At 60.9% G+C, this 41,593-nt stretch carries 38 protein-coding genes, 4 tRNA genes and 1 pseudogene; 17 read left to right on the top strand and 26 right to left on the bottom strand.

What is annotated here, in order from left to right; translation table 11 throughout:
- The first annotated feature begins 94 nt into the window (after positions 1-94).
- The gene (locus tag Q1V60_RS01480) at positions 95-1,060 is read left to right on the top strand and encodes a bile acid:sodium symporter family protein (RefSeq protein WP_300626894.1); all 966 of its coding nucleotides are present in this window, start codon (positions 95-97) and stop codon (positions 1,058-1,060) included.
- A 105-nt stretch (positions 1,061-1,165) separates the two neighbouring features.
- Positions 1,166-1,480: a quaternary ammonium compound efflux SMR transporter SugE gene (sugE, locus tag Q1V60_RS01475; RefSeq protein ID WP_124406751.1), complete on the top strand. Its 315-nt coding sequence runs from the start codon at positions 1,166-1,168 to the stop codon at positions 1,478-1,480.
- 106 nt (positions 1,481-1,586) lie between these two features.
- On the opposite strand, the gene Q1V60_RS01470 is transcribed toward sugE, so the two are convergent.
- The 3 genes from Q1V60_RS01470 to Q1V60_RS01460 all read right to left on the bottom strand — a co-directional run bounded on the left by Q1V60_RS01470 (position 1,587) and on the right by Q1V60_RS01460 (position 5,944).
- Complete coding sequence (locus tag Q1V60_RS01470) at positions 1,587-3,461, bottom strand: MFS transporter (protein WP_300626893.1); 1,875 nt, start codon at positions 3,459-3,461, stop codon at positions 1,587-1,589.
- 57 nt (positions 3,462-3,518) lie between these two features.
- Positions 3,519-4,667: a TDT family transporter gene (locus Q1V60_RS01465; protein WP_300626892.1), complete on the bottom strand. Its 1,149-nt coding sequence runs from the start codon at positions 4,665-4,667 to the stop codon at positions 3,519-3,521.
- A gap of 77 nt (positions 4,668-4,744) precedes the next feature.
- Positions 4,745-5,944, bottom strand: coding sequence for an MFS transporter (locus Q1V60_RS01460; protein ID WP_300626891.1), 1,200 nt, complete (start codon positions 5,942-5,944; stop codon positions 4,745-4,747).
- 91 nt (positions 5,945-6,035) lie between these two features.
- Here Q1V60_RS01460 and Q1V60_RS01455 point away from each other — a divergent pair, with 91 nt between their 5' ends.
- On the top strand, positions 6,036-6,593 hold the full coding sequence (locus tag Q1V60_RS01455) for a TetR/AcrR family transcriptional regulator (RefSeq protein WP_300626890.1): 558 nt from the start codon (positions 6,036-6,038) through the stop codon (positions 6,591-6,593).
- A gap of 169 nt (positions 6,594-6,762) precedes the next feature.
- Here the strand turns inward: Q1V60_RS01455 and Q1V60_RS01450 are convergent, their stop codons facing one another.
- The 4 genes and pseudogenes from Q1V60_RS01450 to Q1V60_RS01435 form a co-directional block, all read right to left on the bottom strand.
- Positions 6,763-7,542: an ABC transporter permease gene (locus Q1V60_RS01450; RefSeq protein ID WP_300626889.1), complete on the bottom strand. Its 780-nt coding sequence runs from the start codon at positions 7,540-7,542 to the stop codon at positions 6,763-6,765.
- A complete protein-coding gene (locus Q1V60_RS01445) occupies positions 7,539-8,471 on the bottom strand; it encodes an ABC transporter ATP-binding protein (RefSeq protein ID WP_300626888.1) in 933 nt (310 codons plus the stop codon). The genes Q1V60_RS01450 and Q1V60_RS01445 overlap by 4 nt, the downstream gene beginning before the upstream one ends.
- Before the next feature lie 135 nt (positions 8,472-8,606).
- Positions 8,607-9,224 (bottom strand): glutathione S-transferase, encoded by a 618-nt coding sequence (locus tag Q1V60_RS01440; RefSeq protein ID WP_300626887.1) that lies wholly within the window; start codon positions 9,222-9,224, stop codon positions 8,607-8,609.
- 115 nt (positions 9,225-9,339) lie between these two features.
- Positions 9,340-9,478: pseudogene (locus tag Q1V60_RS01435) on the bottom strand (cysteine protease); the annotation flags it as partial.
- Between the two features lie 113 nt (positions 9,479-9,591).
- On the opposite strand from Q1V60_RS01435, the gene Q1V60_RS01430 reads away from it, so the two are divergent.
- Entirely contained in the window at positions 9,592-12,039 is a 2,448-nt protein-coding gene (locus Q1V60_RS01430) for an acyl-CoA dehydrogenase (RefSeq protein WP_300626886.1), read from the top strand.
- A 75-nt stretch (positions 12,040-12,114) separates the two neighbouring features.
- Positions 12,115-12,522, top strand: coding sequence for a PA2817 family protein (locus Q1V60_RS01425; protein ID WP_300626885.1), 408 nt, complete (start codon positions 12,115-12,117; stop codon positions 12,520-12,522).
- A gap of 61 nt (positions 12,523-12,583) precedes the next feature.
- Here the strand turns inward: Q1V60_RS01425 and Q1V60_RS01420 are convergent, their stop codons facing one another.
- Entirely contained in the window at positions 12,584-13,516 is a 933-nt protein-coding gene (locus tag Q1V60_RS01420; protein WP_300626884.1) for a LysR family transcriptional regulator, read from the bottom strand.
- Positions 13,517-13,605: 89 nt separating this feature from the next.
- On the opposite strand from Q1V60_RS01420, the gene Q1V60_RS01415 reads away from it, so the two are divergent.
- Positions 13,606-14,232: an alanyl-tRNA editing protein gene (locus Q1V60_RS01415; protein WP_300626883.1), complete on the top strand. Its 627-nt coding sequence runs from the start codon at positions 13,606-13,608 to the stop codon at positions 14,230-14,232.
- A gap of 205 nt (positions 14,233-14,437) precedes the next feature.
- Here the strand turns inward: Q1V60_RS01415 and Q1V60_RS01410 are convergent, their stop codons facing one another.
- Together Q1V60_RS01410 and Q1V60_RS01405 are read right to left on the bottom strand one after the other, a co-directional pair.
- Positions 14,438-16,012: an alkaline phosphatase D family protein gene (locus tag Q1V60_RS01410; RefSeq protein ID WP_300626882.1), complete on the bottom strand. Its 1,575-nt coding sequence runs from the start codon at positions 16,010-16,012 to the stop codon at positions 14,438-14,440.
- Positions 16,009-16,563, bottom strand: a complete 555-nt coding sequence (locus Q1V60_RS01405; RefSeq protein WP_300626881.1) for a GNAT family protein — start codon at positions 16,561-16,563, stop codon at positions 16,009-16,011. The genes Q1V60_RS01410 and Q1V60_RS01405 overlap by 4 nt, the downstream gene beginning before the upstream one ends.
- Positions 16,564-16,753: 190 nt before the next feature.
- Between Q1V60_RS01405 and Q1V60_RS01400 the strand changes: the two genes are divergently transcribed.
- The 6 genes from Q1V60_RS01400 to Q1V60_RS01375 all read left to right on the top strand — a co-directional run bounded on the left by Q1V60_RS01400 (position 16,754) and on the right by Q1V60_RS01375 (position 23,981).
- On the top strand, positions 16,754-17,161 hold the full coding sequence (locus Q1V60_RS01400) for a biopolymer transporter ExbD (RefSeq protein ID WP_061435935.1): 408 nt from the start codon (positions 16,754-16,756) through the stop codon (positions 17,159-17,161).
- Positions 17,162-17,163: 2 nt separating this feature from the next.
- Entirely contained in the window at positions 17,164-17,892 is a 729-nt protein-coding gene (locus tag Q1V60_RS01395) for an energy transducer TonB (RefSeq protein WP_300626880.1), read from the top strand.
- A gap of 24 nt (positions 17,893-17,916) precedes the next feature.
- Positions 17,917-20,202 carry a TonB-dependent receptor gene (locus tag Q1V60_RS01390; RefSeq protein ID WP_300626879.1) on the top strand — a complete coding sequence of 762 codons (2,286 nt, stop codon included), beginning with the start codon at positions 17,917-17,919 and terminating at the stop codon, positions 20,200-20,202.
- Between the two features lie 24 nt (positions 20,203-20,226).
- On the top strand, positions 20,227-20,874 hold the full coding sequence (locus Q1V60_RS01385) for a MotA/TolQ/ExbB proton channel family protein (RefSeq protein ID WP_300626878.1): 648 nt from the start codon (positions 20,227-20,229) through the stop codon (positions 20,872-20,874).
- A gap of 55 nt (positions 20,875-20,929) precedes the next feature.
- Entirely contained in the window at positions 20,930-22,147 is a 1,218-nt protein-coding gene (locus Q1V60_RS01380; protein ID WP_300626877.1) for a phospholipase D-like domain-containing protein, read from the top strand.
- A 94-nt stretch (positions 22,148-22,241) separates the two neighbouring features.
- The gene (locus Q1V60_RS01375; protein ID WP_300626876.1) at positions 22,242-23,981 is read left to right on the top strand and encodes a dipeptidase; all 1,740 of its coding nucleotides are present in this window, start codon (positions 22,242-22,244) and stop codon (positions 23,979-23,981) included.
- Positions 23,982-24,157: 176 nt separating this feature from the next.
- Here the strand turns inward: Q1V60_RS01375 and Q1V60_RS01370 are convergent.
- The 4 genes from Q1V60_RS01370 to Q1V60_RS01355 form a co-directional block, all read right to left on the bottom strand.
- A tRNA-Gly gene (locus Q1V60_RS01370) sits at positions 24,158-24,233 on the bottom strand.
- A gap of 3 nt (positions 24,234-24,236) precedes the next feature.
- Positions 24,237-24,312, bottom strand: a tRNA-Glu gene (locus Q1V60_RS01365).
- A gap of 105 nt (positions 24,313-24,417) precedes the next feature.
- Positions 24,418-24,493: transfer RNA gene (locus Q1V60_RS01360), tRNA-Gly, on the bottom strand.
- Between the two features lie 3 nt (positions 24,494-24,496).
- Positions 24,497-24,572, bottom strand: a tRNA-Glu gene (locus Q1V60_RS01355).
- A gap of 358 nt (positions 24,573-24,930) precedes the next feature.
- Here Q1V60_RS01355 and Q1V60_RS01350 point away from each other — a divergent pair.
- Entirely contained in the window at positions 24,931-25,701 is a 771-nt protein-coding gene (locus Q1V60_RS01350; RefSeq protein WP_300626875.1) for a hypothetical protein, read from the top strand.
- A 117-nt stretch (positions 25,702-25,818) separates the two neighbouring features.
- Positions 25,819-26,631: an alpha/beta fold hydrolase gene (locus Q1V60_RS01345; protein WP_300626874.1), complete on the top strand. Its 813-nt coding sequence runs from the start codon at positions 25,819-25,821 to the stop codon at positions 26,629-26,631.
- Between the two features lie 36 nt (positions 26,632-26,667).
- Here Q1V60_RS01345 and Q1V60_RS01340 read toward each other — a convergent pair whose 3' ends face one another.
- The 3 genes from Q1V60_RS01340 to Q1V60_RS01330 form a co-directional block, all read right to left on the bottom strand.
- Complete coding sequence (locus Q1V60_RS01340) at positions 26,668-28,635, bottom strand: methyl-accepting chemotaxis protein (RefSeq protein ID WP_300626873.1); 1,968 nt, start codon at positions 28,633-28,635, stop codon at positions 26,668-26,670.
- A gap of 114 nt (positions 28,636-28,749) precedes the next feature.
- The gene (locus Q1V60_RS01335; RefSeq protein WP_300626872.1) at positions 28,750-30,162 is read right to left on the bottom strand and encodes a PLP-dependent aminotransferase family protein; all 1,413 of its coding nucleotides are present in this window, start codon (positions 30,160-30,162) and stop codon (positions 28,750-28,752) included.
- A 202-nt stretch (positions 30,163-30,364) separates the two neighbouring features.
- Complete coding sequence (locus Q1V60_RS01330) at positions 30,365-31,126, bottom strand: SDR family oxidoreductase (RefSeq protein WP_300626871.1); 762 nt, start codon at positions 31,124-31,126, stop codon at positions 30,365-30,367.
- Between the two features lie 229 nt (positions 31,127-31,355).
- Here Q1V60_RS01330 and Q1V60_RS01325 point away from each other — a divergent pair, with 229 nt between their 5' ends.
- Positions 31,356-32,363 (top strand): NADP-dependent oxidoreductase, encoded by a 1,008-nt coding sequence (locus Q1V60_RS01325; RefSeq protein WP_300626870.1) that lies wholly within the window; start codon positions 31,356-31,358, stop codon positions 32,361-32,363.
- Between the two features lie 197 nt (positions 32,364-32,560).
- Here the strand turns inward: Q1V60_RS01325 and pyrF are convergent, their stop codons facing one another.
- Complete coding sequence (gene pyrF, locus Q1V60_RS01320; RefSeq protein WP_300626869.1) at positions 32,561-33,259, bottom strand: orotidine-5'-phosphate decarboxylase; 699 nt, start codon at positions 33,257-33,259, stop codon at positions 32,561-32,563.
- Between the two features lie 259 nt (positions 33,260-33,518).
- Here pyrF and Q1V60_RS01315 point away from each other — a divergent pair, with 259 nt between their 5' ends.
- Together Q1V60_RS01315 and Q1V60_RS01310 are read left to right on the top strand one after the other, a co-directional pair.
- Positions 33,519-34,283, top strand: a complete 765-nt coding sequence (locus tag Q1V60_RS01315) for a response regulator (protein ID WP_300626868.1) — start codon at positions 33,519-33,521, stop codon at positions 34,281-34,283.
- A complete protein-coding gene (locus Q1V60_RS01310) occupies positions 34,283-35,317 on the top strand; it encodes an ATP-binding protein (RefSeq protein WP_300626867.1) in 1,035 nt (344 codons plus the stop codon). The genes Q1V60_RS01315 and Q1V60_RS01310 overlap by 1 nt, the downstream gene beginning before the upstream one ends.
- Here the strand turns inward: Q1V60_RS01310 and Q1V60_RS01305 are convergent.
- The 8 genes from Q1V60_RS01305 to Q1V60_RS01270 all read right to left on the bottom strand — a co-directional run bounded on the left by Q1V60_RS01305 (position 35,314) and on the right by Q1V60_RS01270 (position 41,469).
- Entirely contained in the window at positions 35,314-36,375 is a 1,062-nt protein-coding gene (locus Q1V60_RS01305; RefSeq protein ID WP_300626866.1) for an AI-2E family transporter, read from the bottom strand. The genes Q1V60_RS01310 and Q1V60_RS01305 overlap by 4 nt on opposite strands.
- 72 nt (positions 36,376-36,447) lie before the next feature.
- Positions 36,448-37,266, bottom strand: a complete 819-nt coding sequence (locus Q1V60_RS01300; protein WP_300626865.1) for a DUF4892 domain-containing protein — start codon at positions 37,264-37,266, stop codon at positions 36,448-36,450.
- Positions 37,267-37,368: 102 nt separating this feature from the next.
- Positions 37,369-38,223 carry an alpha/beta hydrolase gene (locus Q1V60_RS01295; protein ID WP_300626864.1) on the bottom strand — a complete coding sequence of 285 codons (855 nt, stop codon included), beginning with the start codon at positions 38,221-38,223 and terminating at the stop codon, positions 37,369-37,371.
- Positions 38,220-39,023, bottom strand: coding sequence for an alpha/beta hydrolase (locus tag Q1V60_RS01290; RefSeq protein ID WP_300626863.1), 804 nt, complete (start codon positions 39,021-39,023; stop codon positions 38,220-38,222). Before Q1V60_RS01290 ends, Q1V60_RS01295 begins: the two co-directional genes overlap by 4 nt.
- A 97-nt stretch (positions 39,024-39,120) precedes the next feature.
- On the bottom strand, positions 39,121-39,564 hold the full coding sequence (locus tag Q1V60_RS01285; protein ID WP_300626862.1) for a hotdog fold thioesterase: 444 nt from the start codon (positions 39,562-39,564) through the stop codon (positions 39,121-39,123).
- 75 nt (positions 39,565-39,639) lie between these two features.
- Positions 39,640-40,089 carry a phosphohistidine phosphatase SixA gene (sixA, locus tag Q1V60_RS01280; protein ID WP_300626861.1) on the bottom strand — a complete coding sequence of 150 codons (450 nt, stop codon included), beginning with the start codon at positions 40,087-40,089 and terminating at the stop codon, positions 39,640-39,642.
- Complete coding sequence (locus Q1V60_RS01275; RefSeq protein ID WP_300626860.1) at positions 40,086-40,433, bottom strand: DUF4389 domain-containing protein; 348 nt, start codon at positions 40,431-40,433, stop codon at positions 40,086-40,088. The genes sixA and Q1V60_RS01275 overlap by 4 nt, the downstream gene beginning before the upstream one ends.
- Before the next feature lie 10 nt (positions 40,434-40,443).
- On the bottom strand, positions 40,444-41,469 hold the full coding sequence (locus Q1V60_RS01270) for an NAD(P)H-dependent glycerol-3-phosphate dehydrogenase (RefSeq protein WP_300626859.1): 1,026 nt from the start codon (positions 41,467-41,469) through the stop codon (positions 40,444-40,446).
- Positions 41,470-41,593: the final 124 nt, after the last annotated feature.

Raw genomic sequence — 41,593 nt, 5'->3', positions numbered from 1 at the left:
TCACCTGTGTTTCATACCACGCCTCCGCTAGCAACCCCGCTCCCACATTTTGATCGCATTCATCTTCGACATCTAACAATAAGGGTCATTTCCCATGCGCGCACTCGCCGCCTTGAGCCGCTTTGTCGGCAATACCTTCGCCTACTGGGTGCTGATTTTCGCTGTGGTCGCGTTCCTTGAACCCAGCTGGTTCATCGGACTGAAAAGCACCATCGTGCCGTTGCTGGGGCTGGTGATGTTCGGCATGGGCCTGACCTTGAAACTTGAAGACTTCGCCGAGGTTGCCCGCCATCCCTGGCGCGTTGCCCTGGGCGTGGTCGCGCATTTTGTGATCATGCCCGACGTGGCGTGGTTGTTGTGCCAGGTATTTCACCTGCCGCCGGAAATTGCCGTCGGCGTGATTCTGGTCGGCTGCTGCCCCAGCGGCACCTCATCCAATGTGATGACCTGGCTGGCCCGTGGTGACCTCGCACTGTCGGTGGCCATCGCCGCCGTCACCACCCTCCTCGCCCCACTGCTCACGCCGGCGTTGATCTGGCTGCTGGCCTCGGCCTGGCTGCCGGTGTCGTTCATGGAGTTGTTCTGGTCGATCCTGCAAGTGGTGCTGCTGCCCATCGTGCTCGGTGTGGTGGCGCAGCGACTGCTGGGTAATCGGGTACGTCACGCGGTCGAAGTACTGCCGCTGGTCTCGGTGATCAGCATCGTGATCATCGTCGCAGCGGTGGTTGCCGCCAGCCAGGCGAAGATTGCCGAGTCGGGCCTGTTGATCATGGCCGTGGTGATGCTGCATAACAGCTTCGGCTACTTGCTCGGCTACTTCACCGGGCGGCTGTTCAAGTTGCCATTGGCACAACGCAAGTCGTTGGCGCTGGAGGTGGGCATGCAGAACTCCGGGCTCGGCGCCGCGTTGGCCAGCGCGCACTTCTCGCCATTGGCGGCGGTGCCCAGTGCACTGTTCAGCGTTTGGCACAATATTTCCGGCGCCTTGCTGTCGACTTACTTTCGACGCATGAGCGAGAAGGAACACCGCCGCGCGTTGGAGAATACCCCGCAGACTTGATCGGCCGGTTCATGTTGGGCACTCTGAGCGCTTCGCGGGGACGACCCCGCGACGCCAACGCGCGTTGAATCCGGGGACGACCCCGCCTGAAGAAGCGAGGCCACCATGTCCTGGATCATTCTGTTTTTTGCCGGGTTGTTTGAAGTCGGCTGGGCCGTCGGCCTGAAGTACACCGACGGCTTCAGCAAGCCCCTGCCCACCGCACTGACTATCGCGGCCATGGCCATCAGCCTTGGCCTGCTGGGGCTGGCGGTGAAAGAACTGCCGCTGGGCACCGCCTACGCCGTGTGGACCGGAGTGGGCGCCGTGGGTACGGTGATCGCCGGGATTATCCTGTTTGGGGAGTCCATGGCGCTGTTCCGGTTGGCCAGCGTGGCGCTGATCATTTGTGGGCTTATTGGTCTTAAGATTTCCACTTAGGCCCCTCTAGCAATCGCAGGCAAGCCGGCTCCCACACTTGAATGTATTCGCAGTTCAAAATGTGGACACTGGCTTGCCTGCGATGAGGCCATGGCAACCTTAAAACCTACTTGCCGCTCCCCCGCAACACACCCACTTTCTCCTGTAATTGCGCAGGCGTCGCCGCATCTATCGAGACCGGTTCCCCTGCGACCAACACCACCCGCGACCAGATCCGATGGAAGAACCCCTTGTTCGGATCGCGGCTGAAAAAGCTCCCCCATAACCCCTGCAACGCCATCGGAATCACCGGTACCGGCGTCTCTTCCAGAATCCGCGTCACCCCACCGCGAAACTCATTCATCTCACCATCGCCGGTCAACTTGCCTTCCGGGAAGATGCATACCAACTCGCCGTCCTTCAAGTACTCGGCAATCCGCGCGAAGGCCTTTTCGTAGATCTGAATATCTTCGTTACGCCCGGCAATTGGAATGGTCCCGGCGGTGCGGAAGATAAAGTTGAGCACCGGCAAGCGGTAGATCTTGTAGTACATGACAAAACGAATCGGCCGACGCACTGCGCCACCAATTAACAGCGCATCGACAAACGATACATGGTTGCAAACGAGCAAGGCCGCGCCTTCATCGGGAATCCGCTCGAGGTTGCGGTGCTCGACGCGGTACATGGAATGGCTGAGCAGCCAGATCATGAAGCGCATGGTGAACTCGGGCACGATCTTGAAGATGTAGGTATTGACCGCGATGTTGAGCAGCGACACCACCAGGAACAACTCGGGGATCGACAGCTTGGCCACGCTCAGCAGCAGGATCGACACAATGGCCGACACCACCATAAATAGCGCATTGAGAATATTGTTGGCCGCAATCACCCGCGCGCGCTCGTTTTCGGCGGTGCGCGACTGGATCAGTGCGTACAGCGGCACGATGTAAAAGCCGCCGAACACGCCCAGGCCGAGGATATCGAATAACACCCACCAGGCTTGCCCGTAGCCAAGTACCGCCAGCCAGTCATTGGGCTGAACGTTCTGGGGGAAGCCGCCGGAATGCCACCACAGCAGCAGGCCGAACACTGTCAGGCCGAACGAACCGAACGGCACCAGGCCGATTTCCACCTTACGTCCCGAGAGCTTTTCACACAGCATCGAGCCCAGGGCGATACCCACCGAGAACACAGTAAGGATCAGGGTGACGACGGTTTCGTCGCCATATAACCATTCCTTGGCGTAGGCCGGAATCTGCGTCAGGTAGATCGCGCCGACGAACCAGAACCACGAATTGCCGACAATCGAGCGCGACACCGCCGGGGTCTGCCCCAGGCCCATGCGCAACGTGGCCCAGGACTGGGTGAAAATATTCCAGTCCAGACGCAAGTTTGGCGTGGAAGCCGCCGCCCGCGGAATGCTGCGGCTGGCGAGATAGCCCAGCACCGCCACGCCGACAATCGCCCCAGCAACCACCGGCGCGTAATGGGGAGAGGACATCATCATGCCCGCGCCGATAGTACCGGCCAGGATCGCCAGGAACGTGCCCATTTCCACCAGGCCGTTACCGCCGACCAGCTCATCGTCGTGCAGCGCCTGGGGCATGATCGAGTACTTCACCGGGCCGAACAGCGCCGAGTGGGTGCCCATGGCAAACAGTGCCAACAGCATCAGTTCCAGGTGATCGAACAGAAAGCCGGTGGCCCCCACTGCCATAATCACGATTTCGCCGATCTTGATCGCGCGGATCAAAGCGTCCTTGTTGAATTTCTCGCCAAACTGCCCGGCCAGCGCCGAGAACAGAAAGAACGGCAGGATAAACAGCAAGGCGCACAGGTTGACCCAAATGGAACGCTCGCCCTCAATAGCGAGCTTGTAGAGAATCGCCAGAATCAATGATTGTTTGAAGATATTGTCGTTGAAGGCGCCCAGGAGCTGGGTAATGAAAAACGGCAGAAAACGCCGTGTGCGCAGCAATGTGAATTGTGAGGGGTGGCTCATCGTCCGTGTTCCTGCGTGGCCTGTTATTGATCAGGCCACGACTGTACCTAATCCTGATTAGTTATTCGCTAGCCCTGCAATGCACGGAGAAACAAAAAGCTCGCCTTTATAGGCGCCCTGCACAGTGCGCTTGGCCACGATCAGCCACATCAGCGCCAGGGCCGCCACCAGCACACTGCCGAATACGCTGAAGAATCCCAGCTGCAGCAGGCTCGCAAGCTTCAGCGTGGCCAGCGCGTAAACACCCAGCGGAAAGGTAAAGCCCCACCAGCCCAGATTGAACGGGATACCGGCGCGCAGATAACGCAGGGTGATCAACACCGCAATCAACATCCACCACAAGCCGAAACCCCACAGGGTGATACCTGCCACCAGGCCGAGCCCGTTGGCCATTTCGCCCACACCCGTCAGGCCATTGGCTGCGAAGATCGCGGGCGCATCGCCGCCAAGCAGCAACATGCCCAGGGCACCGGTGCCGATGGGGCCCAGCGCCAGCCAGCTCGATGCCGCCATATTGACGTGGGGCAGTTTGTGCAGGGCCATGCGCAGCATCAGGATGGTCAGGATGCTGAAGGCTACCGGCAGGGAGAACGCCCAGAGTACGTAGCTGGTCACCAGCATCACCAGTTGCGAATGGGCATCCGCCAGGTGCGGCGCCAGCAGGCCACCGCTGGCGGCAGCCACTTCGGCGGCCACCACCGGAAGCAGCCACACCGCGGTCATCTGGTCGATGCTGTGCTCCTGGCGGGTGAACATCATGAATGGAATCAATACGCCGCAGGCCAATGCCATGGCCACGTCCACCCACCACAGGGCTTCGGCCAAGGGAATCACAGCGCCGCCCCACCGTGGCAGCCCGAACAGCAGCAAACCATTCAGCAGGGTGGCCAGGCCCATGGGGATCGTGCCGAAAAACATCGAGACCGTGGAGTGCCCGAAAATCCGCCGCGCCTCGTGGAAAAACATCACCCAACGTGCGGCATACAAAGCGCTGAACAAGATGAACAGGCCGATGGTAAACACCCACAGCCCCTCGGCGACGGCGTGCAAGCCGGGCAGATTGACCGGCAGTTGTGCCAGGGCCAGCGCCAGCACGCCGGTCCCCATGGTCGAGGCAAACCAGTTCGGAGTGAACTGGCGAATCACTTCCCGGGGCCGGGTCAGGTGGCTGAAGGGTTTATAGCTGATGGTTGTCGAGCAGGTCATGATGGCAATCCTCTTCCTCGCATGAGGTTGAGGCCATCATAGAAGCGTATCGAATATCTATATAACGGGTAATATCTCTAACTGTTATCTGTTTTATAGATACTTGCCGTTGGCCCACGCTGCCACAGCAGCCCGCCCAGGGCGCCGAGAGCGAGGAAAATAAGCAGCGCGCCGTATGCATCAGTGGTTGCGATCAGGCCCAATTCCCGGCTCAGGCTACCCGCCAGCAGCGCCGGCAAGCAGAACGCCAGGTAACTCAACACGTAGAACGCCGACATCAACCCCGCTCGCTCGTGGGGCAATGCCAGCCCCACAATACTGCGGACACTGCCCATGAACCCGCCGCCGAAACCCAAGCCTGCAACCACACTGGCAACAAAGAACAGCCACAGGCTTGCACTTTGCACAGCCACCAGCAGCAACGCCACGCCGGCCGCCAGCAGTACCGCCGAGAGCCGCATGACCTTGTGCGCCGGGTGCTCGCGCAGGCTGTAGATCATCACCGCGCCACTGAGGGTAATCACGGCCACCAGGCCACCGCCGATCAGGTGCGAAGTCGAACCCGTCGCGGCGTGTACCAGGGACGGTGCCAGGGATGAAAAAAATCCTCCCAGGGCCCATACCGCCACATTCAGCGGCATTGCCAACGCCAGGGCCCGCCGTGCCTGCTTCGGCACATGCAGCGTCGGCGCCAGGGACTTCAACGCACCCGGTATGCGGCTGACGGTTTCCGGTAAGCGCCAGACATACACCGCCTGAAGTACCATCAACCCGAGCAGGGCGAAGTAAATCAATTGGGTCGGCCATGGCGCGTATTCCACCAGCAAACCGCTGCCCAAGCCGCCACTGGCCATACCCAACATCGGCGCGAGGCTATTGAGCAGCGGGCCGCGCAGGCGGTCGGTGTCGAGCAACATTGCACTCAATACCGCCGTCGCCGTCCCCGTGGCGAAGCCTTGCAGCGCCCTCGCGGCAATCAGCCAGGCGGTGCTGCCAGCGTTGATAAACAACAGCATCGCTACGATATTCAGGATCAACGCGACGAAAATCACCGGCTTGCGCCCGACGTAATCCGAAAGCGATCCCACCGTCAGCAGCGCCGCCAGAAGGCTCACGGCATAAACGCCGAAGATCAGCGTCAGCATCGCGGCCGAGAAAAGCAGGGTGTCCTGGTACACCTGATACAACGGCGTCGGCGCGCTGGACGCGGCGAGGAAGGTCAACACTGTGATTACCAGGAATGTCAGGCTGGAACGTTGAGACAGGTTGCTGCGCATAGGCACGCTCCACTAAAGCTAATATTTTGCTTTTGTGGAGTGTGCTACCGGCTGCCGCTTAAAGCAAATTCTTTGTGTTAAGGTTTTACCCATGGCAATTAAAGAAGGCCTTCGCCCGGGGGGCCGTAGCGCCCGGGTACAAGAGTCCGTGCATTCGGCCGTGCGTGAATTGCTGGCAACCCATGAGCGCGCAAGCATCACCGTGCCGATGATTGCAACGCGCGCGGGCGTTACGCCGTCGACCATTTACCGACGCTGGGGTGACCTCTCCGTGCTGCTGGCCGATGTGGCCTTGGCGCGCATGCGGCCGGACACCGAGCCGGCCACTACCGGCAGCCTGCGCGGCGACCTGCAAGCCTGGGCTGAACAATACCTGGATGAAATGAGTTCGGAGCCAGGGCGCAACATGATGCGCGACGTGCAGTGCAGCGTGACGCCGGGGTATTGCGTGAGCATTCTGAGCGGGCAGTTGCAGATGATTGTGGACCGTTATCCGGATCAGGCGGCACCCAGCGTGGATCGCTTGATCAACCTGCTCGCAGCACCTACGGTGTTTCGTATTCTGTTCTCCACAGCCCCGCTCGCGGTCGAAGAGCTGCACGCCTTGATCGAACTGGCGTTGAACAACCAGGGCCCCTGCGCCGATTAAATGTGGCGGATGGCGTGCCTACAAAGCAAACACCTCGGTACATCAGGCAAGACAAGCCGATGCCATCGCAGCATAGGTATCGCGAGCACGCCGGCGCCCACATTTGCCCCATGCGCATCCAATAAAAAACGGCCTCAGATGAGGCCGTTTTATTTTCGCCAATCTACCCTCAGGTACGCATCCCACGCCCGCTTACCAGCAAGCGCGCGCAACCGATATACAAGGCGACGGTGGCGACGACCATAAAGGTGATCGCCACGCTGATCTTGATATCCGACACGCCCAGGATGCCGTAGCGGAAGGCATTGACCATGTGCAGCACCGGGTTGGCCAGGGACACGGTCTGCCAGAACGGCGGCAGCAACGTGATGGAGTAGAACACCCCGCCCAGGTAGGTCAGCGGCGTGAGCACAAACGTGGGAATGATCGAAATATCATCGAAGTTGCGCGCAAATACCGCGTTGATAAACCCCAGCAGCGAGAAGATCGTCGCCGTGAGCACCACCACCAGAATGGTGACCCCCAGGTGATGCACTTGCAGGTGGGTGAAGAACAACGACAGCAGGGTCACGATCACGCCCACCATCAAGCCACGCAATACGCCGCCCAAGGTGTAGCCGATCAGGATGGTGTGCGGCGACACCGGTGAAACCATCAATTCTTCGATGGAGCGCTGAAACTTGCTGCCAAAGAAACTCGACACCACGTTGCCGTAGGAGTTGGTGATCACCGACATCATGATCAGGCCCGGCACGATGTACTCCATATAGGTGAAACCACCCATGTCACCGATCTGCCGGCCGATCAGGTTACCGAAGATCACGAAGTACAAGACCATGGTGATCGCCGGTGGCAGCAGGGTCTGCGGCCAGATCCGGGTAAAGCGTTTCACTTCGCGGTACACGATGGTCTGCAGCGCGACGAGGTTGGGTTGCAGTTCGGAATTCATACCGCCACCTTCGCCAGATTTTTCTCCACCAGGGACACGAACAACTCCTCAAGGCGATTGGTTTTGTTACGCAGGCTCAACACTTCGACGTTCTGGGTCGCCAGTTGGCTGAACAACGCGGTGATGCCCATGGCTTTGTCCACCTGGACCTCCAACGTGCGGCTATCCACCAGTCGGCTCGGGTAGCCCAGCAGTTGCGGCGGTGCCGACAGGGTGTTTTTCAGGTCGAGCAGGAAGGTTTCCACATGCAACTGGCCCAGCAGGTTGCGCATGCTGGTGTTCTCGACAATGGTGCCGTGGTCGATGATGCCGATGTTGCGGCACAACTGCTCAGCCTCTTCCAGATAGTGCGTGGTGAGAATGATGGTGATGCCCTTCTCGTTCAGCTCGGTGAGAAAGGTCCACATCGAACGACGCAACTCGATATCCACGCCTGCGGTGGGTTCGTCGAGAATCAGCAGACGCGGTTCATGCACCAGTGCGCGGGCGATCATCAGGCGCCGCTTCATGCCGCCGGACAACGAGCGCGAAGGCACATCGCGCTTGTCCCACAGGCCCAGTTGGGTCAGGTACTGTTCGGCGCGTTCCTTGGCGATTTTCATCGGGATGCCGTAATAGCCGGCCTGGGTCACGACGATATCAAAGGTCTTTTCGAACTGGTTGAAGTTGAATTCCTGGGGTACCACGCCGATGGAACGCTTGAGCGCCGCCGGGGATTTATCCAGGTCATGGCCGAAGATATTCACCGTGCCGCTGCTCTTGTTGACCAGAGTCGAGAGAATACCGATGGTGGTGGATTTGCCGGCACCGTTGGGGCCGAGCAAGGCGAAGAAGTCACCTTCGGCAACGTCCAGATCGATACCACTCAGGGCCTGGAAACCGTTGCCGTAGGTTTTGGTTAGCTGCCGGATGGACAGAGCGGAACTCATATCTGATTACGCACCAAAGAAAAGAATAGAAACAATAGATGAGGGCACACCCCCGGTAGTTCAACCTGCGATGTGGTGCGGGCATGGTGCGTGCCCGCGCCACACAAGTACAGTCACCCGTATTAATAGTGCTTATCAGGTCAACGCGGTCATCACCGCCTTGCGGTAGGCCGGACGTTGCTTCAGGCGCTGGTACCAAGCCTCGAGGTGGGGCATTGGCGGGCGTTCGATGGGCATCTCGAACCAGGCGTAGATAAAGCAGCCCAGGGGAATATCGCCCATGCCGAACGCTTCTCCGCTGAGGTAGGGTTGCTCCGCAAGGGCCTGATCGACGGTGTTGAGCGCATTGATGCAGGCCTGGCGACCAGCATTGATGCTGTCCCAGTCGCGCTTCTCGGGGGGCGTGCGCACGATGCCCCAGAACACCGCTTTGAACGGATCAGCAAGGGTTGAAGTGGTCCAGTCCATCCACTTCTCGGCGTTGGCCCGGGCTTGCAGGTCACTTGGGTAAAGGTCCGACGCATGCTTGGCGCACAAGTAACGTACGATGGTATTGGATTCCCACAGCACGAAGTCGCCGTCTTCGATCATCGGCACCCGGCCATTAGGGTTCAATGCCCGATATTGCGGCGTGTCGACCACACCAAAAGCCCCGCCCGCATCAATCGCCTCATAGTCCAGGCCGAGTTCCTCGGCGCACCACAGTGCTTTCCTGACGTTTGATGAATTTTTACGACCCCAGATTTTCAGCATGACCGCGCCTTATCGTTGTTGAACATGGCTTGATGAACGCCGCAGCATACGCCGGTTCACACGCGGCTTGAATCACCCTGCATGACGCACGACAGGCCTGCATCGATTCAGCGAAGCGCACCGCCTCTCGCACGGCGCGGTAAAGACTGACCGCCCGGTCACATAAATCCGCACGGGTTCCGCGATGTTTCTCGGCGAACTCCCCCATTACGGGGTGGTCACTATCGATGATAGCGGCTGGGACTCAGGTACATATCGCACTGATGGTTATCCCCAGTACAACTTGTAACACCCTGATCACCCCGCTTGGCCGGACGCCGACTAAGCTCCCTGGTGGTTTCGCCCCTGGTTTCACGGAGGATTGAATATGCTGTTGTTGTGGATACTGGTTCTGGTGGTCGGCATTGCCTACCTGGCACACCGCCGCGCCGCGCCCCTGCCCGCCCTGGGTGTGGTCGCCGTTTACCTATTGGCGATGGGCGCCTGGAGCCATGCACCGGGTTGGCTGTTGCTGATTTTCTGGGTGCTGATCGCCGTCGTGGCCGTGCCCCTGCTACTGCCCGACCTGCGCCGCCAATACTTCACCAAGCCGCTGTTCAGCTGGTTCCAGAAAGTCCTGCCACCGATGTCCGAAACCGAGCGCGATGCCATTGACGCGGGCACCGTATGGTGGGACGGCGAACTGTTCAGCGGGCGCCCCGACTGGGATAAATTGCTGGCCTACCCCAAGGTGCAATTGACCGAAGAAGAGCAGGCATTCATCGACGGCCCCACCGAAGAGCTCTGCGCGATGGTCAGCGATTGGGAAATCGGCCAGGCCATGGACCTGCCACCCGCCGCCTGGGAGCACATCAAGACCCACGGTTTCTTCGCCCTGATCATTCCCAAGGAATACGGCGGCAAGGGTTTCTCTGCCTACGCCCACTCCCAGGTCGCGATGAAACTGGCGACCCGCAGCGGCGACCTGGCCTCCACCGTTATGGTGCCCAACTCCCTCGGCCCTGCCGAGCTGCTGCTGCACTACGGCACCGACGAGCAACGCAACCACTACCTGCCGCGCCTGGCGCGTGGCGATGATATTCCGTGTTTCGCCCTGACCGGCCCGCTGGCCGGCTCCGATGCCGGCGCCATGCCCGACACCGGTGTTATCTGCAAAGGCGAGTGGGAAGGCAAGGAAACCCTCGGCCTGCGCTTGAACTGGGAAAAACGCTACATCACCCTCGGCCCCGTCGCGACCTTGCTCGGCCTGGCGTTCAAGGCCCATGACCCGGACCACCTGCTGGGCGAAGAGGAAGACCTGGGCATCAGTCTTGCGCTGATCCCGACCGACACCCCCGGCGTCGAAATCGGCCGCCGCCACCTGCCCCTGGGCGCTGCGTTCATGAATGGCCCCAACTCGGGCAAGGACGTCTTCATTCCGCTCGAATACCTCATCGGCGGCCAGGAGATGCTCGGCAAGGGCTGGATGATGCTGATGAACTGCCTGTCCGTGGGTCGTTCGATTTCCCTGCCTGCGGTGGGCACCGGTGCCGCCAAGTTCACCAGCCTTGTAACCGGCCAGTATGCGCAGGTACGTGAACAGTTCAACGTGCCGCTGTCGGCTTTCGAAGGTATCCAGGAAGCCCTGGCGCGCATCGGCGGCAACGCCTGGCTGATGGACAGCGCGCGCATGCTCACCGCCAATGCAGTGGACTTGGGCGAGAAGCCTTCGGTGCTGTCGGCGATCCTCAAGTATCACCTCACCGAACGCGGCCGCGAGTGCATCAGCCACGCCATGGACGTGCATGGCGGCAAGGGCATCATCATGGGCCCGAACAACTACCTGGGCCGCAGCTGGCAGGGGGCGCCGATCTTCATCACTGTGGAAGGCGCGAATATCCTCTCGCGCAACCTGATGATCTTCGGCCAGGGGGCGATTCGCTGCCATCCGTTCGTGCTCAAGGAAATGGCCCTGGCCGGTCGTGAAGACCGTGATCAGGCATTGAAAGAGTTCGATGGCCTGCTGATGCAACACATCGGCTTCGCCGTGAGCAACGCCGCCAGTACGTTGGTATTGAACCTGGGCTTTGGTCACTTCGAAAAGGCCCCGGGCAACCGTCTGAGCCAGGGTTATTTCCGTGCATTGAACCGTCAGGCCGCCGCGTTCGCCCTGCTCGCCGACTTGAGCATGATGCTGCTGGGCGGCGAGTTGAAACGCCGCGAGCGGTTGTCGGCGCGCCTGGGTGATGTGCTGAGCCATATGTACCTGGCATCGGCGGCGCTCAAGCGTTACCACGACCTCGATTCGCCGGATCACCTGGAACCGCTGTTCGCCTGGGCCATGGAAGAAAGCCTTGGCGAGTCCGAGCGCGCGCTGGATGAATTGCTGAGCAACTTCCCGAATAAAATACTGGGTTGCCTGCTGCGAGTGATCGTATTCCCGTTCGGGCGTCGCCATACCGGGCCATCCGATGCTTTGGATGCCGAGGTTGCCGCGGTGCTCGGCCGCGCCAAGGGCGACCCGACCCTGGAAGAGTTGCTTGCTGGGTGCTATCGCCCACAATCGGCGCAAGACCCGGTGGGCGCATTGCAACATGCCTATGATCTGCTCGGCGCAAGCCATCCCTTGCAGAAAAAACTGCACAGCGCGCTCAAGAGCGGGCAGGTCAAACCGACTGCCGGTGAATCGGCCATTGACACCGCGCTGCAGGCCGGCGTGCTGCAACCCGCCGAAGCGCAAACCCTGCGTGACGCCGAAGCGGCTCGCCGCAAGGTGATCGACGTGGATGATTTCAGCAAGGAAGAGCTGATACAGGCTGAGGGTAAGGTCCGCTGATACCAGCGGTCATATAAAAACGGGCGCGAGAGGCATATACTCTCGCGCCCGTTTTTGCTTTAGAGGACTTATCTCGTGTCCAACGTCGTTGCCGATCATCTCGTCTTGCTCGACCACCTGCGTAGCATCCTGGTTGCCGTCGGCGAAGCCGAACAGGTACCCGAGGAAAGCCATACGCTGTTTCTGGAACGTTTCGACGAACTGCGCGCCCTGCTGCCGATCGATCCGATCGAGAGCCAATACCTGGGCCAGGACCTGATGAGCCAGGTCATCCTGCGCTACCCGCAGATTGCCCATCTGGTACCGCGCGATCTGCTGTGGTTCTTTGGCGGCGATTGCCTGCACTTCATGCCCGACGAAGAACTGGACCTGTACCAGGCTCTGGAAGAGCGTCGCTATGAAGCCGAGCTGAACGAAGAACCGTTCGACTGGAACCAGGAAAAGCAGCTGCTGGCCATGCCGGACGACCAGAGCAAACACTGATCATCACAACACCGCAAGCTGGTGTGGGAGCAAGCCCGCTCCCACATTTTCTACCGCGTCCCTACCGGCGCCGCAGTGTGGGCTCACTGGCCATGCACTCCACCAGGTAATCAATAAACACACGCAACTTCGGCGGCAAGTACCGCGTAGGCGAATGCAACAACCACGCTTCGCCGTGGTACGACGCAATAAAATCCCACGCCGGCAACACCTGTACCAACCGCCCCTCCTCCAAGGCGTGCCGCGCCGTGAAGTACGGCAAGCTGCCAATCCCCACATGCTGCAACACCGCATCCAGCCGCACGCCCGTGTGGTTCGCCGCATAGCGCCCGCCTACACCGACCGTCACCGCCTTGCCACCCTGACGAAACTTCCAGCGCGAGTCCCCTGGGGTTTCGCCCAGGTAGATGCAACTGTGTTCCAGCAAATCATGGGGATGGCCCGGCGTGCCATGCTCGGCCAGGTACTGCGGTGTCGCACACAGCAAATGTTCGATCGGCAATAACTGCCGCCCGACCAAACCGGGTGGCGGGCTGTCGGTGATGCGGATGCTCAGGTCGATATTGTCGTCGATCAGGTCCACATGCCGATCCTCAAGGATCAGTTGCACATCCACCTTGGGATAGCGCCGCAAGAACGCCGGCATATGCGGATGCACCACAAACCGGCCGACCGCCTTGGGCACGCTGACCCGCACCAGGCCCTCGGCTTCATGGGTGAATTGCCCGCTGACTTCCATCACTGAACGCGCTGCGTTGACCATCTCCCGGCACCGCTTGAACACCTCTTCGCCGCCGTCGCTAAGGCGCAGCTTGCGCGTGGTGCGTTGCAGCAGACGGGTCGCCAGTGCCTGTTCCAGACGCGAAATACTGCGGCTCACCGCCGAAGGCGAAACGCTCAATTGCCGCGCCGCTTCGGAGAAGCTGCCGGTTTCTACCACCTTGACGAAAATTGCCATTTCACCCAACAGCGGCAAAGGAAGATTGATGCTCATAACGCACAGGTCCATTGATATTTGACTGGATTATCACCTATCAGCGCACTGTTTATACTGCCCGCACAACCTGAATGCGGATGTAGACGATGACCGAGCGCCTGTTTTTTACCCACGACCACCTGGTTGCCGAACTGGAAGTGCTCAGTTGCACCCCGCACGCAGAGCAATTCGCCGTCATTGTGCAGTCGACGATTTTCCATCCCCAGGGCGGGGGTCAGCCATTCGACACCGGATGGCTCGGCGACAGCCAGGTATTGCGAGTCATGCAGGAAGCCGAGCACGTGGTGCACTACGTCAATCAAGCCGTGCAGCCCGGCCCGATCACTGCGCGGGTCGATGCACAACGCCGTGCGCTGCACTCGCGCCTTCATTCTGCGGGGCATTTGATCGGCAATGCCGGTGAGCGCCTGGGTTGGTTGCCGATCAAGGCCCACCATTGGCCGGGTGAAGGCAAGATCACCTTTATCCGTGGCGAAACTGCACAAACCCTGGACGCCGAGGCGCTCCAGCAGCAGGTCAACCGGTGGATCGCCGCTGGCTATTCACGGCATATGACGCTGGATGAAGGCACACGCGAAGTCGGCTTCGGCGAACTGCCGGCCTACGCCTGCGGCGGCACTCATGTGCAGGCGCTGGGGGACGTGGGCCAAGTGAAGATCCTGGCCCTGTCGGAGAAAAAAGGCGCGTTGTCGGTGCGCTACGAAATCAACTGACACGCCGAGCATCAAAATGTGGGGGCTGGCCCCAATGCCATTCAGGTAAGCGCTGGAGCGGACAACTGTCGCCCTGTGGCGAGGGAGCTTGCTCCCGCTGGGCCGCGAAGCGCGCCAGAAAATGGGACTGCTACGCAGTCCAACGGGAGCAAGCTCCCTCGCCACAGTACAGTGCTCCTCTTTAACCTCTCACATTTGATTCGGGCTATACCGACACCGCCCCCGCCCTGCCCGGCTCCACCACAAATGACTGCAACGTCGACACCGTGGCCGCCGGATCCCGTGGATCGCTGATCACGCGAAAATGCGTGAGCATCTTCTGGGTATTCAATTCCACCGACACATACCCACGCTGACGGCTGTCAAAAAACTTCACATGGGGATTGAGCGGCAGGATTTTCCTGAAGGCCTCATAAGGCGGGCCATCGGAGGTCACCGAAGAGCCGACGAATTCGGTTGCCACAATCGGCGAACCTGGGTCATCGGCATCGGCGTGCAGGTCCGTGGCCCAGAACGAGTGAATATCCCCGCCCCAGAACACCGGGTTAGGCACGCGATTGCGCTGGAGAGAAGCCAGCATTCGCTTGCGGTTGGCCATATAGCCATCCCAGCCATCGGTCCAGCGGCCGACCTTATGGAGGGTCAGGTCACGCTGCAGCAGCGGCGCTACCAGCAAGTCCTGGGCGATCACGTTCCACTGCGCTTTCGACTGGGCGAATCCCTGGTCCAGCCAAGCCTCCTGCTGCCACCCAAGCAAGGTGCGACCTGGGTCGCGCAAGTCGCTGCAGGCGTTGGCGGCAATATGCCCTTGATGACTGCCGTTGACCTGGATGCACGGTTGTTCGGAGCGATACTGTCGACCGTCGAGCACATGAAAACGTACCAGCTGGCCATAGTCGAGACGTCGATAGATGCGCATAGCCGCCCCTTGCGGCCTGCTGCTCGCACGCAACGGCATATGCTCGTAGAACGCCTGGTAAGCCGCCGCCCGTTGCTGGAGAAACTGCGCCACGGGAATCGTCGGGTCTTGGGACCAGCGGTTGGCATAGTCGTTCTGCACTTCGTGATCGTCCCAGGTCGCCACGCTGGGGGCGGCGGCATGCAAGGCCTGCAGATCCGGGTCGGTCTTGTACAGCGCGTAGCGGTTACGGTAGTCGCTCAAGCTCACCGCATTACCGCTGCCGTGGGAGCGAAAGATTTTGCCGGAGTCTGCCGCGTAGGAGCTGTCGTAGATATAGTCGCCGAGGAAAAACACCAGGTCGGGGCGCTCGGCGGCAAGGTGGCGGTAAGCGCTGAAATACCCGCGCTCCCAATGCGAGCAGGATACGAACCCGAGCCGGGCCGACGCCCGCTCATGCCATGCAGGCGCGGTGCGCGCCTGACCGACCGGGCTTTGCGCGCCAAGGCCCTCGAATTGGTACCAATACGGCCTGCCCGCAGCCAGCCCCGCCACCTCAACATGTACCGAATGAGCCAAGCGCCCGGTCGCCAGCACCTCGCCCTGCTTCACGATGCGCGTCATCCCCGCATCGCTGGCCACCCGCCAACGCACCGGCACCGCACGCTGCAATCCACCGCGCCCATCCTCGGCGCTGAACAAGGGCGCCAGGCGCGTCCATATCACAAAGCCGTCCGGCAGCGGGTCACCCGACGCAACGCCCAGGGTGAACGGATAATCGACTCCGGCACTGCGCACAAATGGGCTCAGAATCGAAAACGCGGTCGCAACTGCCAGCCCGGTAACGACTCGACGGCGATCCAGGTCCACGGCGCCGCTCACGCCAGGCGCTCCCAGTCGTCACGCACGATGGCGAATCCCAGCAAGTCCTCATACACGCCGTTTTTAAGGAACGCTTCGCGCATGCACCCTTCATAGCGCAGGCCGATTTTCTGCATGACCCGCGCCGACTCCTTATTACGACCGAAGCACTGGCTTCCCACGCGGTGCAACCCCAACTCAGCGAACCCGAAGTCCATCACTGCCGTCGCCGCCTCGGCGGCATACCCTTGGTTGCGACAGTGCGCCGCCACCCAGCCGCCCAGATGCCCATGATTGTGGCGAGCGTTCAGACGCAGGCTGACAATGCCGATCAGTTCGCCGCTTGCACGCGCCTGCATGCCCAGGCTCAACAGGTCGCCGACACGGTATTTCTCTTGCATCCCGTCAATAAAAGCCTGCGCTGTTTCCAGCGTGTAGGGCGATGGAACATTCGCTGTGTTATCGGCAATGTTCGGCCCGTTGGCGAGCTTGAACAGTGTCTCGGCCTGCTCCGCTTCGAGCGCTTGCAAGAGCAGACGCGGGGTTAACAAATGCGGTAACGAACGACTCATGGGTAGGCGGCTCCCGATATAAATTTTTCGAGCATGTACCGTCGTCATGTCAGTTTCATTACTTCAAAAAACACCCAGCCATACTGCTGTAAGACTCTTCCTAGAGCCTTCAAAACGTAAATTAAAGTTAACCATTCGGTCATTTTTGCTTGCTAGCGTGTTGCCCCTAATTCAATAACGGGGTAACGGAATGAGAACCTGGGATGAACCCAAGAAGCGCAAGGCGCACATCGAACTGATCCCGATGATCGACGTGATGATGTTCCTCCTGGTGTTTTTCGTACTGGTGAGCCTGAACGTGATCCCGGCCCTGGGTATGAAGACTCAATTGCCCAGCGCCAGCAGTTCGCAACAGCTCAAACCGCAGAACAAATTCATCCTGACCCTGGGCCTGGAAGGCCAACTGCAACTCGATGGCAAGGACCTCACGGTGGACGCCCTGGTGCCGGCGCTGAAGGCGGCGCAAAAGCCCGATACCAAGTCGACGATCATCGTCAACAGCGACAAAGGCGTTGAGGTTTCACGCCTGGTGGAAGTGATGGACACCCTGCGCCTGGGTGGCTTCACCTCCGTGTCCATCGCCACGCGTAAGTCCTGATCATGTACGTTCTGTTTCGCGCGCGTCAGCTGCTGGGCAGTGTCCCGGCCGTGATCGCCCTGGTGCTGATTGCATTGGGTATCCAGTCCCAGACCTTGAAGGTCGAGCCGGTGTATGACGAGTCGGCGGTCGAGTTGGCGTTGATCGAGCCGGAGCCGGAAGTGGTCCCGGAACCGGTGGTGGAACAAGCGCCGCCACCGCCAGTGATCGAGGAGGATGAAGCCGAGCCCGCGCCACCGCCACCACCGCCCAAACCGGCGCCAAAACCCGAACCCAAGCCCAAGCCAAAACCTGTGGCCAAGCCCGCGCCCGTGGTCGCCAAGCCCGCCCCCACGCCGCCACCGGTTGCCGCCAAACCGACGCCCGCCCCCGTCGCGCAGGCTGCTCCGGCAACCGCGCCGCCCGCGCCGCCAAAGGTCGACAGCCAGGCACTGGAAGGCGGTTACCTCAAGGGCTTGCGCAATGAGTTGGACACCTACAAGCAATACCCCACCGGGCGCCAGGCATCCCTCGAACGCCCGAGTGGCGAAGTGGTGGTGTGGCTGCTGGTGGACCGCCAGGGCCGCGTGCTGGACTCCGGCCTGCAAACCCAAGCCTCGAGCATGCTGCTCAACCGGGCGGCCACCAACAGTTTGCGTCGCATCAAGCAAGTCAAGCCGTTCCCCGAGCAAGCGTTCGGCGGCCGCAATGAACAGCGCTTCACCGCCACCTTCAACTACAGCGTGCAATAAGCACCCTTCACCAGGACGACAGTGATGAAGTTCACCCGCATTCATCTGGCACTCGTTGCCGCGACCAGCATGACCCAGGGATTGGTCATGGCCGACACGAGCGAAAGTGACGTCGGCACCATTGGCGTCCAGGGCAAGGCCAGCGCCGGGGGCGGCTACATGGTGCCCGAAGAAAGCATCAAGGGCCGCTCCACCGTGACCAAGGAGGCGCTGGACAAGCAGGCGGCGACGGGCAATGCCATCGACAAGCTCAAGTACACGCCGGGCTTGAACATCTCCAGCGAAGACAACACCGGCCTTTCGGGCTTTCGCTTCACCCTGCGCGGCATGAACTCCGACCAGGTGGGCATGTCGGTGGACGGCATGCCGATCAACGATTCGGGCAACTATGCGCTGTACTCCAACCTGCTGGGCGATCCGGAAAACATCGACCAGATCTTCGTCACCCAAGGCGCGTCGGAAGCCGACGGCCCGCACATCGGTTCCAGCGGCGGCAACATCGGTATCGTGACCATTCGCCCCACCAAGGAGACGGGCGCCTTCGTCAAACAGGTCGTCGGCAGCAACGCCACGCGCAAGACCTTCGCTCGCCTCAATACCGGCGAAGTCAACGGCCTGAGCAACTGGCTCTCGGTGTCCCATACCGAAGGCGATATGTGGCGCGGCTCAGGCGCCGTGCGGGCGGACAAGGTGGAATGGAACAGCTTCTTCGACGCCGGCAACGGCAACACCGCCAACCTGATCCTCAAGTATCACGAGCAGGACAACAACAGTTACAGCCAATTGACCAAGGCACAGTTCCAGCAGAACGGGCGCAAATACGACCCCTACCCGGCGACGCCGAGCGTGGGCAGCAACGGCAAGTACAACAGCTACTATGCCCTGGCGCAGAATCCGTTCCAGACCTTCACCGCCGTGCTCAACACCCAGTTCAAACTGGCCGACAACCTGGCCCTGTCGGTGATCCCGTATTACTACTGGGGCAATGGCAGCGGCGTCGGCTCATCGAGCTATGCGCTCAACCGCGGCTCCAACCTGGGCGGCGTATTCGACCTTGGCAACCTGCCGACCGCCGCCCAATACAACGCCGACGGCACCCCGAACAGCGGCGTGTACTACCGCCCCTCGCGCACGCAAACCTGGCGTCCGGGCATCACCACCAAACTGACCTGGGACCTGGGCGACCACAGCCTGCAATTCGGCTACTGGTACGAGCGCGCACGCCAGAGCCAGACCCAGCCGTTCATTGCGCTCAAGAGCAATGGCAAGCCGGTCGACACTTGGCCGGACTCCAACAGCGCCATCGTCGACGCCAACGGTAATCAGGTTCAGGGGCGCGACCGCTTCACTGTGACCCCGGCGCAAAAAGTCTGGGCTCAGGACACCTGGTACATCAACTCGGACTGGACCTTCATCGCGGGCCTGGCCTACATGAACGTCGAACGTGATGGCACCAACCACGGCAGCCTGAGTGAGCAGCCGGAAAAGCGTAACCAGACCTACAACAAACTGCTGCCCAACGCCGGCCTCAAATACCAGTTGGACGAGCGCGACCAGTTGTTCTACAGCCTGTCACGCAACATGCGCGTACCGCAGAACTACGCGCTCTATGACAAAGGCGCCGGCTCCATCGACCTTGAGCCGGAAACCAGCTGGAACCACGAATTGGGCTGGCGCTACAACGACGAGGACATGACCCTGGCCGCTACGCTGTTCTACATGGACTTCAAGAATCGCCAGGTATCTTCCAAGGACATCAACGGCGACGCTGCCGATATCAATGTTGGCGCCGTCAGCAACAAAGGTCTGGAACTGGAGTGGAGCGGCCTGCTGCCCCACCATTTCAATTACTACACCTCCTACACCTACACCAAGGCCGAACAGCAAGACGACATGACCGTCTACAACGCCGGCCAAGCCATCCTGTTGCCCACCAGCGGCAAGCAGTTCGCCAACGTGCCGAAGAACATGCTGGCAGCCAATATCGGTTACGACGATGGGCGTTTCTACGGCACCTTCGGCGGCAAATACACCAGCAAGCTCTACGGCGACCTGACCAACGACGAAGCCATATCCGGGCGCACCGTGTTCAACCTCGGCGCCGGTATCTACCTCCCGGTCGACAAAAAGGTGGTCAAGGACGCGACGCTGCGCCTGAACGTCGACAACCTGTTCGACAAAAAATACCTGGACGGCGTGTACACCACCAAGACCAACGCGGCCAGCTACAGCGGTTTTCGCGATGGCGACCCGGCGTACATCGTCGGCCTGGACCGCACCGTCACGGTGTCGCTGGAAGCGAATTTCTAAGACTGACCCAAGAGGAACGCAAGCATGGATATGAACCTGCTCCACGACGTCACTTTCTATGTGATGTATGCCGCGATGGCGATCGCTATCTTCATCGCCATCGAGCGCGGCATCTACTTCGCTTATGTACGCCGCCAGGCCCGCGCCCTGATCGACGCCCTGGGCAGCAACGTGCACAGCGAGCGCGACCTGCCGGAACACCTGACCCGTCGCGACAGCCTGCCGCTGAACATGATCGTGCCGGTACTGGCCCAGAAGGCGTCCCACGGGACGCGCAAGGACCTGGACGACGAAATCGACACCCAGTACCTCAAGACCCGCGCCCCGCTGGCCCGCAGCCTGTGGATCATCGAGACCATCACTACCGCCGCCCCGCTGCTCGGCCTGCTGGGGACCATTCTGGGCATCATCGACACCTTCAAGGCACTGGCCACGGCGGGCGTGTCGGACCCAGGGCAGATTTCCGGTGGTATCGGCACGGCCTTGTTCGCCACCGGCCTGGGTATCGCCATCGCGCTGTTCTGCGTGGTGTTTCATAACTTCTTCCAGGACAGCCTGGAACGCATCAACGACCAATTGAAAATCTTGCTGATCCGCGCTTCCAGCGGTGCTCGAGCACACGATGAAGTGCCACACCGCGTGCCCACTCCGCTGCACAGCCGCACGGCCTGACCTGCAGGGCGGGCGCGTGATGGCCCGCCTGTTCCTTTTGCGCGATGAGACGCTTATGTCCCTTTCGAAGAAGTTGCGTATCGCCGGCCTGACCGGCCTGCTCCTCAGTCCGCTGGCCCAGGCGGACTTTTCAATTCCAGGCTTTGAACTGGTGCACACCGTGCCGGTGGACACGACATTGGGCACTGCCGACCTGCGCCAGCCGGGCCCGGTGTGGATCGAGCTGTTCGACGGTGCAAAAAGCCGCATTGATATCGGCCAGTTCTACGCGGCCGACCATCCCGGCTCGGTGATGGGCAAGGTGATCGAACACCTGGAGGCTGCGGGCAAACGCGGCGTGAAGATTCGTTTTCTGCTCGAAGAAAAAGGTATCAAGCTGTCGGATGCGGCCACCTTGGACCGCCTGCGCGCAATTCCCAACCTGACCTTCCGGGTGCTGCCCTTCGGGCAAGTGAGCGGCGGAATCATCCACGCCAAGTACATGGTAGTGGATGGCAGGCAGGCGTTTATCGGCAGCCAGAATTTCGATTGGCGAGCCCTGGAACATATCCACGAAACCGGGCTGCTCATCAGCGATACAAGCGTTGCCGGGCAGGTCCAGGCGATCTTCGACCAGGACTGGCAAGCCCAACAGGCCCTCACCGAAAACCAACCGGTGCCACTGCCGGCCGCCGGCCCGGAACCTGCGCGTACCGGCAACTACCTGGTGGCCAGTCCGCAACGCTACAACCCGCCCGGCGTGGGTGATTCACAGCTGGAGCTGCCGCGCCTGCTGGGCGAAGCGAAGAAAGAGGTGCGCGTGCAATTGCTAGACTATGCGCCGCTGTCCTACGGCCCTGATCGGACCCGCCCCTACTATGCGCTGATCGACAACGCCGTGCGCGCCGCCGCTGCGCGCGGGGTGTCGATCAAGCTGATGGTGTCCGACTGGAACACCGACCCGCTGGAACTGCCGTACCTCAAGAGCCTTGCGGTGCTGCCCAACGTAGCGATCAAGATCGTCACCCTGCCCGAAGCCAAACAAGGGTTCATCCCCTACGCGCGGGTGATTCACAGCAAGACGATGGAGATCGACGGGCAAGTGGCGTGGGTCGGCACCAGCAACTGGTTGGGCGGTTACCTGGATAATTCGCGCAATCTGGAAGTGGTGATGCGCAGTGAAGCGATGGCCCAGCGCGTAGGGCAATTGCACGAGCAACTGTGGGACGGACCCTACGCTAGAGCCTTGAACGTGACTGAGGAGTACCCCGCGCCTCATCCTGGCCAGCATTGACCTTGGGCATCTGAGTAATGGTAGTGTGTGGAAATATTTCTGACTTATTCATCAGAAACGTCCACTCACTACCTGCAAAGGAATGCCATTCACCATGCATTTTCCACTGAAAAAATGGGTGGCCACCACCCTGTTCGCTGCCAGCGTTGCGGCGGTTACCACACCTGCGCTCGCCAACCTCACGAGCGAACAAAATACGGCGATTCTGAAAAGTTTCAGCGACACATCGGTCAGCGATTTCCGCGGTTTTCTCGGGAGCCTGGCCAAAGGCGATCTGGGCAAGACCCATGACGTCGCCCCTGCCATCAGCGCTTTTCTCGATAACAAAACCCTGAACGCCGAACAGCAGAACGAAATCAATCGCCTGCTGGGCATTTACACGCGAGTGAAGTACAGCAAGGCTGCCCTGGAAACCTTGCGAGAACTGGTGGAGATTCCAACGTTCAACGTAGACGGCCTGCCACAGTACAAAAACCCTGAATTCCTCAAGATCGCCGACAAGATCCAGGCCCTGGCCAAATCCTTCAACCTGAACTTTCGTAACGTCGATAACCGCGTGTATGAAATTTCCCTGGAAGGCAGCGGTGATGAAGTCGTCGGCGTGCATGCCCACGCCGATGTGGTACCGGTGACGCCGGAAAATTGGGTACTGCAAGACGGCACCCAGCTGGACCCGTTCAAGGTCACACTCATCGGCGACCGCATGTATGGCCGTGGCACCGAGGATGACAAGAACGCCATCGTCGTGGCGATGTACGCAATGAAGGTGATCAAGGAAGAAAAACTGCCCCTGGCGCGCACGTTCAAGCTGCTGGTGGACACCACCGAAGAAACCTCCGGCGACGCCATTCCCTACTATTTCGAACGCAATCCCGTGCCGAACTACAACCTGGCGCTGGACGGCGGCTACCCGGTGGTGATTGCCGAGAAAGGCTCGGGCACCGTCATGGCCACCTTCCCGGTGCGCAAGGGTGAAGGCGCGGGCGCGGAAGTCATCGCAATGACCGGCGGCAAAGCCACCAACCAGATTCCATCGGTATCGGTCGCCACGCTGGTCAGCGATAAACCTGCCGAGTTGGCGGCCGGCCTGCAGCAGGCCGGTGATGACTATGCCAAACGCAATGGCGGCAATTTCCAGGTGACCACCAAAGTTGACGGCAACAACGTCAAGCTCACCGTCACCGGCGTGTCTGCCCACTCGTCCGAACCGGAATCCGGGGTTAACCCGGTGGCACGTATGCTGGAGTTGATCCACAGCGTTGACGGCAAGATTGCCCTCAAGCACAACCACATCACGGATGCAGCGCGTTACGCGTCGGACAACTGGGGCCTGGATTACCTGGGCGGCAAATTAGGCGTGGGCTTCGCCGATGACTTCATGGGGCCGCTGACCACCTCGCCGACCTTCGTCGGTATGGATGACAAAACCTTCAAGCTGGCCGTGAACCTGCGCGCGCCGAAGGGTAAAACCCCGGAAGAACTCAAGGCACAGATCGAGCAGAAACTGAACGCCTGGGACAAGCACGCCAAGGTCAACGTGGACTTCACCTATTCGCTGGATAAGCCGATGTACCGCAACCCCGAGGGGGAGTGGGTAAAAGCCCTGCTGGCGGTGGCCACTGAAAATCTGGGCATGCAGCACACGTTCGGCACCTCCGCCGGCGCCACCTCCGTGCACGACCTGCCCAACGGCGTGCAATTCGGCCTGGCCCGCCCGGAAGAGAAGTACACCGGGCACACCGACGGTGAGTTCAAGACCGTCGAGCAGTTCCTGCTGGACTTGCAGATTGTCACTGAAATGATGGGACGTGTCGGCCAACTGCCCAAGCTCTGATCCACGCTGGGGCCAACCGTCGCTCAACCAGGAAAAAATCCGTCAAGCCACATTATGTTTGGCCCAAGGGGGCGCAGCCCCTCCAGGGCCATTGATTCAACGGAAACGGAACTCGGTGAGCGCTGTTTTTCGCAGGCAAAAAAAAGCCACTCGATTGAGTGGCTTTTTCTTTGAATTGGAGCGGGAAACGAGACTCGAACTCGCGACCCCGACCTTGGCAAGGTCGTGCTCTACCAACTGAGCTATTCCCGCAAATGGCGTCCCCTAGGGGACTCGAACCCCTGTTACCGCCGTGAAAGGGCGGTGTCCTAGGCCACTAGACGAAGGGGACACGCTACTGAAACACATGGTGTGTATTCCAGTGCCCAGAGGCCTCATCCGAAGATTGGGTCCTGGTTTCACTCAATGCCGCCCGAAAGCCACACTGCTTGTAAATTGGAGCGGGAAACGAGACTCGAACTCGCGACCCCGACCTTGGCAAGGTCGTGCTCTACCAACTGAGCTATTCCCGCATATGGCGTCCCCTAGGGGACTCGAACCCCTGTTACCGCCGTGAAAGGGCGGTGTCCTAGGCCACTAGACGAAGGGGACACACGTACAACATTCACTCCCTACCGCGTTTCGCTGTGTGCTTTACGCTGTAAGTGGCGCGCATTCTATGGATGGATTCAAAGGTCGTCAACCCCCAAGGATAAATTTATTTAAATCAATGACTTCGCCCCGGTTTGCCGACCTGCGCGGGCATTCTGCCCGTCCAAGCCCTGGCGCCTATATTCTGGCGCTCGACAAAACGCTATAGTTGCCCAAGGCAAGTGATGGCAATGTGCAGCTACACTGAGAACACTTACCTATATAGAAGAAACTACCTGGGCAACTGGTCGAACAGTTCTATCCTCCGGCTAGCTCAGTCACTACACTCCACAGCAAACCCTATAAAGAGGTCACACCGGTGACACCACTCATGATCACCCTGCTGGTAATAGCCGGGATCGTAATACTGATCGCCATTGGCTACATGAACCATGTGGTGGAAAACAATAAGCTGGAAAGGCAACGTACCGAGATCGAACTCAATGATCGGCTGCGCCGCTGTGGTGAAATCACCGAGACCTTTCCTGGCCAATTGATGACACCGGCGCTCAAGCTGTTGCTGACCCGCCTGGAACTCAACGTCAACCAACGCTTGCTGAACCTCAAAAAATCCAGTGCCGCGATCAAGGCGCGGATCGCCGAGCTGAATGCAATGATCGCTCAGGGCGAATCGATTCCGGTGGCCAACCCGCCTGCACCGATCCAGACCGAAGCCAAGGCCAAGGATGTGCGCTTCCTGCTCGAAGCGCTGCATGGCCAAGTCACCCGCGCCGCCCAGGACGGTTTTCTGCCGGCCAACGAGGCCAAGCACTGGATCAGGGAAATCCGTCATATCCTGGTGCTGCTGCACATCGAGTTCTTCAATAACCTGGGCCAGCATGCCCTGCAACAAGGTCAACCGGGCCAGGCGCGCCTGGCATTCGAGCGTGGCGCACAGTACCTGCGCAAACAACCGGAACCGGTGCTGTACAGCGCACAGCTGCAATTGCTGGAGTCGCAATTGGCCCGCGCCAACTCTACGGTGTTGACCAACAGCCAGCCGGCCGAAAACGAAGTCAACGAGTTGACCGAAGGCCTGAAAGTCGTCGACGCCGACGCCGAGTGGAAAAAGAAAGCCATCTACGATTGATGGCCTTCTCGCTATGTGGCGACGCCCTGTCGCCACGTGCCATCAAAATGCATCTATCCCCCCGCCCCCGACTAGCGTAAAAAAGTGCCCCTCACTCCGTGAAGTTAGAGGCCTGCTATGCCTATCGCCGTGATTGATGGACAACCGCTGCACTATGTCGACCAGGGCACCGGCCCGGTCGTTTTGTTAGGTTCAAGCTACCTGTGGGACAGCGACATGTGGGCACCGCAGGTCGAAGCGCTGTCGCAGCAATACCGTGTGATCGTTCCTGAACTGTGGGGCCATGGCGAGTCGGGCAGACTGCCCGAGCACACCCTCTCCCTTGACGACCTAGCGCGCCAGACCCTGGCGTTGCTGGACCACTTGGACATTGCGCAGATCAACCTGGTGGGCCTGTCGGTCGGCGGTATGTGGGGCGCCCGCCTCGCTTTGCTGGCACCTGAACGCATCAACAGCCTGGTGCTGATGGACACCTACCTCGGCGCCGAGCCGCAAGCCACGCGTCAGTACTACTTCTCGCTGTTCAAGATGATTGAAGACGCCGGCGCCATCCCGGAGCCGTTACTGGACGTGATCGCGCCGATTTTCTTCAGACCGGGCATCGACCGTGAGTCAGCGTTGTACAAAGACTTTCGCCAGTCGCTGCAGGATTTTTCCCGGAAACGCCTGCTGAACAGCGTCGTGCCCCTGGGCCGCTTGATTTTCAGCCGCGAAGACATCCTCGATCAACTTCCTCGCCTGGACTGCGATACCACTCTGGTCATGTGCGGCGATCAGGACAAACCCCGGCCACCCGAAGAGTCCAGGGAAATGGCCGAGCTGATCGGCTGTGCCCTGACGTTGATTCCAGACGCCGGGCATATCTCCAGCCGGGAAAATCCCGACTTCGTCAATGAAGCGCTGCTGACGTTCCTCGTCAACAACGCCTGATCCCGTTCGCCACTGGTCGCGCCGTCCCGGCTGCGATCAGAGGCGGAAGTGCCCCACCATGCCCCTCAGTTCCGCACCCAACCGCGCCAGTTGGATGCTCGACGCGGCATTGCCTTGCATGCTCAACGCCGATTGATCGGCACTCGCTCGGATGCTGGTGACGCTGCGGTTGATCTCTTCGGCCACCGAGCTTTGCTCTTCAGCCGCTGCGGCAATCTGCTGGTTCATCTGCTGGATCAACGACACCGCCGCGGCAATGCTGCCCAGGGCACTTTCGGTTTCCAGTGCATCACTGACCGCCAGTTTCACCAGTTCGCCACTTTGCTGAATCTGCTGCACCGACGACTGCGCCGCGCTGCGCAAGGTGCTGACCAGGCGTTCTATTTCTTCGGTCGACTGCTGGGTGCGCTTGGCCAGGGCCCGCACTTCATCGGCGACCACCGCAAAGCCGCGCCCTTGCTCCCCTGCGCGGGCCGCTTCAATCGCGGCGTTGAGGGCGAGCAAGTTGGTTTGCTCGGCGACGCTCTTGATCACACTCAAGACCGTGCCGATGTTCTGGATCTCTGCACTGAGGCTTTCGATGCTTGCGCTGGCACTGTTGCTGGACGTGGCCAGCAGTTCGATGCGCTGCAAACTCTGGCGTACTACCTGTTGGCCGCTGTCGACCTTGTCATCCGCCGTCTGAGCGGCGTGCGCGGCCTGTTCGGCGTTACGCGCCACGTCGTGCACCGTGGCGGTCATCTGGTTCATCGCCGTGGCCACCTGTTCGGTTTCTTCTTTCTGGCTGCTGACCTCGACGTTGGTCTGCTCGGTAACGCTGGACAACGAATGCGCTGAGCTTGCGAGTTGCTCGATACCGGCCTGCAACCCGCTGACCATATGGCTCAGGCCGTTGCCCATCTGCTGCATCGCTTGCATCAACTGGCCGATTTCATCGCGGCGGCTGACCTCCATGCGCCCACTCAGGTCGCCGGAGGCAATCTGCTGTGCCGCTGCGATCACACTGCGCAGCGGTGCCACGATCAAGCGGGTAATGACCCAGGCTGCGATCAGCCCCACCAGCAACGCCAGGGCAGATGAGCCGATGATGAGCAGCGCGCTTTTGCCCAGTTGCGCCTGCATCGACTGGTCTTCGGCGTCATAGGCCTGATTGACCCGGCTGACCACCTGATCGGCGCGATCATTCAATTGTTTGTAAACCACTTTTTCCTGAGCCAACAGAGCGGTGTACTCGCCGAGCTTTTCGCTGAACGACGCGATATGCCCGGAAACTTCATTAAGCACGGTCTGGTAACCGGGGTCCTTGACCAAAGGTTTCAGTTGCTCGACCTGAGCCAGCGCCTGGTCAGCCTGTTCAATCTTGCCCTGCTCCGCCTCGTCCGCGTCAGCCTTGCGGCTCTGATCCAGGCGTAGCCGCGCTTCGTTCATCGCCTGCAGCATCAACCGCGACACCTGGCTCACCTGCCCCGCCTGTTCGATAAACTCGGCGCCTTCCTTGCCCTGGCTTTCCTTCAGGCCATAGGCGCCGTCGTCCGCCAGTCCGGCCTGCAACACATCAAGGGTATTGGCCACGCTGGACACCGACCAACTGGCCATTTCCAGGGCCAGTTCCTTGGTCTGGGTCAGTTCGACAAACTCGTCGAACGCCTTGCGGTAGGCGGCCAGGGCTTGCTCCACATCGGCCATTACCGGCACGTTGGCAGCGGACTGGGTTTTGAGACTGGCCGCGAGCGCGGCCAGCGCATCGACACTTTCATGCAACGCGTCAACCGACTTGGGGTCGGCGTGCAACGCGTAATTCTGTTCGATCAGGCGCACCTTGAGCAGGCCACTGTTGAGCGAAGACACACGCTTGAGGCCTTCGAAACGCTGGCCAACGGTTTGCAGGGACCACACGCCAATGGCCGCTACCAATGCCGTCAGCAGCAGCACCAGGGTAAAACCCAAGCCCAGTTTTTTCGCCATACCGAGGTTGGCGAAATGTCGTTGCGCGCCTGAAATCATTGCACTTGAGTCCTCTTGCACTGGCAGATGCCATAAACCCGCTTTACCAGCAGGAAGATTGGGCACCAGCGGGCACTGAACACAAGTCATTGGCGTCGCGATAATGGCAAAAAGCTACACACCCGTCGTTTTCAGAATGGTCGAGGTCGATCTAGCGGGCCCCAGGGCACGAAACAGCGCCAATGCGCGCTGGTCCGCCGCATAGGCTACGTTGATGCGCAGCCACTCGCTGCATTCACCCGTCGGGTTGAACAACGTTCCCGGCGACAACAACACGCCGAGCCTGCGGGCACACGCCTGCACGCATGAAGGGTTTTGCGCGCCAGGTCGTGCCCACACGAACATACCGCCGGCGGGTACCGCAAACACTTGCCACTCTTCATCTTCCAGCACCTGCAAAGTGGCGACCATTTGCGTATTCAGGCGCTTGCGCAGGCGCTGCACCCACTTGCGGTAAGTGCCATTGGCCAGCAAGGTCGCCACCATCGCTTCGGCAAAACGCGAGGTGCCGATGCCCGTCAGGGTCTTGAGGTGCGCCAGTTGCGCGACGATCGCCGCGCCGGCGCTCAGGTAGCCCACGCGCAAGGCACTGCTCAGCGTCTTGGAAAAACTCGAAACATAGATGACGCGGTCTTCATGGGGCAACGCCGACAACCGCGTGCAACTGGCATGTTGCAGGTCACCGTAGACATCTTCCTCGATGATCAGGAAATCCCGGCTGCACGCCAGCGCCAGCAGACGCTCGGCCACCGCGCGGCCAAGGCTGGTGCCGGTCGGATTGTGATAGAGACTGTTGATGAACAGGCATTTGGGGCGATGACATTGCAAGTGCGCTTCCAGCACCTCGATATCCGGGCCGCTGCGTGTGCGGGGCACTTGCAGCAACGTGACCCCGTGAAACGCCAATTGCCGGTAGAGGTTGCCGTACCCTGGTGTCTCGACCACCACCGTATCGCCCGGCTTGAGCAGCGTGCGTATAAGAAGGTCCAGGGCGTGGCTGGCGCCATGGGTAGTGAGAATGCACTCGAGACTGCTGGGTACGTGAATCTGGGTCAGGCGCTTGAGCAGCTGTTCACGCAGGGCCTGCAGCCCCAGAGGCGTGCTGTAGTTGAACAGGCCCGCAGTGTCGGTGCGGCTGACTTCGCGGATCGCGTAGCTGATGTCATCGCTCTCGCGCCAGGCGTCGGGCAGCCAGCCGCAGCCCAGCTTAAGCTCGCCCAAAGGGCTGTCGGTAAACCCGCCCCATCCTTCTTCGGCGCCTTCGTACCAATGCTTTTCCTGAACTTGCGCAGGCTGCGCCACCACGAACCCCGAGGCGTTTTTTGAGGCCAGCAGACCTTGGGCCACCATCCGCTCGAATGCCTCGATCACGCTGGACTGGCTCAGCAGGTTATCGAGGGCCAATTGGCGGACGGACGGTAAGCGTGTGCCGGGGCTCACCCCATTCTTGCGAATCCATCCCGCGACTGCGCTGATGATTTGCTGCACCACCGGTACCGGGGCTTGTCGATCAATCCCTAAATCCATGAGCCACTCACTTCAACTGTTTGGTATTCAACCCAAACAGTTAAGCACAGAAGCCCAATAAAACCCGTCCTCAACTTTTATTAAAGTATTGATTTTATTGAGTTTTTTACCTACTGATACACATTCAGTCGCGGCGTTTTGCCATCTATGGAAAGACCCCACACCACCCCAGTCCTTTTCGAACAGGTTGCAGTGTGAAGTCTTAAATTGCCGTTGCGCCACCGTCCACCGCCAAGGCCTGGCCGGTGGTGAAGGCTGCGCCATCACTGCACAGATACAACACTGCGCTGGCGATTTCCTCGACTTTGCCAATGCGCCCGACCGGGTGCATCGCCGCCGCAAATTCAGCCTTGCGTGGGTCAGCTTCATAGGCGCGTCGGAACATGTCGGTATCGATCACGGCCGGGCAGACGGCGTTGACGCGGATTTTCTTTTTCGCATACTCGATCGCTGCCGACTTCGTCAGACCGATCACCGCGTGCTTGGACGCCGCATAGATGCTCATTTTCGGCGCCGCCCCCAAACCCGCTACCGAAGCCGTGTTGACGATGGCGCCACCCCCCTGGGCCAGCAACAGCGGCAGTTGATGCTTCATGCACAACCACACGCCTTTGACGTTGACACCCATGATGGCATCGAACTCATCCAAACTACCGTCGGCCAGCTTGCCCTTCTCGATCTCGATCCCGGCATTGTTGAAGGCATAGTCCAGACGGCCGTAGGCGGCGATGGTCTGCGCCATCAATTGCTGCACTTCCGTCTCCAGGGTGACGTTGCAGCGCACAAACATCGCCTCGCCGCCACCGTGTTGAATCAACGCCACAGTGTGCTCGCCACCCGCCACATCCAGGTCGGCCACCACCACGTTCAAGCCCTCGGCGGCAAACGCCAACGCGGTAGCGCGGCCAATACCAGCGGCGGCGCCGGTCACCAGGGCGACCTGGCCGGAAAACGTCATGCTCATGGGAAATGTCCTGTGGGATTAATAGCCGTCGGGGCGAGTCTAGCCAACGACAGGAGGGACGCGTCAGCACTATCAGAAGGCCGGTTGGCGCTGCATGAGTCTTAGTGATAAAGCGATGGGGCTGATTATCAACCGTGCCTATCGTCATGCATTCGCGTGGCTCCAATAACCTTGCTTGCGGGACGTTCCTTGTCTATCACTCATACTTCATTTCTAAAGAGTTGCCGCCATGACTGCCCAGACCAACCGCCAGTTCCTGCTTGCCAAACGCCCGGTCGGAGCCGCCACGCGGGACACCTTCACCTTTCAAGAAGTGCCGGTAGGCACCCCGCAGGACGGGCAAGTGCTGGTGCGCAACGAGTACCTGTCCCTCGACCCCGCCATGCGCGGTTGGATGAATGAGGGCAAGTCCTACATTGCGCCCGTCGGCCTTGGCGAAGTGATGCGGGCATTGGGCGTGGGCAAGGTGATTGCCTCCAACCACCCGAACTTTGCGGTTGGCGATTACGTCAACGGCGCTTTGGGCGTGCAGGATTACTTCCTGGGCGAGCCACGCGGTTTCTACAAGGTCGACCCGAAGCTTGCGCCCCTGCCCCGCTACCTGTCCGCGCTGGGCATGACCGGCATGACCGCTTACTTTGCGCTGCTGGACACGGGCGCGCCCAAGCCTGGCGAAACCGTAGTCATCTCAGGCGCGGCCGGTGCGGTAGGCAGCATTGCCGGGCAGATCGCCAAACTCAAAGGCTGTCGTGTGGTGGGCATCGCCGGCGGAGCTGACAAGTGCAAGTTCCTGGTGGACGAACTGGGCTTCGATGCCGCCATCGATTACAAAAACGAAGACGTACCCGCCGCCCTCAAGCGCGAGTGCCCCAAAGGCGTGGATGTGTACTTCGATAACGTGGGCGGCGATATTCTCGACGCGGTGCTCAGTCGCCTTGCGCTCAAGGCGCGGGTGGTGATTTGCGGAGCCATCAGCCAGTACAACAACAAAGAAGCCGTGAAAGGCCCGGCCAATTACTTGTCATTGCTGGTCAACCGCGCACGGATGGAAGGCTTTGTGGTGATGGATCACGCGGCGAACTTTGCCGCTGCCGGGCAGGAGATGGCCGGCTGGATGGCGCAGGGCAAGCTCAAGAGCAAGGAGGATATTGTTGAAGGGCTGGAAACCTTCCCGGAGACCTTGATGAAGCTGTTCAACGGCGAGAACTTCGGGAAATTGGTGTTGAAGGTCAGCTGACGCACGCTAGATAAAACTAATGCCTGCCAGTTAAGCGCTACAGCGGACACCCGGTGACCTGTGGCGAGGGAGCTTGCTCCCGCTGGGCCGCGAAGCGGCCCCTGGAAAATGGACCTGCTATCAGTCCAGCGGAAGCAAGCTCCCTCGCCACAGCACTGCGCTCCTTCTAATCGGGAGCACGTCGAATCGCCCAGGTATCAGGCGATTTCGGCAACGACCGCTGCCAACGCTTTCGCCGGATCGGCCGCCTGGCTGATCGGACGGCCGATCACCAGGTAGTCAGAACCGGCATCGAGCGCCTGACGCGGCGTCAGAATACGGCGCTGGTCATCCTGGGCGCTGCCCGCCGGGCGGATCCCTGGGGTCACCAGTTGCAGCGTCGGGTGCGCGGTCTTGAGGGCCTGGGCTTCCAGTGCCGAGCAGACCAGACCATCGAGGCCGGCTTTCTGCGCCAGGGCGGCCAGGCGCAACACTTGCTCCTGCGGCTCGATGTCCAGGCCGATGCCGGCCAGGTCTTCGCGCTCCATGCTGGTCAGCACGGTCACGCCGATCAGCAGCGGTTTCGGCCCGCTGCGCTGTTCCAGCACTTCACGGCAAGCGCTCATCATGCGCAGGCCACCGGAGCAATGCACATTGACCATCCACACACCCATTTCAGCCGCTGCCTTCACGGCCATCGCGGTGGTGTTGGGGATATCGTGGAATTTCAGATCGAGAAACACTTCGAAGCCTCTGTCACGCAGGGTGCCGACGATTTCCGCCGCGCAACTGGTGAACAGTTCCTTGCCGACCTTGACCCGGCAAAGCTTAGGGTCCAACTGGTCAGCCAGCTTCAGTGCGGCGTCACGGGTGGGGTAATCCAGGGCGACGATGATAGGAGTCTGGCAGACGGGCATTGGAATGGGCTCTCAGGCAAGTCGAAATCGGCGCGGATTGTAGCGCAAGCGGCGCCGTTGCGGGATCCGATGATCGGTAAATACTGATTCAGCGTTGATCGGCGCGGGTTTGCGGCAATTATTTCAAAGCCGATACATTCACGACATGCGCCCAACACGCCGTAGCGCTAGCCTCGCCCGCATGACCGACCGTCCGGCACTTCCAGCCATGGGGCTGGGCGCCTATGCTGGCCGTAACAATCAGGCAGATGATCGCACTATGCAGACTCCTTGCGTCCCGCTAAACGACGAACACCCAGGCGCGGTGATCGCCGACGACAAGCGCTGGAACACCCGTGCGCTGATCGTCGATGATGATGTGCCGATTCGTGAACTGCTGATCGATTACCTGGCGCGCTTCAATATTCTCGCCACGGGCGTGACCGACGGCGCGGCGATGCGCCTGGCCATGCAAGCCGAAACCTTCGATGTGGTGGTGCTCGACCTGATGCTGCCGGGCGAGGACGGCCTCACCTTGTGCCGTCGGCTGCGCGCTGAGTCGGACATTCCGATCCTGATGCTCACCGCCCGCTGCGAACCCACCGACCGTATCATCGGCCTGGAACTGGGCGCCGACGATTACATGTCCAAACCGTTTGAACCGCGCGAACTGGTGGCCCGTATCCAGACCATCCTGCGCCGGGTGCGCGATGACCGCACCGAGCAGCGCGCCAACATCCGCTTCGACAACTGGCGCCTCAACAGCGTGTTGCGCCAACTGGTGGCCGACAACGGCCTGGTGGTGCCGCTGTCCAACGCCGAGTTTCGCCTGCTGTGGGTGTTTATCGAACGCCCGCGCCGCGTGTTGAGCCGCGAGCAATTGCTGGACGCAGCTCGTGGCCGCTCCATCGAAGCCTTTGATCGCAGCATTGATCTGCTGGTCTCGCGCCTGCGCCAGAAACTGGGAGATGACCCCAAGGCCCCACAATTGATCAAGACCGTACGCGGCGAAGGTTATCTGTTCGACGCGCGGGATATCGGTTGATGCGCGCCACCTTCAATACGTTGTTCGGGCGGCTGTTCGGCGTGTTGCTGGTGGCCATCGTGCTGGCGCATCTGCTGGCGTTCTTCTGGTTCCATCATTACGGTCCACCGCCGCCACCGCCGCAGGAAACCTTCGTCGAGCAGCCGGATGGCTCGATGAAACCGCTGGTCAAGCATCATCGGCCCTGGTTCGGCGGCCCGGCGGTGCCGCTGACGTTTCAATTCATCTCGCTGATCATCGCCGCCTGGTACGGCGCCAAGCTGTTGAGCCGGCCGATCCAGCGCCTGAGCGCGGCGGCCGAGCGTTTGAGCGTCGACCTCGACAGCCCGCCCCTCGATGAGTCCGGGCCTCGCGAGGCGCGCCAGGCCGCCTCAACCTTCAACCTGATGCAAAGGCGCATCCGCGAACAAGTCAGCCAGCGCGCGCGCATGCTCGGGGCGGTCTCCCATGACCTGCGCACCCCGCTCTCGCGGCTCAAGCTGCGCCTGGAACAGATCGAAGACACCCGGCTGCAAGGCCAGATGCGCCAGGACCTGGACGACATGATCGGCATGCTCGACGCCACCTTGAGCTACCTGCACGAACAGCGCACCAGCGAGACCCGCCACTGGCTCGACGTGCAGGCCCTGGTGGAATCGCTCAGCGAAAACGCCCAGGACCAAGGCAGCGATGTGCAGTTTTGCGGCTCCTGTGCGCCCTTGCAGGTGCAGCCGATGGCGTTGCGTTCGTGCCTCAACAACCTGATCGACAATGCCCTGCGCTACGCCGGCTCAGCCCGAGTGGAACTGGCGGACAGCCAGGGGGCCCTGGTGATCCGCGTGATCGATCATGGGCCAGGCATCGCGGCCGATCAGCGCGAAGCGGTGTTCGAACCGTTCTTTCGCCTGGAGGGCTCGCGCAACCGCAATTCCGGCGGCGTCGGCCTGGGCATGACGATCGCCAGGGATGCGGTCGAACGCCTCGGCGGCCACCTGAGCCTGGAAGACACGCCGGGCGGCGGGTTGACTGCGGTGATGTGGCTGCCGAGGGCTTAAAGCGGCTTGTCTTCCCGGCGCACCTGGGTCTGGGTCGCACTCCAGTCCGTCAACAAGCTGTAGGCCACCGCGAGTAAGGTCGGGCCGATGAACAGGCCGATAAAGCCGAACGCGATCAAGCCGCCGAACACCCCCAGCAGCACGATCACCAGCGGCAGGTTGCCGCCACGGCTGATCAGGTACGGCTTGAGCACGTTGTCCACGCCGCTAATGATGAACGTGCCCCACACCCCCAAAAATACCGCATAGGTGTAGTCACCCTTCCACGCCAGCCAGGCCGTGGCGGGAATCCACACCAGCGGCGGGCCCATGGGGATCAGGCTGAGCAGGAAGGTGACGATGCCCAGCACCAGGGCACCCGGCACGCCTGCGATCAGGAAGCCGATCAGCGCCAGCAGCGCTTGGGCGGCGGCGGTGCCGATCACACCGTTGACCACCCGTTGCACCGTACCCGCCACCAGTTCGATGTAATAGCCGGCGCGCTCGCCGATCAGGCGTTCCAGCAGGCGGTGCACAAACATCGCCAGGCGCGGGCCATCGCGGTAGAAAAAGAACACGAAGACCAGGCTCAAGGTCAGCTCGAGAATGCCGCCGCCGATTTGCGCACTGCGCGCCAGCAACCAATTGCCGACCTGGCCGAGGTAAGGCTTGATGCTGACCATCAGCGCCGCGCCTTGTTGATCGATGCTGTCCCACATCGCCACCAGACGTTCACCCACAAACGGGATCGAGCCCAGCCAGGCGGGCGCCTCCGGCAGGCCGTCGACCTGGATATCCTTGATCAACACGACGGCATCGCGCACATGGTCCGCCAGGTTGAACCCCAACCACACCAGCGGCAGCGCGACCAGCAACATCCAGCCCAACGTCAGGATACCGGCCGCCAGCGACTCGCGACCGCCCAGCCCACGTGTCAGCAGGACCATCAGCGGCCAGCTGGCGAACGCCAGCACCGCGCCCCAGAACAGCGCCGACCAGAACGGCGCCATGACCCAGAAGCTGGCACCAAACAGCACCAGCAGCAGGATTTGCACCAGCAGGCGATCGTTATTGAGCATCGGGTATCTCGAAAAAGAGTCTGTAGGAGGACAGCTTAGGCGAACGGCGCGGGTCCGTTCGCCCTGTGGCGCTTAGCGTATCAGATGCACATGCAGGCCTTCAGCGTTACCTGTGCCGGTTTCCAGGCGTGCGGCGCGCACACCACTGTCGATCAGGCCCTGGCGCCAGGCTTCGGCGCCGGGCCCGGTCAGGCTGACGCGCAAGGTGGTGTCCAGGTTCAGCCCGCGGGAAATCAAGGTTAACCAGGTCGCGTCGGGCTCGGCACCCAGCGCAGGAAAGTCCAGCTCGCCGGTGCTTTTCAACTCACGTAACAGCGTTGCCGACGTGGGCAGAAGATCACCCAGTGGCGTGCTGGCGTCCAGTTGCTCAACATGCAGGTAAGCGCGGCGATTGCCCCGGGTGATGCCGTACAGCGCCACCAGCGAGTTGTCCTGCGGGGCAGCCAGGCGCAGAAGCAAATATTCCTGCTGGCCGTCGGCCCCCACCAGCTTGGCGTTGCCGAACACTTCATTGGCCCACAGGCTGCTTTCGCCGCAGTCACGGGCCTGGCACCAGAACAACAGCTGCGCGCCCTTGGCCTGCAAGGCTTCGCGGGTGGCGGTAAAAGCGGCGCTGGAGCTGTGTTCGGCAGGCAGTTCGTAGGTGATCGCGGTGGTTTGACCGCGTGCGGTGGCCTGGCCTTCAGAGCGTAATTGGCCGCTGATCTTGCGGATCGCGCCCATCGGGTAGATGCGCTCCCGTTCTTCGGCCTGGCGGTAGTCGACGATCTGCGCGTCCACTTGGCGGGCAATGGCCGGTAAGTCCTGGCTTCCGGGCACATCGGCGGCGAATACGAGCGGGCTGAAACAGCACAGCCCAAGGGCACGGATACATCCTTTACCCAGGCTCATCGGATCAATGCGCCGTGGCCATTGAGGTTCGCAGCGGTTTCAAGATGGTGCATGGTTGACTCCCTTTCAATCCGCCCAGCCTCGGCAGTTGACCGCGCCAAGTCAAGGCGCGGAGAAGAACCGATTGAAACAGTCTGCAACAAGGACCGCCCCGGGCTCGTCATTCAGGTGCAGATGATGGCCACCCGGTAGGGTCGTCACGGCAAAGGGTAGCTGAGAAAGCAACTCGGGATGTTTCGCCAACATGCCGTCAGCCGCAACCACCAATTGCGTAGGGCAACCCACTCGGCGTACGAAAGCCATGGCCTGTTCGTCGGTCAGGCGCATCGGTGAGGCCAGGGTCAGACGACTGTCGCTGCGCCAGGTATAGCCACCCGGCACCGGCATCAAACCGCGCTGGGCCAGCAGTTCGGCGGCTTCGCGGCTGACCGCGACGAGGCCATGCATCCGCGCCTCTACCGCCCGGTCCAGGCTGGCATAGACCGGCTTGCGCTTGCCCCGCAGGCTCAGTTGCGCCTGCAATGCCATGCCCAGCCGCTCGGCGGCGTCCTCGCCGCTGGCGGTCGGCGGGATCACCCCGTCGATCAACCCCAGGTGCGTCACGCGTTCCGGTAATGCCCCGGCCAGCGCCAGGGAAACGATGGCGCCCAGGGAATGGCCAAGTAATGCAAAACGTTGCCAGCCCAGTTGTTCGGCCACTTGCAATACATCGTGGACGTAGTCCCACAAGGCATAGCCGGCCCCCGCCGGACGATGTGCCGAGTGCCCGTGCCCGGCCATATCCAGCGCGACGATGCGCAAACCCTGCAGCTTGGGCGCCAGGCGCGCAAAGCTGTTGGCGTTGTCCAGCCAACCATGCAGGGCGATTACCGGCAAACCGTCTTCAGGCCCGAACAGATGCGCGGCCAGCTCGATATGCGGCAGGCTCAGGCGCACTTCTTCTACCGGCACGCTCATGCGCGGCTGCGCTCACGGGCCTGCCAGCGGGAAAACAGGTTCTTGATCAAGGTGGCGGTGTCCTGGGGTCGCTCAAGGGGGAACATGTGGCCGCCGGGCATGGTGAGCAGTTCGCCCATCGGCAGGCGACCTACGCCGCTGGCATGATGGCGCATCACCACCCGGCTCTGCCGGCCGCGCACCACCGCCAGCGGCACTTTCAACTGGCGCACCTGGCCGGGGCTGGTATGGGGCACACCCCGATAGATGCTGATTTCGGTCGCCGGGTCGAAACGCAACCGCAGCCGGTCGCCCACTTGCAGCAGGCCATGTTGCAGATACGCTTCGAAGCATTCGGGGTCGAACCCGCGAAACAGGGTCTTGCCGGCGAAGTAAGCACGCGCGGCGTCCAGGTCGGCAAATTCCTCACGGCGGCCCAGGGTGCGCCCGGCCGGGGTCAGGCGGTCGATGAAGCCAAAGCGTTTGGCGGCGCGAATTACCCAGCGATCCGCGCGGGTCAGCACCGGAGAGTCCAGCATCACCACGCCCCGGTACAGCTGCGGGCAGCGCATGGCGGCATGCAAATGCAACACCCCGCCCAGCGAATGGCCGACGCCCCACACCGGTTCCGGTTGCTGCTGCAGATGATGGATCAGTTCGTCCACCAGGTTCTGCCAGTTATCGTCCACCGGAAACCTGGGGTCGTGACCGTGCTGCGGCAGGTGCACCACCGCATATTCGGGGGCCAGGGCAGCGAACAACTTGCCGTAGGTAGCCGAAGGAAAGCCATTGGCGTGGGCGAAAAACACATGCTGCGACATACCGGTTCGCTCTACAAAAACAGACGTTGATTGTCACCATGCCTGGCCGTTACGGCAATGACCGTAACCGCCAGGAATGATGACACTCACGCCACGTCTATCGCGTCGGTGGCTGCTCGCCCAAGGGCACCACGGCTATGGTCAGGCGCGATATGCAGCTGGCCTTGCCCTCGTCGCTGGTCAGGCGGATGTCCCACACCTGGGTCGTGCGGCCGATATGGATGGCCTTGGCCACCGCCGTTACTCGCCCGCTGCGCACACCGCGCAGGTGGTTGGCGTTGACTTCCAGGCCCACGCAATAGAATTTGCTGGCATCGATGCACAGGTATGCCGCCATGGAGCCTACGCTTTCGGCCAGCACCACGGAGGCACCGCCGTGCAGCAGGCCGTAGGGCTGATGAGTACGGTGGTCGACCACCATGCTGGCGGTGAGGGATTCGTCGTCGAAGCTTTCGAAGCGAATGTCCAGCAATTCACCGATGGTGTTTTTCTGGCTCGCGTTGAGTTGCTCAATATTCGGTTGCGTGCGCCACAGGCTCATATGGGGTGTCCTTATTGGTTTTATTACAGCCCTAATCCTGCCACAGATAGGGCACACGCAACGTATCGATATAGCCTATGGATTTTTTACGCTGACCAGACTCATCAGCCCGGCCAGCGGGAAATCCCCTTCCAGTTCCGCCAGACTGGCGGTGTGCATCGGCTGGGGCTGACGCTGATGGCCATGCTGCAGAAAGCTGATCAGGCTGCCCACCAAGGGCTGGTGGCTGACCAGCAGCACGTTGTCATCGGTGTCGAGTTTTTCCAGCACCTGCAACGGATTGCCCTCCGGCGTCAGCCACGGCGCCGTGCGAATCTCAGGTTCGAAGCCCAGGGCCTCGCGAACCAGCTGCGCCGTCTGCTGTGCCCGCACATAGGGGCTGGCGATAATGGCACTGAGCGGCTCGCCGATCAGGTGCGCGGCGCTGCGCAACACTTCGGCCCGGCCGTGCTCGGTGAGGTTGCGCTCGGCGTCGGTGGGGGCATGCCCTTGAGCTTCACCGTGGCGCAGGATCCACAGTTTCATAGCTTGGGCTCCTCATCACGCGCCGGGTGCGGTGCTGGCGGCACACTATGCGCGGCTTCGCCTTCCGGTGCTCGAGGAGTTGGCCAATCGGCGAATGGCCAGGGCTTTTGCTCGGTATGGAAGCTGCCGAAGCGACCAATCTGCATCAGGAACTGGCTGAGGCTGTCGCCAAAGTTCATCAGGCCCAGGTTCGGCGCGCCGTAGATCAGTCGGTAAATCAGTTGCACAACCACCAATGCGCCGAGCAGGAACTGCGCCAATTGCCATACCAAGGCATACACCAGCATCCACAGAATGCGCAGCACAATGGACTCGTACTTGGGCGCTGCTTTCGAATCGTTCATGCCGCGTTCCTCAGTTGAAACCGCTGGTGGAAATAAAGTCGACGTCGGTTTTCGGCTCGGCGCGCATCAGCAGCTCGATGACCTGGCTCAAGGTGCGCCCTTCAAACAGGATCGCGTGCAGCCCGGCAACCAGCGGCATATATACACCGACTTCCTGCGCCTTGGTCTTCAGCACTTTGAGGGTGTTGACCCCTTCAGCCACTTCGCCCAGGCGAGTTACGGCTTCTTCCAGGCTCAACCCCTGGCCCAGCGCAAAACCCACTTGATAGTTACGGCTTTTAGGCGATGAGCAGGTGACGATCAGATCGCCGACGCCCGCCAGGCCCAGAAAGGTCATGGGGTTGGCGCCCTGATTCACTGCGAAACGGGTCATTTCGGCCAGGGCGCGGGTAATCAGCATGCTCTTGGTGTTTTCGCCCATCCCTAACGCCACCGCCATGCCGGCGATGATGGCATAGACATTCTTCAACGCACCGCCCAACTCGACGCCGAAGCGATCGCCACTGGCGTAAACGCGGAAAGTGCGGCCATGCAGCACCGCCTGGACGCGCTCGCACAGGGCCTCGTCTTCACTGGCGACCACCGTGGCGGTCAGCGCATGTTCGGCCACTTCACGCGCCAGGTTCGGCCCGGACAGCACGCCAATGCGCGCCTGGGGCGCGATATCTTCGAGGATTTCGCTCATCAGCTTGAATGTCTGCGCCTCGATGCCCTTGGTCAGGCTGACCAACAGCTTGCCCGCCAGACGCTCGGCGTGGGGCGCCAGCACCGAGCGCAAGGCGCTGGAGGGCAGCGCGACAAAGCAAAGGTCGCAGGCCGTGAGGGTTTCGAGCAGATCGGTAACGGGCTCGACCGCCGGATGAATCTTGATGCCTTTAAGGTAACGAGGGTTTTCCCGGTTCACCCGAATAGCCTCGGCCTGCTCGGGATCACGCATCCACTGACGCACCGCATGGCCGTTCTCAGCCAGCAGGTTAGCCACGGCGGTACCAAAACTTCCGCCTCCCAGGACCGCAATAGGGCGCTGTTCAGTCATATGCAATCCGTTAATCCATACCAGTGGCGATGGCGGCATTATACGGGGCGACCCGCTTGCGGCCAGCCCCCGCGTGAATTCATGCGCTTGTCGGAAAATGCCACACTTGAGTGAAGGAATTACA

Origin of the sequence: Pseudomonas sp. (genome assembly GCF_030147005.1) — a bacterium.
Classification (GTDB): domain Bacteria; phylum Pseudomonadota; class Gammaproteobacteria; order Pseudomonadales; family Pseudomonadaceae; genus Aquipseudomonas.
This window is presented reverse-complemented; position numbering and strand designations above follow the sequence as displayed.

What these genes read in the sequence shown, in the direction of transcription:
- Q1V60_RS01380 (WP_300626877.1), top strand. Translation starts at nt 20,930, where the DNA reads ATGTCCCTTTCGAAGAAGTTGCGTATCGCCGGCCTGACCGGCCTGCTC.
- Q1V60_RS01315 (WP_300626868.1), top strand. Translation starts at nt 33,519, where the DNA reads ATGCAGACTCCTTGCGTCCCGCTAAACGACGAACACCCAGGCGCGGTG.
- Q1V60_RS01325 (WP_300626870.1), top strand. Translation starts at nt 31,356, where the DNA reads ATGACTGCCCAGACCAACCGCCAGTTCCTGCTTGCCAAACGCCCGGTC.
- Q1V60_RS01420 (WP_300626884.1), bottom strand. Translation starts at nt 13,516, where the DNA reads ATGAGCATCAATCTTCCTTTGCCGCTGTTGGGTGAAATGGCAATTTTC.
- Q1V60_RS01295 (WP_300626864.1), bottom strand. Translation starts at nt 38,223, where the DNA reads ATGAGCGTGCCGGTAGAAGAAGTGCGCCTGAGCCTGCCGCATATCGAG.
- Q1V60_RS01310 (WP_300626867.1), top strand. Translation starts at nt 34,283, where the DNA reads ATGCGCGCCACCTTCAATACGTTGTTCGGGCGGCTGTTCGGCGTGTTG.
- Q1V60_RS01400 (WP_061435935.1), top strand. Translation starts at nt 16,754, where the DNA reads ATGAGAACCTGGGATGAACCCAAGAAGCGCAAGGCGCACATCGAACTG.
- Q1V60_RS01300 (WP_300626865.1), bottom strand. Translation starts at nt 37,266, where the DNA reads ATGAGCCTGGGTAAAGGATGTATCCGTGCCCTTGGGCTGTGCTGTTTC.
- Q1V60_RS01405 (WP_300626881.1), bottom strand. Translation starts at nt 16,563, where the DNA reads ATGAGTCGTTCGTTACCGCATTTGTTAACCCCGCGTCTGCTCTTGCAA.
- Q1V60_RS01290 (WP_300626863.1), bottom strand. Translation starts at nt 39,023, where the DNA reads ATGTCGCAGCATGTGTTTTTCGCCCACGCCAATGGCTTTCCTTCGGCT.
- Q1V60_RS01455 (WP_300626890.1), top strand. Translation starts at nt 6,036, where the DNA reads ATGGCAATTAAAGAAGGCCTTCGCCCGGGGGGCCGTAGCGCCCGGGTA.
- Q1V60_RS01430 (WP_300626886.1), top strand. Translation starts at nt 9,592, where the DNA reads ATGCTGTTGTTGTGGATACTGGTTCTGGTGGTCGGCATTGCCTACCTG.
- Q1V60_RS01285 (WP_300626862.1), bottom strand. Translation starts at nt 39,564, where the DNA reads ATGAGCCTGTGGCGCACGCAACCGAATATTGAGCAACTCAACGCGAGC.
- Q1V60_RS01440 (WP_300626887.1), bottom strand. Translation starts at nt 9,224, where the DNA reads ATGCTGAAAATCTGGGGTCGTAAAAATTCATCAAACGTCAGGAAAGCA.
- sixA (WP_300626861.1), bottom strand. Translation starts at nt 40,089, where the DNA reads ATGAAACTGTGGATCCTGCGCCACGGTGAAGCTCAAGGGCATGCCCCC.
- Q1V60_RS01415 (WP_300626883.1), top strand. Translation starts at nt 13,606, where the DNA reads ATGACCGAGCGCCTGTTTTTTACCCACGACCACCTGGTTGCCGAACTG.
- Q1V60_RS01395 (WP_300626880.1), top strand. Translation starts at nt 17,164, where the DNA reads ATGTACGTTCTGTTTCGCGCGCGTCAGCTGCTGGGCAGTGTCCCGGCC.
- Q1V60_RS01465 (WP_300626892.1), bottom strand. Translation starts at nt 4,667, where the DNA reads ATGACCTGCTCGACAACCATCAGCTATAAACCCTTCAGCCACCTGACC.
- Q1V60_RS01375 (WP_300626876.1), top strand. Translation starts at nt 22,242, where the DNA reads ATGCATTTTCCACTGAAAAAATGGGTGGCCACCACCCTGTTCGCTGCC.
- Q1V60_RS01390 (WP_300626879.1), top strand. Translation starts at nt 17,917, where the DNA reads ATGAAGTTCACCCGCATTCATCTGGCACTCGTTGCCGCGACCAGCATG.
- Q1V60_RS01445 (WP_300626888.1), bottom strand. Translation starts at nt 8,471, where the DNA reads ATGAGTTCCGCTCTGTCCATCCGGCAGCTAACCAAAACCTACGGCAAC.
- Q1V60_RS01270 (WP_300626859.1), bottom strand. Translation starts at nt 41,469, where the DNA reads ATGACTGAACAGCGCCCTATTGCGGTCCTGGGAGGCGGAAGTTTTGGT.
- Q1V60_RS01305 (WP_300626866.1), bottom strand. Translation starts at nt 36,375, where the DNA reads ATGCTCAATAACGATCGCCTGCTGGTGCAAATCCTGCTGCTGGTGCTG.
- Q1V60_RS01460 (WP_300626891.1), bottom strand. Translation starts at nt 5,944, where the DNA reads ATGCGCAGCAACCTGTCTCAACGTTCCAGCCTGACATTCCTGGTAATC.
- pyrF (WP_300626869.1), bottom strand. Translation starts at nt 33,259, where the DNA reads ATGCCCGTCTGCCAGACTCCTATCATCGTCGCCCTGGATTACCCCACC.
- Q1V60_RS01340 (WP_300626873.1), bottom strand. Translation starts at nt 28,635, where the DNA reads ATGATTTCAGGCGCGCAACGACATTTCGCCAACCTCGGTATGGCGAAA.
- Q1V60_RS01330 (WP_300626871.1), bottom strand. Translation starts at nt 31,126, where the DNA reads ATGAGCATGACGTTTTCCGGCCAGGTCGCCCTGGTGACCGGCGCCGCC.
- Q1V60_RS01335 (WP_300626872.1), bottom strand. Translation starts at nt 30,162, where the DNA reads ATGGATTTAGGGATTGATCGACAAGCCCCGGTACCGGTGGTGCAGCAA.
- Q1V60_RS01480 (WP_300626894.1), top strand. Translation starts at nt 95, where the DNA reads ATGCGCGCACTCGCCGCCTTGAGCCGCTTTGTCGGCAATACCTTCGCC.
- Q1V60_RS01385 (WP_300626878.1), top strand. Translation starts at nt 20,227, where the DNA reads ATGGATATGAACCTGCTCCACGACGTCACTTTCTATGTGATGTATGCC.
- Q1V60_RS01345 (WP_300626874.1), top strand. Translation starts at nt 25,819, where the DNA reads ATGCCTATCGCCGTGATTGATGGACAACCGCTGCACTATGTCGACCAG.
- Q1V60_RS01275 (WP_300626860.1), bottom strand. Translation starts at nt 40,433, where the DNA reads ATGAACGATTCGAAAGCAGCGCCCAAGTACGAGTCCATTGTGCTGCGC.
- Q1V60_RS01450 (WP_300626889.1), bottom strand. Translation starts at nt 7,542, where the DNA reads ATGAATTCCGAACTGCAACCCAACCTCGTCGCGCTGCAGACCATCGTG.
- Q1V60_RS01470 (WP_300626893.1), bottom strand. Translation starts at nt 3,461, where the DNA reads ATGAGCCACCCCTCACAATTCACATTGCTGCGCACACGGCGTTTTCTG.
- sugE (WP_124406751.1), top strand. Translation starts at nt 1,166, where the DNA reads ATGTCCTGGATCATTCTGTTTTTTGCCGGGTTGTTTGAAGTCGGCTGG.